The organism is Plantactinospora sp. WMMB782 (assembly GCF_049179135.1).
In the GTDB taxonomy this organism is placed as follows: domain Bacteria; phylum Actinomycetota; class Actinomycetes; order Mycobacteriales; family Micromonosporaceae; genus Plantactinospora.
In genome coordinates this window covers 8,184,704-8,238,631 of record NZ_JBMHMC010000007.1, presented here as the reverse complement: position 1 = coordinate 8,238,631, position 53,928 = coordinate 8,184,704, and the positions used below count along the sequence as shown (strand labels likewise).

At 72.1% G+C, this 53,928-nt stretch carries 44 protein-coding genes and 3 pseudogenes (1 of these 47 running past the window's edge); 28 read left to right on the top strand and 19 right to left on the bottom strand.

Features of this window, described 5'->3' with window-relative positions:
• Together ACN28A_RS38705 and ACN28A_RS38700 are read right to left on the bottom strand one after the other, a co-directional pair.
• A pseudogene (locus ACN28A_RS38705) lies at positions 1-101 on the bottom strand (MBL fold metallo-hydrolase); the annotation flags it as partial.
• 115 nt (positions 102-216) lie between these two features.
• Positions 217-972 (bottom strand): maleylpyruvate isomerase family mycothiol-dependent enzyme, encoded by a 756-nt coding sequence (locus ACN28A_RS38700; protein ID WP_421404073.1) that lies wholly within the window; start codon positions 970-972, stop codon positions 217-219.
• Positions 973-1,216: 244 nt separating this feature from the next.
• Here ACN28A_RS38700 and rsgA point away from each other — a divergent pair, with 244 nt between their 5' ends.
• From rsgA to uvrC, 4 genes and pseudogenes are all read left to right on the top strand, one after another.
• Positions 1,217-2,287: a ribosome small subunit-dependent GTPase A gene (gene rsgA / locus ACN28A_RS38695; protein ID WP_421404071.1), complete on the top strand. Its 1,071-nt coding sequence runs from the start codon at positions 1,217-1,219 to the stop codon at positions 2,285-2,287.
• 163 nt (positions 2,288-2,450) lie between these two features.
• Positions 2,451-5,402, top strand: a pseudogene (gene uvrA, locus ACN28A_RS38690) (excinuclease ABC subunit UvrA); the annotation flags it as partial.
• 250 nt (positions 5,403-5,652) lie between these two features.
• A complete protein-coding gene (locus ACN28A_RS38685) occupies positions 5,653-6,135 on the top strand; it encodes a Rieske (2Fe-2S) protein (protein ID WP_421404069.1) in 483 nt (160 codons plus the stop codon).
• 146 nt (positions 6,136-6,281) lie between these two features.
• Complete coding sequence (gene uvrC / locus ACN28A_RS38680) at positions 6,282-8,219, top strand: excinuclease ABC subunit UvrC (RefSeq protein ID WP_421404067.1); 1,938 nt, start codon at positions 6,282-6,284, stop codon at positions 8,217-8,219.
• Positions 8,220-8,363: 144 nt separating this feature from the next.
• Here the strand turns inward: uvrC and ACN28A_RS38675 are convergent, their stop codons facing one another.
• A complete protein-coding gene (locus ACN28A_RS38675; protein WP_421404065.1) occupies positions 8,364-8,738 on the bottom strand; it encodes a hypothetical protein in 375 nt (124 codons plus the stop codon).
• Positions 8,739-9,202: 464 nt separating this feature from the next.
• Between ACN28A_RS38675 and ACN28A_RS38670 the strand changes: the two genes are divergently transcribed.
• Entirely contained in the window at positions 9,203-9,895 is a 693-nt protein-coding gene (locus ACN28A_RS38670; RefSeq protein ID WP_421404063.1) for a hypothetical protein, read from the top strand.
• On the opposite strand, the gene ACN28A_RS38665 is transcribed toward ACN28A_RS38670, so the two are convergent.
• From ACN28A_RS38665 to ACN28A_RS38655, 3 genes are all read right to left on the bottom strand, one after another.
• Positions 9,892-10,623 (bottom strand): DUF4760 domain-containing protein, encoded by a 732-nt coding sequence (locus ACN28A_RS38665; RefSeq protein ID WP_421404061.1) that lies wholly within the window; start codon positions 10,621-10,623, stop codon positions 9,892-9,894. The genes ACN28A_RS38670 and ACN28A_RS38665 overlap by 4 nt on opposite strands.
• Before the next feature lie 62 nt (positions 10,624-10,685).
• Positions 10,686-11,981: an MFS transporter gene (locus ACN28A_RS38660; RefSeq protein ID WP_421404059.1), complete on the bottom strand. Its 1,296-nt coding sequence runs from the start codon at positions 11,979-11,981 to the stop codon at positions 10,686-10,688.
• Positions 11,978-12,583, bottom strand: a complete 606-nt coding sequence (locus tag ACN28A_RS38655) for a winged helix-turn-helix domain-containing protein (RefSeq protein ID WP_421404057.1) — start codon at positions 12,581-12,583, stop codon at positions 11,978-11,980. Before ACN28A_RS38655 ends, ACN28A_RS38660 begins: the two co-directional genes overlap by 4 nt.
• Positions 12,584-12,892: 309 nt before the next feature.
• Between ACN28A_RS38655 and rapZ the strand changes: the two genes are divergently transcribed.
• From rapZ to ACN28A_RS38615, 8 genes are all read left to right on the top strand, one after another.
• Entirely contained in the window at positions 12,893-13,768 is an 876-nt protein-coding gene (gene rapZ / locus ACN28A_RS38650; RefSeq protein ID WP_278066259.1) for an RNase adapter RapZ, read from the top strand.
• Positions 13,769-13,857: 89 nt separating this feature from the next.
• The gene (locus ACN28A_RS38645) at positions 13,858-14,823 is read left to right on the top strand and encodes a gluconeogenesis factor YvcK family protein (RefSeq protein ID WP_421404888.1); all 966 of its coding nucleotides are present in this window, start codon (positions 13,858-13,860) and stop codon (positions 14,821-14,823) included.
• Between the two features lie 74 nt (positions 14,824-14,897).
• Positions 14,898-15,878, top strand: coding sequence for a DNA-binding protein WhiA (gene whiA / locus ACN28A_RS38640; protein ID WP_421404055.1), 981 nt, complete (start codon positions 14,898-14,900; stop codon positions 15,876-15,878).
• Positions 15,879-16,165: 287 nt separating this feature from the next.
• The gene (gap, locus tag ACN28A_RS38635) at positions 16,166-17,170 is read left to right on the top strand and encodes a type I glyceraldehyde-3-phosphate dehydrogenase (RefSeq protein ID WP_421404053.1); all 1,005 of its coding nucleotides are present in this window, start codon (positions 16,166-16,168) and stop codon (positions 17,168-17,170) included.
• A 93-nt stretch (positions 17,171-17,263) separates the two neighbouring features.
• Positions 17,264-18,463, top strand: coding sequence for a phosphoglycerate kinase (locus ACN28A_RS38630; protein ID WP_421404051.1), 1,200 nt, complete (start codon positions 17,264-17,266; stop codon positions 18,461-18,463).
• 32 nt (positions 18,464-18,495) lie between these two features.
• Positions 18,496-19,260 carry a triose-phosphate isomerase gene (gene tpiA, locus ACN28A_RS38625; protein WP_421404886.1) on the top strand — a complete coding sequence of 255 codons (765 nt, stop codon included), beginning with the start codon at positions 18,496-18,498 and terminating at the stop codon, positions 19,258-19,260.
• Between the two features lie 51 nt (positions 19,261-19,311).
• Positions 19,312-19,566 (top strand): preprotein translocase subunit SecG, encoded by a 255-nt coding sequence (gene secG / locus ACN28A_RS38620; protein WP_421404049.1) that lies wholly within the window; start codon positions 19,312-19,314, stop codon positions 19,564-19,566.
• A 155-nt stretch (positions 19,567-19,721) separates the two neighbouring features.
• A complete protein-coding gene (locus ACN28A_RS38615; RefSeq protein WP_421404047.1) occupies positions 19,722-20,066 on the top strand; it encodes an RNA polymerase-binding protein RbpA in 345 nt (114 codons plus the stop codon).
• A gap of 179 nt (positions 20,067-20,245) precedes the next feature.
• Here ACN28A_RS38615 and pgl read toward each other — a convergent pair whose 3' ends face one another.
• From pgl to tkt, 6 genes are read right to left on the bottom strand one after another with little or no spacing between them, the layout of a single operon-like run.
• Positions 20,246-20,995: a 6-phosphogluconolactonase gene (gene pgl, locus ACN28A_RS38610; protein ID WP_421404045.1), complete on the bottom strand. Its 750-nt coding sequence runs from the start codon at positions 20,993-20,995 to the stop codon at positions 20,246-20,248.
• Positions 20,992-21,975 (bottom strand): glucose-6-phosphate dehydrogenase assembly protein OpcA, encoded by a 984-nt coding sequence (locus ACN28A_RS38605; protein ID WP_278063004.1) that lies wholly within the window; start codon positions 21,973-21,975, stop codon positions 20,992-20,994. The genes pgl and ACN28A_RS38605 overlap by 4 nt, the downstream gene beginning before the upstream one ends.
• 40 nt (positions 21,976-22,015) lie before the next feature.
• Positions 22,016-23,530: a glucose-6-phosphate dehydrogenase gene (gene zwf / locus ACN28A_RS38600; protein WP_421404043.1), complete on the bottom strand. Its 1,515-nt coding sequence runs from the start codon at positions 23,528-23,530 to the stop codon at positions 22,016-22,018.
• A 49-nt stretch (positions 23,531-23,579) separates the two neighbouring features.
• A complete protein-coding gene (locus ACN28A_RS38595; protein ID WP_421404042.1) occupies positions 23,580-25,256 on the bottom strand; it encodes a glucose-6-phosphate isomerase in 1,677 nt (558 codons plus the stop codon).
• Positions 25,253-26,440, bottom strand: a complete 1,188-nt coding sequence (tal, locus tag ACN28A_RS38590; RefSeq protein ID WP_421404040.1) for a transaldolase — start codon at positions 26,438-26,440, stop codon at positions 25,253-25,255. The genes ACN28A_RS38595 and tal overlap by 4 nt, the downstream gene beginning before the upstream one ends.
• Before the next feature lie 15 nt (positions 26,441-26,455).
• Positions 26,456-28,594 (bottom strand): transketolase, encoded by a 2,139-nt coding sequence (gene tkt, locus ACN28A_RS38585; protein ID WP_421404038.1) that lies wholly within the window; start codon positions 28,592-28,594, stop codon positions 26,456-26,458.
• Between the two features lie 263 nt (positions 28,595-28,857).
• Between tkt and ACN28A_RS38580 the strand changes: the two genes are divergently transcribed.
• The 3 genes from ACN28A_RS38580 to ACN28A_RS38570 all read left to right on the top strand — a co-directional run bounded on the left by ACN28A_RS38580 (position 28,858) and on the right by ACN28A_RS38570 (position 31,258).
• On the top strand, positions 28,858-29,805 hold the full coding sequence (locus tag ACN28A_RS38580) for a heme o synthase (protein WP_421404036.1): 948 nt from the start codon (positions 28,858-28,860) through the stop codon (positions 29,803-29,805).
• Between the two features lie 197 nt (positions 29,806-30,002).
• Complete coding sequence (locus ACN28A_RS38575; protein WP_421404034.1) at positions 30,003-30,338, top strand: hypothetical protein; 336 nt, start codon at positions 30,003-30,005, stop codon at positions 30,336-30,338.
• Positions 30,339-30,343: 5 nt separating this feature from the next.
• Positions 30,344-31,258, top strand: coding sequence for an ATP-grasp domain-containing protein (locus ACN28A_RS38570; protein ID WP_421404885.1), 915 nt, complete (start codon positions 30,344-30,346; stop codon positions 31,256-31,258).
• Between the two features lie 13 nt (positions 31,259-31,271).
• Here the strand turns inward: ACN28A_RS38570 and ACN28A_RS38565 are convergent, their stop codons facing one another.
• Entirely contained in the window at positions 31,272-32,225 is a 954-nt protein-coding gene (locus tag ACN28A_RS38565) for a COX15/CtaA family protein (RefSeq protein ID WP_421404032.1), read from the bottom strand.
• Positions 32,226-32,332: 107 nt separating this feature from the next.
• Between ACN28A_RS38565 and ACN28A_RS38560 the strand changes: the two genes are divergently transcribed.
• The 9 genes and pseudogenes from ACN28A_RS38560 (at position 32,333) to ACN28A_RS38520 (ending at position 40,452) form a co-directional block, all read left to right on the top strand.
• Positions 32,333-33,094 carry a helix-turn-helix transcriptional regulator gene (locus tag ACN28A_RS38560; RefSeq protein ID WP_421404031.1) on the top strand — a complete coding sequence of 254 codons (762 nt, stop codon included), beginning with the start codon at positions 32,333-32,335 and terminating at the stop codon, positions 33,092-33,094.
• The gene (sufB, locus tag ACN28A_RS38555) at positions 33,091-34,521 is read left to right on the top strand and encodes a Fe-S cluster assembly protein SufB (protein WP_421404029.1); all 1,431 of its coding nucleotides are present in this window, start codon (positions 33,091-33,093) and stop codon (positions 34,519-34,521) included. The genes ACN28A_RS38560 and sufB overlap by 4 nt, the downstream gene beginning before the upstream one ends.
• 72 nt (positions 34,522-34,593) lie before the next feature.
• Positions 34,594-35,796, top strand: a complete 1,203-nt coding sequence (gene sufD / locus ACN28A_RS38550) for a Fe-S cluster assembly protein SufD (protein ID WP_421404027.1) — start codon at positions 34,594-34,596, stop codon at positions 35,794-35,796.
• Complete coding sequence (locus tag ACN28A_RS38545; protein ID WP_278062994.1) at positions 35,796-36,125, top strand: non-heme iron oxygenase ferredoxin subunit; 330 nt, start codon at positions 35,796-35,798, stop codon at positions 36,123-36,125. The genes sufD and ACN28A_RS38545 overlap by 1 nt, the downstream gene beginning before the upstream one ends.
• Positions 36,122-36,895: a Fe-S cluster assembly ATPase SufC gene (gene sufC / locus ACN28A_RS38540; protein ID WP_278062993.1), complete on the top strand. Its 774-nt coding sequence runs from the start codon at positions 36,122-36,124 to the stop codon at positions 36,893-36,895. Before ACN28A_RS38545 ends, sufC begins: the two co-directional genes overlap by 4 nt.
• Before the next feature lie 44 nt (positions 36,896-36,939).
• On the top strand, positions 36,940-38,247 hold the full coding sequence (locus ACN28A_RS38535; protein ID WP_421404025.1) for a cysteine desulfurase: 1,308 nt from the start codon (positions 36,940-36,942) through the stop codon (positions 38,245-38,247).
• On the top strand, positions 38,247-38,729 hold the full coding sequence (gene sufU / locus ACN28A_RS38530; protein ID WP_421404023.1) for a Fe-S cluster assembly sulfur transfer protein SufU: 483 nt from the start codon (positions 38,247-38,249) through the stop codon (positions 38,727-38,729). Before ACN28A_RS38535 ends, sufU begins: the two co-directional genes overlap by 1 nt.
• Positions 38,730-38,974: 245 nt before the next feature.
• Positions 38,975-39,361 (top strand): annotated as a pseudogene (locus ACN28A_RS38525) (metal-sulfur cluster assembly factor); the annotation flags it as partial.
• A gap of 131 nt (positions 39,362-39,492) precedes the next feature.
• Positions 39,493-40,452, top strand: coding sequence for an endonuclease domain-containing protein (locus tag ACN28A_RS38520; RefSeq protein WP_421404021.1), 960 nt, complete (start codon positions 39,493-39,495; stop codon positions 40,450-40,452).
• A gap of 50 nt (positions 40,453-40,502) precedes the next feature.
• On the opposite strand, the gene ACN28A_RS38515 is transcribed toward ACN28A_RS38520, so the two are convergent.
• The 3 genes from ACN28A_RS38515 to ACN28A_RS38505 all read right to left on the bottom strand — a co-directional run bounded on the left by ACN28A_RS38515 (position 40,503) and on the right by ACN28A_RS38505 (position 46,637).
• The gene (locus ACN28A_RS38515) at positions 40,503-43,781 is read right to left on the bottom strand and encodes a penicillin acylase family protein (RefSeq protein ID WP_421404019.1); all 3,279 of its coding nucleotides are present in this window, start codon (positions 43,779-43,781) and stop codon (positions 40,503-40,505) included.
• 271 nt (positions 43,782-44,052) lie between these two features.
• Positions 44,053-45,375, bottom strand: a complete 1,323-nt coding sequence (locus ACN28A_RS38510; protein WP_421404017.1) for a phenylacetate--CoA ligase family protein — start codon at positions 45,373-45,375, stop codon at positions 44,053-44,055.
• On the bottom strand, positions 45,372-46,637 hold the full coding sequence (locus ACN28A_RS38505; protein WP_421404015.1) for a hypothetical protein: 1,266 nt from the start codon (positions 46,635-46,637) through the stop codon (positions 45,372-45,374). Before ACN28A_RS38505 ends, ACN28A_RS38510 begins: the two co-directional genes overlap by 4 nt.
• Positions 46,638-46,699: 62 nt before the next feature.
• Here ACN28A_RS38505 and ACN28A_RS38500 point away from each other — a divergent pair, with 62 nt between their 5' ends.
• Positions 46,700-47,719, top strand: a complete 1,020-nt coding sequence (locus ACN28A_RS38500) for a hypothetical protein (protein WP_421404013.1) — start codon at positions 46,700-46,702, stop codon at positions 47,717-47,719.
• Positions 47,720-47,802: 83 nt separating this feature from the next.
• Here ACN28A_RS38500 and ACN28A_RS38495 read toward each other — a convergent pair whose 3' ends face one another.
• Genes ACN28A_RS38495 through ACN28A_RS38485 form a run of 3 tightly spaced genes read right to left on the bottom strand, consistent with a single transcriptional unit; the run spans position 47,803 to position 51,367 of the window.
• A complete protein-coding gene (locus tag ACN28A_RS38495; protein ID WP_421404011.1) occupies positions 47,803-49,107 on the bottom strand; it encodes a phenylacetate--CoA ligase family protein in 1,305 nt (434 codons plus the stop codon).
• A complete protein-coding gene (locus ACN28A_RS38490; protein ID WP_421404009.1) occupies positions 49,104-50,375 on the bottom strand; it encodes an ATP-grasp domain-containing protein in 1,272 nt (423 codons plus the stop codon). Before ACN28A_RS38490 ends, ACN28A_RS38495 begins: the two co-directional genes overlap by 4 nt.
• Positions 50,372-51,367 (bottom strand): glycosyltransferase family 2 protein, encoded by a 996-nt coding sequence (locus ACN28A_RS38485; RefSeq protein ID WP_421404007.1) that lies wholly within the window; start codon positions 51,365-51,367, stop codon positions 50,372-50,374. Before ACN28A_RS38485 ends, ACN28A_RS38490 begins: the two co-directional genes overlap by 4 nt.
• Before the next feature lie 201 nt (positions 51,368-51,568).
• On the opposite strand from ACN28A_RS38485, the gene ACN28A_RS38480 reads away from it, so the two are divergent.
• Together ACN28A_RS38480 and ACN28A_RS38475 are read left to right on the top strand one after the other, a co-directional pair.
• On the top strand, positions 51,569-53,338 hold the full coding sequence (locus ACN28A_RS38480; protein ID WP_421404005.1) for a carbamoyltransferase: 1,770 nt from the start codon (positions 51,569-51,571) through the stop codon (positions 53,336-53,338).
• Positions 53,335-53,928: the 5' portion of a hypothetical protein gene (locus tag ACN28A_RS38475; protein ID WP_421404003.1), read on the top strand. 162 nt of this gene lie beyond the right edge of the window; only the first 594 of its 756 coding nucleotides appear in the window; it begins with the start codon at positions 53,335-53,337; its stop codon lies beyond the right edge, outside the window. Before ACN28A_RS38480 ends, ACN28A_RS38475 begins: the two co-directional genes overlap by 4 nt.

Genomic DNA, 53,928 nt, shown 5'->3' with positions numbered 1-53,928 from the left:
TTGTTGTCCATCGGACCGACCGAGAGCTTGCTGACCGTGAGGCCGCGGAGCTCGCGTACGTCGGGTGGGCCGTCGGCGGCGACGTTGCCGGTGTAACTCATCTTCGGTGCCTCCGGGTTGTCGGCGGATCAGGGTCGGGCGGGTCGGATCGTTCCCGTCGAAAGGCGGGGCGAATCAGAAGTCGGGTCGCCCCGCCGAGGGGGCGGGCCGGCGGGTTCAGATCCAGGGTGGAGGTGCCGGCAGCGGCCCGGCGGGCGTGACGACGAGGCCGGCGCCGCCGCTCCGGCCGGTCAGCCAGCCTGCCAGCTCGTGCGCCGGGCCGGTGACGGTGCGCAGTTCCGGGCCGTCGTCCGCGGCCGGCACGCCGACCGGCAGGCCCCGGCCGGTGTGCACGGTCAGCGGTTGCCCGGTCTCCGCCGGCACCAGCACCAGGGCGAGCGGGTCGTCCCGCCGGGCCAGGTCGTGCACGACCTCGTGCAGCAGCCGCTGGCCGAACGCGTCCGGCCAGTCGGCGGTCCGGTAACCGGCGTCGAGGTCCACGTGGTGCACCTCCACCTCGCGCAGCCGGGCCCAGACCAGGGTGGCGGCCGGGCGGAGCCCGCGGGTCGAACGGACCTGGGCGGCCCACGCCGGTGCCGGCAGCTCGCCGGCCGCCTCGGCGAGACGCCGGGCGCTGTCCCGCAGGTCGGCGAGCTGGGTGCCGACCGGCCGGGCCGAGCCGGCCGCGATGTCCGCGTTCCGGGCCGCCGGGCTCGGGTACTGCGGGACGTCCTCACCGGTACGCGCCGACGTCAGCAGGTTGACCAGGCTGTCGGCGTTGCGGGCGAGATGGCTGAGCACGTGGCCCCGGGTCCAGCCGGGGAGCAGGGACGGCTCGCCGGTCGCCGCGTCGTCGAGCCCGTCGACGGTCCGCAACAGCCGCTCGGTCGCCCGGTCCACCTCGGGCAGCAGCGCGAGTGGGTCGAGTGTCACGACTCACGACGATAGCGGTCGGCGGTCGGACGGGCCGGGACGCCTTCGGCCGGGAGTGGCGGAGCGGAATTGGCTTTCGGTCCGACCGGACCAGCACCTACCGTTCGAGGACCGGGAACTGCCGTGCGAGAGGGCACACCCGCGAGCGTGAGGAGGTGGGAGGCATGCCGGACGACGTGCGCGTTGTCACCGTTTCCACTTCTGGATTCGACAGCTGAATCCACCTCTGACGACAAGGGTTGAGATGACCTTCGATCTGGCGTCCCTCGGTTGGGACGCGACACTGGCCGCGGCGTACCCCGAACGCGGCGACGACCTTCGACCCGGCCGGGTGGTCCGGGCCGACCGGGGCATCTGCACCGTGCTCTGCGCGAGCGGGCCGCTGCGGGCCAGTCTCGGCGGCGGCCTGCTGGTCGCGGCGGCCCGGGACGCGGCGAACCTGCCGTGCGCCGGGGACTGGGTGCTGGTCCGGGACTGGCCGGACCGGCGGCTGACCGTGCAGGCGGTGCTGCCCCGGCGTACCGCGATCGTGCGGCGGACCGCCGACAAGGACTCGACCGGTCAGGTGCTGGCGGCCAACGCGGACGCCGTGGCGGTGGTCGAGCCGCTGCACCCGTCGCCGGACGTGGCCCGGATCGAGCGGCTGCTCGCGCTGGCCTGGGAGTCCGGCGCCACCCCGCTGCTGGTGCTCACCAAGTGCGACCTGGTCGCCGACCCGGCGGCGATGGCCGACCAGCTCGGCCGGGCCGCGCCGGGCGTGCCGGTGCTGCCGGTCAGCGCGCAGCGCGGCACCGGGCTGGCCGAGCTGCGCCCGCAGGTGGCGCCCGGCCGCACGCTGGCGCTGCTCGGGCCCTCCGGTGCCGGCAAGTCGACGCTGGTGAACGCCCTGGCCGGGGCGACCGTGATGACGACACAGGGGGTACGCGGGGTGGACGGCAAGGGCCGGCACACCACCACGCACCGGCAGTTGATCCCGATCCCGGGCGGGGGAGCGGTGCTGGACACCCCGGGGGTCCGGGCGGTGGGTCTGCTGGACGCGGCGGCCGGGCTGGACCGGGCCTTCGCCGACGTGGCGGAACTCGTCGCGGCCTGCCGGTTCGCCGACTGCGCGCACCGGGGCGAGCCGGGGTGCGTGGTCCAGGTCGCGCTGGAGACCGGCGAGCTGAGCCCGCGGCGCTGGGAGAGTTGGCAGAAGCTCCAGCGCGAGGTGGCGTACGAGACACGCCGACGGGACGCGCGGCTGGCCGCCGAGGAGCGGTACAAATGGAAGCGGATTCGCAGGGAGCAGCGGAGTCGGGGTCGCCCGGGGCGGTGAGTCAGCGCTCGGTCGCGGTCGGTTGGTGGCGGTGCCGCGGCTGAGCTGCGGGAATTCGGCGGCGCGGGAAACTGTCGTACCCCGGGGCTAGAGTGGCCGAGGCGCTCCTCTGCGCCAGCAAATCGGACAGAACATACTTTTCCTCCCCGGGAGTGCGCGGACAGTGGCCGACCGACTGATCATCCGTGGCGCGCGTGAACACAACCTGCGCGACGTCAACCTCGACCTGCCGCGCGACGCCATGATCGTCTTTACCGGGCTCTCCGGTTCCGGAAAGTCCAGCCTGGCCTTCGACACCATCTTCGCCGAGGGCCAGCGGCGCTACGTCGAGTCGCTGTCGTCGTACGCCCGGCAGTTCCTCGGCCAGATGGACAAGCCGGACGTCGACTTCATCGAGGGGCTCAGCCCGGCGGTCTCGATCGACCAGAAGTCGACCTCGCGCAACCCGCGCTCGACGGTCGGCACCATCACCGAGGTCTACGACTACCTCCGGCTGCTCTTCGCCCGGGTCGGCGAGCCGCACTGCCCGGTCTGCGGCCAGAAGATCTCCAAGCAGAGCCCGCAGCAGATCGTCGACCGGGTGCTGGCGATGGAGGAGGGCACCCGGTTCATGGTGCTCGCCCCGGTGATCCGCGGCCGCAAGGGCGAGTACGTCGACCTCTTCGCCGAACTCCAGGCCAAGGGATACGCCCGGGCCCGGGTCGACGGGGTGGTCCACCCGCTGACCGAGCCGCCGAAGCTGAAGAAGCAGGAGAAGCACACCATCGAGGTGGTGGTGGACCGGCTCACCGTCAAGGCGGGCGCCAAGCAGCGGCTCACCGACTCGGTGGAGTCCGCGCTCGGGCTCTCCGGCGGGCTGGTGCTGCTCGACTTCGTCGACCTGCCGGAGGACGACCCGGCCCGGGAACGGCGCTACTCGGAGCACCTGGCCTGCCCCAACGACCACCCGCTGGCGATCGAGGACCTCGAACCCCGGGTCTTCTCCTTCAACGCCCCGTACGGCGCCTGCCCGGAGTGCACCGGGCTGGGCACCAAGAAGGAGGTCGACGCCGAACTCGTCGTACCCGACCCGGAGCGGACCCTGCGCGAGGGTGCCATCGCGCCGTGGGCCGGCGGGCAGACCCAGGAATACTTCCTCCGCCTGCTGGAGGCGCTGGGCGACGCCGAGCACTTCGACCTGGACACCCCGTGGCGGGCACTGCCGTCCCGGGCGCAGAAGACCGTCCTGCACGGCTCCGGCGACCAGGTGCACGTGCGCTACCGCAACAAGTACGGCCGCGAGCGCTCCTACTACACCGGCTTCGAGGGCGTGGTGCAGTGGATCGAGCGGCGGCACAACGACACCGAGTCGGACTGGTCCCGGGACAAGTACGAGGGGTACATGCGCGACGTGCCCTGCCCGGTCTGCCGGGGCAGCCGGCTCAAGCCGGAGGTGCTGGCGGTCACCCTGGGCGGCCGGAACATCGCCGAGGTCTGCGCGCTCTCGGTCGGCGAGTGCGCCGAACTGCTCGGCGGGATGACCCTGACCGACCGGCAGAAGATGATCGCCGAGCGGGTGCTCAAGGAGATCAACGCCCGGCTGCGCTTCCTGGTCGACGTCGGCCTGGACTACCTCTCCCTGGACCGGCCGGCCGGCACCCTCTCCGGCGGCGAGGCGCAGCGGATCCGGCTCGCCACCCAGATCGGCTCCGGCCTGGTCGGGGTCCTCTACGTGCTCGACGAGCCGTCGATCGGGCTGCACCAGCGGGACAACCACCGGCTGATCGAGACGCTGGTCCGGCTCAAGGGGCTGGGCAACACGCTCATCGTGGTGGAGCACGACGAGGAGACCATCCGGACGGCGGACTGGATCGTCGACATCGGGCCGGGGGCCGGCGAGCACGGCGGCAAGATCGTGCACAGCGGTTCGGTGCCGGAGCTGCTGGCCAACACCGAGTCGGTGACCGGGGCGTACCTCTCCGGCCGCCGGTCGATCCCGACGCCGCAGGGGCGCCGGCCGCAGACGCCGGGCCGGGAGCTGGTGGTGCAGGGCGCCCGCGAGCACAACCTGCGCAACCTCACCGTCCCGTTCCCGCTCGGGCAGTTCATCGCGGTCACCGGGGTCAGTGGCTCCGGCAAGTCGACACTTGTCAACGACATCCTCTACGCCGTGCTGGCCAACCAGATCAACGGGGCCCGGCTGGTGCCGGGACGGCACACCCGGATCACCGGCATCGAGAACGTCGACAAGGTGGTCGGGGTGGACCAGTCGCCGATCGGGCGGACCCCGAGGTCGAACCCGGCGACGTACACCGGGGTCTGGGACCACGTCCGCAAGCTCTTCGCCGAGACCACCGAGGCGAAGGTCCGGGGGTACGGGCCGGGCCGGTTCTCCTTCAACGTCAAGGGCGGCCGGTGCGAGGCGTGCAGCGGTGACGGCACGATCAAGATCGAGATGAACTTCCTGCCGGACGTCTACGTGCCGTGCGAGGTCTGCAAGGGTGCCCGGTACAACCGGGAGACCCTGGAGGTGCACTACAAGGGCCGGACGGTCTCCGACATCCTGGAGATGCCGATCGAGGAGGCGGCCGAGTTCTTCTCGGCGATCCCGGCCATCCACCGGCACCTGAAGACCCTTGTCGACGTCGGCCTCGGCTACGTCCGGCTCGGCCAGCCGGCACCGACCCTCTCCGGCGGCGAGGCGCAGCGGGTCAAGCTCGCCTCCGAGTTGCAGAAGCGCTCCACCGGCCGGACGGTGTACGTGCTCGACGAGCCGACCACCGGGCTGCACTTCGAGGACATCCGCAAGCTGCTCGGGGTGCTGGACAGCCTGGTCGACAAGGGCAACACGGTGATCGTCATCGAGCACAACCTGGACGTGATCAAGACCGCGGACTGGCTCGTCGACATGGGTCCGGAGGGCGGGCACCGCGGCGGCACCGTGCTGGCCGCCGGCACCCCGGAGGAGTTGGCGGAGGTGCCGGAGAGCCACACCGGCCAGTACCTCCGGCCGGTGCTCGGGCTGACCGGGCCGCCCCGGGGTGCGAGCGCGGCGACCGTCCGGGCCGCCAGGGCCAACGGCACCGCCGCGAACACCGGCACCAGCAGGGAGAACGGCCGCCCGGCCGGAGCGGCCGACGGTACCGCGAAGGTCGGCAACGGCCGGTCCGGCGGCGGTACCGTGAAGGGCGCCGCCACCCGCGCGGGCAGGACCGCGAAGGTCCCGGCCGCGAAGAGCACGGCGGCGGCGAAGAGCACGGCGGCGGGTGGGCGGCGTACCGGAAAGTCCTGACCCCGGTCCCGGTTGAACCGGTTGGTGGATATATCCGTGTCTTCGGGCGTGGCCGCGGACGACCAGGGCGCGGCGCCGAAGAGGAAGGCTAGGTATGAGTGACGAACTGACCGGGCCGGGCACGCAGACCCGCCGGGCGCTGTTGGCGGGTGCGGGTGCGGTGGGCGTGTCGGTGGTGCTGGCCGCCTGCGGCACCGGCGACGACGACGCCCTCGACGGCACCGGAAGCAGCCCGTCCGGCGGCGCTCCGGCACCCAGCGGCTCGGCGAGCGCTCCGGCCGAGGGCGGCACCGCCGCGCTGGCCAAGAAGAGCGAGATCCCGGTCGGCGGCGGCAAGATCTTCGCCGACCAGCAGATCGTGGTCACCCAGCCGACCGAGGGCGAGTTCAAGGCCTTCAGCTCGATCTGCACACACCAGCAGTGCCCGGTGACCGGGGTCGACGGGGGCACGATCAACTGTAGTTGCCACTTCAGCAAGTTCTCCGTGGCGGACGGTTCGCCCAAGGGTGGCCCGGCCAACAAGCCGCTGCCGGAGAAGAAGGTCACCGTCGACGGGGACAACATCGTGCTGGCCTGATCCGGGCCGGAGCGCCCGGTGCCGCGGTGCGGCTGTCCGCCGCCGCGCGGTGCCGGGCGTCGTCGTCTCCGTCTGCGCCGCGGGTTGTCCCAGGCGGTGCCGCAGCGCGCCGGGCGTTGTCCCAGCCGGGGTCTAGGCTTGGCGCCGTGCCCGATCCCGCTACCTATCGCCCGGCGCCGGGCACGATTCCCGACCTGCCCGGGGTCTACCGGTTCCGCGACCCGACTGGCCGGGTGATCTACGTCGGCAAGGCGAAGAGCCTGCGCAGCCGGCTCAACTCCTACTTCGGCGACCTGTGGAACCTGCACCAGCGCACCCAGCAGATGGTCACCACCGCCGGCAGCGTGGACTGGGTCACCGTCGGCACCGAGGTCGAGGCGCTGCAACTCGAGTACCTCTGGATCAAGCAGTACGACCCCCGGTTCAACGTGCGGTACCGGGACGACAAGTCGTACCCCTATCTCGCCGTCACCCTCGACGAGGAGTTCCCCCGGCTCCAGGTGATGCGGGGCGCCAAGCGCAAGGGGGTGCGCTACTTCGGGCCGTACTCGCACGCCTGGGCGATCCGCGAGACCCTCGACCTGCTGCTCCGGGTCTTCCCGGCCCGGACCTGCTCGGCCGGGGTCTTCCGGCGGCAGGCCCAGATCGGCCGGCCCTGCCTGCTCGGCGACATCGGCAAGTGCTCGGCGCCGTGCGTCGGCCGGACCTCGGCGCAGGAGCACCGCGGCATCGTCGACGAGTTCTGCGACTTCATGGCCGGCCGCACCGACCAGATGGTCCGCCGGCTGGAACGCGAGATGGGCGAGGCCAGCGAGGCGCTGGAGTTCGAGCGGGCCGCCCGGCTGCGCGACGACATCGCGGCGCTGCGCCGGGCGATGGAGAAGCAGACAGTGGTCTTCGGCGACGGCACCGACGCCGACGTGGTGGCCTTCGCCGAGGATCCGCTGGAGGCGGCCGTCCAGGTCTTCCACGTCCGGGACGGCCGGGTACGCGGCCAGCGCGGCTGGGTGGTGGAGAAGGTCGAGGACCTGACCACCGGGGATCTCGTGCACCACTTCTGCTCCCAGGTCTACGGGGAGGCGGAGGGGGAGGCCGACGTCCCCCGCGAGCTGCTGGTGCCCGCGCTGCCGGCGGACGTCGACGCGCTCGCCGAGTGGCTGTCGGCGCGCCGGGGCAGCAAGGTGGCCCTGCGGGTGCCGCAGCGCGGCGACAAGAAGGCGCTGCTGGAGACGGTGGCCCGGAACGCCGCCGAGGCGCTGACCCGGCACAAGCTGCGCCGGGCCGGTGACCTGACCACCCGCAGCGAGGCGCTGGACGAGATCACCGAGGCGCTCGGGCTGCGCAGCGCGCCGCTGCGCATCGAGTGCTACGACGTGTCGCAGATCCAGGGCACCGACGTGGTGGCCAGCATGGTCGTCTTCGAGGACGGGCTGGCCCGCAAGAGCGAGTACCGGCGGTTCGTGGTGCGCGGCGCCACCGACGACCTGTCGGCACTGACCGAGGTGCTGCGGCGGCGGTTCGCCCGCTACCTCCAGGCCAGGGGCGAGACCGGCGAGATCGGCGACGAGATGGCCTCCGACCCGGACCGGCCGGGCATCGACCCGACCACCGGCCGGCCGCGCAAGTTCGCGTACCCGCCGCAGTTGGTGGTGGTGGACGGCGGGCAGCCGCAGGTCGCGGCGGCGGCCGAGGTCTTCGCCGAGCTGGGCCTCGACGACATCGCGCTCTGCGGGCTGGCCAAGCGGCTGGAGGAGGTGTGGCTGCCCGGCGACGAGTTCCCGGTCATCCTGCCCCGCACCTCGGAAGGGCTCTATCTGCTGCAACGGGTCCGGGACGAGGCGCACCGGTTCGCCATCACGTTCCACCGGCAACGGCGCTCCAAGCGGATGACCGTCTCCGGCCTCGACCAGGTCCCCGGCCTCGGCGAGGTACGCCGCAAGGCGTTGCTGCGGCACTTCGGCTCGGTGAAGCGGCTCTCGGCGGCGACGGTGGACGAGATCGCCGAGGTGCCCGGGGTGGGCCGGCGCACCGCCGAGGCGATCGTGGCGGCGCTGAACCCGGCGGAGGCGCCGGAGGGCCGCTGAACCCGGCGGAGGCGCCGGAGAGCCGCTGAGGTCGGCGGCCGGGCGTCGGCGGTTCGCACCCCGCCGCCCTCACCGGCTGAGCGCTCCGCCGCAACCGCCACCGGCCTGGCCGGTGATCGTTGCCGGTGTCGCCAGCCTCGCCGGTCAGCGATCGCACTCCAGCAACACCCACGCCTCGTAGCCGCCGGGCGAGACGTAGCTGTCGATCACATCGCAGTCGGTGAAACCGGCCTCGCGGGCCCTGCCGAGTGCCTGGCCGTATGCCCAGTCGTAGGCGAGCCCCATGCTGCTGTAGCCCTCACCCCGGAACTGCCGGATCTCGTCGGCGTTCGCTGCCACGCCGGTGCCGAGCAGGGTGACGGAGGCGGCCAGTAGTGCTGAGGTCACGGTACGGGTCAACACGCTCCGATAATAAACAGATATCGATGTGACCGCAGCGCCGGGCGCGGGATGGCAGCCGAGGGCGCCGACGGTGAGCAGGCGATCATCCTCCGTCGGTACCCACCGCAGCCGGGCCATGGGCATACCTCGCGCGGGGACTGTCGAGCTGGGTGCGTGGACGGGGCGCGACATTCCGGGCGTTGGTTTGGTCTGGTGGGCGCGTGGGCGGGGCAGCTCGACAGTCTCCGTCCGGACAACTCGCCCGGCCCGTGGCCGGTCGTGGGGGGTGTGTTCGGATGTCTGGTTCGGGGTGGTGATCGAGGCGGTCCGGCTGGAATGTTGGCGGGGGGTCGGTCGTTACGTTACGCGTACGGCCGAGTAGCACCGCCCGTGAGCTGGGCAGAGTTGGGCTGATGGCTGGCCGGCGGGAATGATCCGGGGCCACCGGTCGTTACATACGGTGTTCGGTTGAGTACGGGCAGCGCCGTGTCCCCCGCGGCGGCTGGTAGTCCGGCCGGACCGATCTTTTTGGGCTTTGTGTTTCCAATGGCGCCTGCCGTCCCCCTGGTGGGTGCTCATCCCCGATTGGAAGGACGACCATCATGAACACGATGCTGTTCAGTCGGTGGCTTCCGGCCATCGAGAAGACGTCGATCGTTCGTAAGGGTGCTCTGGGTGTGGCTGGTCTGGCGTTCGTCGGTGGCGCTGTGGCCGGTCCGGCGGTGGCGGCGCAGGCGGCCCCGGAGCATGTCGGTTCGCCGGTGTCGCAGTCGGTGATGGCCGACAAGGACCACAAGGGCGACAAGGGCGAGAAGAAGAGCGACAAGAAGGATCGTAAGGGTAAGCCGTCGCGGGACCGGTTGGTGCCGCGTGGTGTGCAGGGTGAGCAGTCGCGGATCGACCTGTCGGCCGAGCAGGCCGGGAATGTGCGGGCGATCGTGAAGGCGACGAAGAAGGCGGGGATGGACGAGCGTGCCGCGGTGATCGCGGTGGGTACCTCGCTGCAGGAGTCGAAGTTGGAGAATCTGGGTCATCTGGGTGACCGGAATGATCATGACTCGCAGGGGTTGTTCCAGCAGCGTCCGTCGTCGGGTTGGGGTTCGGTGGAGCAGATCACCGATCCGGAGTACGCGACGACCGCGTTCCTGAAGGGCCTGCGCCAGGTTGATGGTTGGCGGGATCTGCCGTTGACCGTGGCGGCGCAGAAGGTGCAGGTGTCGGCGTTCCCGCAGGCGTACGCGCAGTGGGAGGACCAGGCAGCCGACCTCGTCGCCGAAGCCTGGAACAACAGCTAAGAGCAGACAGAGCCATCCGCTGGCCGGGTCCCCACCACAGGGGACCCGGCCAACGGCGTATCCGGATCGGATTCCGCCCCGAAGGGCGCGGCCGGTGCCGGGCCCGCCGGCTCGGTGGACCGCTGGCCCGGTGCCGACCGGGGTCGTCGCAACCGGTGCCGGTATTCGGTCGCAAGCAACTCCAGCGCCTGGTAGATCTCGTTGCCGGTCAGGACCCGGCGGTCCTGCACGTATCCCCGGCACAGTTCGAAGCACCGGGTCATGGTGCCGCCGCGCAGATTCAGTAGCAGAGGTACGTCCACCAGGCCGCGTACGGCGAGCACCGCCAGGAACTCGTAGTAGTCGAGCAGTGGGAGGACGTGCTGCTCGTCGTCGTCGGTCAGGTCGGCGCCGACCGGCTGGTGTGCGCTGATCCGGCGGGCCATCCAGACGTCCGCCTGGCTGAGCGTCTCCGCGCTCTGGAAGGCGGTGATCAGGCCGACCGTGTACTGCCGGCGCTGCGACTGCCGCTGCTGCAACACGGTCATCGCGCCGAAGACCACGGCGACCAGGATCGAGGCCGCGGTCTCGTTGATCTCGCTGTTGGTACTCAGGAACGTGAAGCCGGCCATCACCAGGGCGGCGAGCGCGACGGCCTGCACCACCAGCCGGATCGGTCGGCGGGCCAGCCGCCAGCGCATCTGTACCCGGCGCAGTGCGGCGGCCAGCCGCTCACCAGCGTCGCTCATCCCCGGCTCCCATCGCGCGTCGGCTCGGACGGTCGCGTCCTGGCGCAGGGTATCGACCGCTGTCACCCGGCGGCGGAGTGGTCCGGCTCGGGCAGTTCGCGCAGCTTCGGGATCGTGGTGGGCAGTATCCAGAACAGCCCGGTGATTGCCCCGACGGTGGCGATCCAGAGCGTCGGGCGTACCCCGAGAGCCGCGCCCAGGGTGCCGCCCAGCAGCGCGCCGATCGGCCGGATGCCGTAGTTGACGGTGCGTTTCGCCCCGGTGACCCGGGCCAGCAGCCGCTCCGGGGTGGCCGCGACCTGTAGCGAGCCGACGGTGATGTCTATCATCATCACGCCGAGCCCGGCGAGGAACTCGGCGGCGAAGAGCGCGCCCAGCACCACCGGGGTCGGGCCGCCGGCCAGCGGCACCAGCACCAGCGGAGCCGGGAAGAGCACGAAGCTGACCAGGACGGTCGGGCCGATGCCGAACCGGCGGACGAGCCGGCCGGTGACCGCCGCGCCGAGCAGTGCGCCGATCGAGCCGACCCCGATGACCAGCCCGAGCAGGCCGGGGGAGAGTCCCAGTTCGGTGCTGACGTAGAGCACGAAGAGCGCGTGGAACATGTAGTTGAAGAGGTTCAGCGTGGTGGTGCCGAGCAGCAGCGAGCGCAGGATCTGCGAGCGGGCCACGAAGCGCAGGCCCTGCCCGATGCCGAGACCGCCGCCGTCGGGCGCCGGCTCCGCCGCTCGGGTCGGCCGGATCCGGGCCAGGAAGAGCGCGGAGACCAGGTACGACAGTGCGTCGGCGAGCAGCGCCACCGGCGCGGTGAGGGTCTGCACCAGGATGCCGCCGGCGCTCGGCCCGGCGACGAACGACATCGCCCGGCTGCCGTTGGTGAGCGCGTTCGCGTCGATGTAGTCCCGGCGCGGCACCAGCGTGACGAAGAGGGCGCTGTGCGCCACCTCGAAGAGCACCGCCAGGGTGCCGGTCAGGAAGGCCACCGCGTAGAGCTGGTGCAGCGAGAGGACGCCGAACAGGTACGCCAGCGGCACGGCGCCGACCAGCACCGCCCGGCCGAGGTCGGCCAGCACCATCACCCGGCGTTTGTGCGGGTAGCGGTCGACCCAGGCGCCGAGGAGCAGCGAGAAGAGCAGGTTCGGAAGAAGTGCGGCGGCGGTGAGGTAGCCCATCTCGGCCGGCCCGGCGTCGGTGCCGAGCACCGCCAGCAGTGGCAGGGCGAGGGCGGAGATCTGGTCGCCGAAGAGCGAGACGGTCTGCGCCGACCAGTACCGCCGGAACTGTGCCTGGCGCAGCAGTGCCGGCACCCAGCGCCGGCGGCGTCCGACCGGCGGCGGCGGGGTCAGGGTGCCGGTCATCGTCCCGGCTCCCGGGCCGCCGGGTCCGCCGGTGGTGGTGGTTCGGTGGGGATCAGCAGTTGGACGAGGCTGACCGCGCGGGATCCGGCGGGCCGGCTGGCCGGGTCGGTCTGGCGTTCGTCGTACTCGCCGAGCAGGGCTTCGATCTGGTGGCTCAGGTCGGCCAGTTCCGCCGCGGTGACGTGCACCAGCGCGTCGCCGAAGCCGAGCACCGCCCGCCAGTCCGCCGGCTCGTAGGCCCGCTGGGCCAGGTGGGCCCGGGCCCGGGTGACGTAGTGGTCCAGGATCGCCGCGTTGAGCTGGTTGGCCGCCGCCCGGGTCTCCGGGTCGTCGGAGAGGTCGTCCCAGGAGGTGGTCAGCGCGGTCGCCTGCCAGGGTCGCTCCCGGGCGTCTGCGGCGTCGGCCCGCTCGGCGAGGCCGTACTTGGCGAGCTGGCGCAGGTGGTAGGAGCAGTTCGGCACGCTCTCGTCGAGTCGGTCGGCGGCCTGGGTCGCGGTGAGTGGCCCCTCCCGGCGGAGCAGCCCGAGCAGGGCCATCCGGAGCGGGTGCGCGTATCCGCGCAGGGCCACCGGGTCGGTGAGTTTGATCTCAGGCTTCGGCACACCCTAAAGATAGTTCTAGAAAGACTCCTTTAGCAACTGTCGGCGACCGGTCTCCCCGGACCGGCGCCCGGCGAGATCCAGACGGCCGGGTAGATTACGTCTCCAACCTCGCCGGCCGGTCGACCCTCGCCGAACCCGCATCCGCGCGGCGTACCGTCGGTCCGGCAGGCGGGTACGGCTGGGGGGTGGAACGTGAGCGAGACTCGGTTGGCGGCCGACGCGTCGCCGACGGGCACGGAAGAACGGAACGGGGGACACCCGACGGGGCCGGCACCGGACGGCACGCAGTCGGCACGGGTCCGGTCGGAGGTGGAGCCGACCCGCTCGGACACCACTCTGGTGGTCGTCACCGGCGTCTCCGGCGGCGGGCGCAGCACCGTCGCCAGGGCCCTGGAGAACGTCGGCTTCTACGTGGTGGACAACCTGCCGCAGGCGCTGATGCTCGACATGGCCGAGCTGGCGTTCCGGGCCGGCGGGGCGGCCCGGCAGACCGCGATGGTGCTGGACGTGCGCAGCCGGGCCTTCTCCACGGACCTGGCCGGGGCGATCCGGGCGCTCAAGGAGCGCGGCTTCCAGCCCCGGGTGGTCTTCGTGGACGCCGACGACGAGGTGCTGATCCGGCGCTTCGAGAGCGTGCGCCGCTCGCACCCGCTACAGGGCGACGGCCGGCTCGCCGACGGGATCGCGATCGAGCGCGGCCTGCTGGAGGAGGCGCGCGACCAGGCCGACGTGATCATCGACACCTCGCACCTGAACGTGAACCAGCTCCGCCGCCGGGTCGAGGAGCTGTTCGGCGGCGAGGACGCCCGCAGGCTGCGGGTGACCGTGCTCTCCTTCGGGTTCAAGTACGGCCTTCCGCCGGACGCCGACTTCGTGCTGGACGCGCGCTTCCTGCCGAACCCGTACTGGGTGCCGGAGCTGCGCGAGCACACCGGGCGGGAGGAGGACGTCAGCCGGTACGTGCTCGGTCAGCGCGGCGCGGTGACCTTCGTCGAGACGTACGCCCGGTTGATCAACGCGACCGCGCCCGGCTTCGAGCGGGAGGGGAAGCGCTACCTGACCGTGGCGGTCGGCTGCACCGGCGGCAAGCACCGCAGCGTGGCGATCGCCGAGGAACTGGCCGGCCGGCTACGGCAGGCCCGGCTGGCCGCCACCGCGCACCACCGGGACCTGGGGCGCGAGTGAACCCTTCGCAACCGGCACCGCCTGGTGTCCGCGCCCCGACTTCGCCCGGCCCGACTTCGTCCGGCCCGGGCGAGTCGGCCGGGGATCGGCTGCCGCAGCGGGTCGTCGCGTTCGGCGGCGGGCACGGCCTGTCCGCGTCGCTGCGGGCGCTGCGCCGCTACGCCCCGGAGCTGGACCTCGACATCACCGCGGTGGTGACCGTCGGTGACGACGGCGGCTCCAGCGGGCGGCTGCGTCTCGAACGCGGCGCGCTGCCCCCCGGTGACCTGCGGCAGGCGCTCGCCGCGCTCGCCGCCGACCGGCCGGACGCGCAACGCAGTGCGGACCTGTTCCAGCACCGGTTCGCCGGCGCCGGCCCGCGCCCCGACCCGCTGGCCGGGCACGCCGTCGGCAACCTGGTGCTCTGCGGCCTGATGGAACTGCTCGGCGACCCGGTGGCGGCACTCGACCACGCCGCCGCGATGCTCGGCGCCGTCGGCCGGGTGCTGCCGATGGCCTGCCAGCCGGTCGGCATCGAGGCCCGGGTCCGCGGCGCCGACCCGCGCCGCCCCAGCGCGGTGCAGACGGTACGCGGCCAGCACGCCGTCGCGGTCACCGACGGCCGGGTCGAGTCGGTCCGGCTGAACCCGGCCGGGCCGAGCGCCTGCCCGCAGGCGGTGGCCGCGGTGGGCGCGGCGGACTGGCTGATCTTCGGCCCGGGAAGCTGGTACACGAGCGTGATCCCGCACCTGCTGGTGCCGGAGCTGGCCGCCGCGATCGTGGCCAGTCCGGCCCGCCGGCTGGTGACGCTCAACCTCGCCAACGAGGCGGAGACGCTCGGCCTCTCCCTCGCCGACCACCTGGCCGCGCTCGGCTGGTACCTGCCCGGCCTCGCCGTCGACGTGGTGCTGGCGGACGGAAAGGCGGTGGGTGACCCCGAACCGGTACACCGTGCGGCAGAATCGCTTGGTGCCCGGCTGGTGCTCGCCCCGGTGGCCGTACCGGACGGGCGGCCCCAGCACGATCCGGCAGCGCTGGGCGCCGCGCTGGTGCCTCTCCTGGGCGCCGATCGTTAAGCACCTACGGATCGACAACAAGCAGCTACGAATCACCGGCATCCGCCGGGACCGGCCAACGAGGTGACGACAAGATGGCGATGACGGCTGCGGTCAAGGACGAACTGAGCCGGGTCGACGTACCCAAGCCCTGCTGCCGGCGGGCGGAGATGGCCGCCCTGCTGCGCTTCGCGGGCGGACTGCACATCGTCTCCGGACGGGTGGTGGTGGAGGCGGAACTCGACACCGGTGCGGTGGCCCGCCGGCTGCGCCGGGAGGTCGCCGAGGTGTACGGATATCCGAGCGAGATCCACGTACTCGCCTCCGGCGGGCTGCGCAAGGGCAGCCACTACATCGTCCGGGTGGTCAAGGACGGCGAGGCACTGGCCCGGCAGACCGGCCTGCTGGACGTGCGCGGCCGGCCGGTACGCGGGCTCCCCCCGCACGTGGTGGCGGCGAACGTCTGCTGCGCGGTCTCGGCCTGGCGGGGTGCCTTCATGGCGCACGGCTCGCTGACCGAGCCCGGCCGCTCCTGCGCGCTGGAGATCACCTGCCCCGGCCCGGAGACCGCGCTCGCCCTGGTCGGCGCGGCCCGGCGGATCGGCATCACCGCCAAGTACCGCGAGGTGCGCGGGGTGGACCGGGTGGTGGTCAAGGACGGTGACGCGATCGCCGCGCTGCTGACCCGGATCGGCGCGCACTCGAGCGTGCTCTCCTGGGAGGAGCGCCGGGTACGCCGCGAGGTGCGGGCCACCGCCAACCGGCTGGCCAACTTCGACGACGCCAACCTGCGCCGCTCGGCCCGGGCCGCCGTCGCCGCCGCCGCCCGGGTCACCCGGGCGCTGGAGATCCTCGCCGAGGACGCCCCGAACCACCTCACCTCGGCCGGCCGGCTGCGCCTGGAGCACCGGCAGGCGTCCCTTGAGGAGTTGGGCGCGCTGGCCGACCCGCCGCTGACCAAGGACGCCATCGCCGGCCGGATCCGCCGGCTGCTGGCGCTGGCCGACAAGCGCGCCCGTGACCTGGGGATTCCCGACACCGAGGCGGCGGTCACCCCGGACATGCTGGCGGTCTGAGCCACCGGCGGCGGTAGCCGGCCCGGCCGGGCCGGGCCGGCGTGTACCCCGCCGGTGAAGTCGATTGGCCGGATTGTGCCCCGACGCAACGCGGAGCGGCGCGCTCGGATAAGGTCGCAGCGTACGGCGACGGGGCCGGTACCGGCCTTCTCCGCCGTGCTGACCGCCCAGAGGTCGCGGTGAGACGGCCGGGGTGACATCCAGCGGCCGGCTCCCACGTCGGCGCGCCCACCTTCGCCGCCGCACGCTGACATCGGCGGCGAACGAAACACGAGGAGATGGACCCAGTGACCATCCGGGTTGGCATCAACGGATTCGGCCGGATCGGCCGCAACTTCTTCCGCGCGGTGCTCGCGTCGGGCGCCGACGTCGAGGTGGTCGGCGCCAACGACCTGACCGACAACGCCACGCTGGCGCACCTGGTCAAGTACGACAGCATCCTCGGCCGGCTGCCGCAGGAGGTCAAGGCCAGCGCCGACGAGATCAGCGTCGGCGGGCACACCATGAAGGTCTTCGCCGAGAAGGACCCGGGCAAGCTGCCCTGGGGCGATCTCGGCGCCGACGTGGTGATCGAGTCGACCGGCTTCTTCACCGACGCCACCAAGGCGAAGGCGCACATCGACGGCGGGGCCAAGAAGGTCATCATCTCGGCGCCGGCCAAGAACGAGGACGTCACGGTCGTGATGGGGGTCAACCACCAGAACTACGACCCGGCCAAGCACAACATCATCTCCAACGCCTCGTGCACCACCAACTGCCTCGCGCCGATGGCGAAGGTGCTGCAGGACACGGTGGGCATCGAGAAGGGGCTGATGACCACCATCCACGCGTACACCCAGGACCAGAACCTCCAGGACGGCCCGCACAAGGACCTCCGCCGGGCCCGGGCCGCCGCGCTGAACATCGTGCCGACCTCGACCGGCGCCGCCAAGGCGATCGGCCTGGTGCTGCCCGACCTGAAGGGCAAGCTGGACGGCTTCGCGCTGCGGGTGCCGATCCCGACCGGCTCGGCCACCGACCTGACCATCGACGCCGGCCGGGACACCTCGGTCGAGGAGGTCAACGCCGCGATGAAGGCCGCCGCCGAGGGGCCGCTGAAGGGCATCCTCACCTACACCGAGGACGAGATCGTCTCCGCCGACATCGTCACCGACCCGGCCTCGTGCATCTTCGACTCCGGGCTGACCAAGGTGATCGGCAACCAGGTCAAGGTCGTCGGCTGGTACGACAACGAGTGGGGCTACTCGAACCGCCTGGTCGACCTGGTCAAGCTGGTCGGCGCCGGGCTGTGAGCCCGAGCCGCACAGTCGTGAACGGAAGGGTAGCTCGGTGAGCGCGAGGAGTGAGCTTGCGAGCCCCGCAGTCGTGAACGGAGAGAAAGCTCTGTGAGCATCCGCAACCTCGACGACCTGCTCGCCGAGGGGGTCTCGGGTCGGCGCGTGCTGGTGCGCGCCGACCTGAACGTCCCGCTCGACAAGCAGACCGGGGACATCACCGACGACGGCCGGATCCGGGCCGTGCTGCCGACGCTCACCGCGTTGCGGGACGCCGGTGCCGCCGTCGTCGTCTGCTCCCACCTGGGGCGGCCGAAGGGTTCCCCGGACCCGAAGTACAGTCTCGCCCCGGTCGCCGGCCGGCTCGGTGAGCTGCTCGACGCCGAGGTGGCCTTTGCCACCGACACGGTCGGCGAGTCGGCCCGCAAGGCGGTCGAGGGCCTCGGCGACGGCCAGGTCGCACTGCTGGAGAACCTGCGCTTCAACCCGGGCGAGACCAGCAAGGACGAGAGCGAGCGGGGCGCCTTCGCCGACCAGCTCGCCGGGTTCGCCGAGGCGTACGTCGACGACGCGTTCGGCGCCGTGCACCGCAAGCACGCGAGCGTGTACGACGTACCGGCCCGGCTGCCGCACTTCGCCGGCCGGCTGGTGCTGCGCGAGGTGGAGGTGCTGGCCCGGCTGCGGCACGAGCCCGACCGTCCGTACGTGGTGGTGCTCGGCGGCTCCAAGGTCTCCGACAAGCTCGCCGTGATCGAGGCGCTGCTGCCCACCGTCGACCGGCTGCTGATCGGCGGCGGCATGTGCTTCACCTTCCTGCGTGCCCAGGGGCACGAGGTGGGCAGGTCGCTGCTCGAAGAGGAGATGCTCGACACCTGCCGGCAACTGCTGGAGCGGGGCGCCGACAAGATCGTGCTTCCGGTCGACGTGGTGGCGGCGACCGAGTTCAGCGCCGACGCCGGGCACGACACCGTGCCGGTACACGAGATCCCGGCCGACCGGCTCGGCCTGGACATCGGTCCCCGGACGGTCGCCGAGTTCGCCGACCTGGTCGGCACCGCTCGGATGGTCTTCTGGAACGGGCCGATGGGCGTCTTCGAGCTTGCCCCGTTCGCCGCCGGCACCCGGGGGGTGGCCGAGGCGATCAGTTCGGTCAAGGGCTTCACGGTGGTCGGTGGCGGCGACTCGGCTGCCGCGGTCCGCGCACTGGGTCTGGACGAGTCGTCGTTCGGGCACATCTCGACCGGCGGGGGAGCCTCGCTGGAATACCTGGAGGGCAAGGCTCTCCCCGGCATCGTCGCTCTGGAGCAGTAGTGGCCACCCCCGCACCCGCCCGCCGTCCGCTGATGGCCGGCAACTGGAAGATGAACCTCAACCACCGGGAAGCCAACCTGCTGGTCCAGAAGCTCGCCGCGAGCCTCGACGAGAAGCGGTTGATTGAGGTGGAGACGGTGGTGCTGCCGCCGTACACCGACCTGCGGACCGTGCAGACGGCTGTCGACGGCGACAAGCTGCTGATCGGGTACGGCGCCCAGGACCTCTCGCCGCACAAGGGCGGGGCGTACACCGGGGACATCTCGGGTGCGCTGCTCACCGCGCTCGGCTGCACCTACGTGGTGGTCGGGCACTCGGAGCGGCGGACGTACCACAACGAGGACGACGCGCTCGTCAACGCCAAGACCAAGGCGGCACTGGCCAACGAGTTGACCCCGATCGTCTGCGTCGGCGAGGGCCTGGACGTCCGCGAGCAGGACGGGCAGGTGGCGTACGTCCGCGACCAGCTCGACGGGTCGCTGGCCGGGTTGACCGCCGAGCAGGTCGTCAAGGTGGTCGTCGCGTACGAGCCGGTCTGGGCGATCGGCACCGGCAAGACCGCGACGCCGGAGAACGCCCAGGAGGTCTGCGGGGCGATCCGGCAGCGGCTCGCCGAGGTGCACGGCCAGGAGGCGGCCGACCAGGTCCGGATCCTCTACGGCGGCTCGGTCAAGGCGGCCAACATCGCCGCGATCATGGCGCAGCCCGACGTGGACGGCGCGCTTGTCGGCGGGGCGAGCCTGGACGCCGAGGAGTTCGCGCAGATCTGCCGGTTCCCGGAGCACATCTCCCGCTGACGGTCGCTATCCTTGACGGGCCCCGCGTAGCTGAGAGGACTGACCCCTACCATGCCGATCTGGTTCGCATACACGTTGATCGTGTTGCTGGTGATCACGAGCGTGATCCTCACCTTGCTGATCCTGCTGCACCGGGGCAAGGGCGGCGGGATGTCGAGCATGTTCGGCGGAGGGGTCAGCTCCAGCCTGGCCGGCTCCTCGGTGGCCGAGAAGAACCTCGACCGTTACACCGTTCTGGTGGGTCTTGTCTGGTTCGCCTGCATCGTCGGGCTGGGCCTCTGGCTGCGGCTCGCCGAGACCACCTGACAAACCGGGGCGTTCGCGGCGACCCGCCGAGCAGGGAGTTCGAGAACGCCTGACCAACCAGGGCGTACAAACCGCGCGCGGTCCGCTAACGTGGGCCGCGCGCAGTTTGTCATACCCCCTGGGGACCCCCTCCTCTGACGAACGGAGCGATAGCCGTGCCGAGTGGCAGCGCTATCCGTGGCAGTCGAGTCGGTGCCGGCCCAGCCCGGCCGACCGAGCGATGTGAACCCGCCCCCCGCCGTCCGGTCACCTACTGGTGCGGCAACGGGCACATGCTGGAGATCCTGCTGGCGGCCGAGGCCGAGATCCCGGAGGTCTGGGACTGTCCGCACTGCGGGCAGCCGGCCGGGCAGGACGTGCACAACCCGCCGGGGCGGCCGAGGCCGGAGCCGTACAAGTCGCACCTGGCGTACGTGAAGGAGCGGCGCAGCGAGGCGGACGCGGAGGCGATCCTCGCCGAGGCGCTGGCCGCGCTGCGGGCCCGGCGGGGCCGGGCCTGAGCTGACCCGGGCGGCCCCTCCGGAGCCGCCCGGGTAGCACTTTCCCGTCAGGGTCCGGCCACCACCCGCCGGAGCTGACGCCTGGTGACCCGCACCGCCGCTCCGGGAGCCGGGCCGTTCCTGCTGCCCCGGAAGCCGGGCGGTTCAGCTCGGGCGGACCAGCCCGGAAGCCGGGCGGTTCAGCGGAGGCCGGGCATCACCTCGGCCGCCGCAGCCCCGTCCAGCAGCCAACGGGTCCGTCGTATCCCGGCGACCTCCGCTGCCGGCACCCGCACCGGGCCGCCGCCGAGCGCCATGCCGACCGCCTCGGCCTTGCCACTGCCGCTGGCGATCAGCCACACCTCCTCGGCGGTGCTGATGGCGTCCCGGGTCAGGGTGATCCGCACCGGTGGCGGCTTCGGGCTGTCCCGGACCGCACTCACCGGCCCGTTCCCGTCGGCGACCGGATGTCCCGGGAAGAGCGAGGCGACGTGGCCGTCCTCGCCGACCCCGAGCATCAGCACGTCGAAGTGCGGCAGGGCGGCCCCGGCCGGGCCGGCGGCGACGAGTTCGGCCGCGTACCGGGCCGCCGCCGCCACCGGATCGGCACCGTCCGGGCCGTCCGAGGCGGGCATCGCGTGCACCCGCAGCTGCGGCAGCGCGTCGAGCAGCGCCTCCCGGGCCTGGGTCTCGTTGCGTTCCGGGTCCCCGGCCGGCAGGAAGCGTTCGTCACCCCACCAGACGTCGACCCGGGACCAGTCGACCGCGTCCCGGGCCGGCAGCTCGCGTACCGCCCGGTGTACCGCCGCCGCGATCCGGCCGCCGGTCAGCACCACGCTCGCCTCGCCGCGTTCGGTCTGGGCGTCGATGATCCGGACCAGCAGCCGGGTCGCGACCGCCTGGGCCAGCAGTTCGGGACCGGCGTGCACCTCCACCGTCGTCCCGGTCACGCCACGCCCTGCGGCTGCTTGGTCGGGTCCTTCCAGACGTGCACCCGCTGGGCCGGCCGGCTCTCCAGCCCGGCCACCCCGGCGGCGGCACCCAGCGCCTCGGCGTAGATCTGGTCCGGGTCGAGCCGGCGCAGCTCCTCGGCGAGTTCGTCGCCGAGCGGGCGGCGTACCAGCGGCAGCCGCCGGACGGCCTGTCCGGTACGGGTGAACGTCGCCTGGTTGTCGTCCCGGGTCAGCACCAGCTCGTCGCCGTTGGCGCAGTGCAGCTCCACCGACCGCATCCGGGGGAACTCGCTTGTGTGCTCCCAGTGCGGATGCAGCCCCAGCCGGGCCTTCAGCCAGCCGATCATCAGCGCGGCCGTCGGGTCGGTGTGCGGGGCGACCACGGTGGCCGAGGTGACCCGGTTGCCCTCGGTGGTGTCGAAGGCCCCGGCGACCAGGGTGCGCCACGGGGTGATCCGGGTCCACGCCAGGTCGGTGTCACCGGGTGCGTAGTCCCGGGCCCGCTGCCGCAGCGCCTCCACCGGGTCGGCGGCCTGGGCCGAGTCGGTGATCCGGCGGTCCGCCACCACCCCGAGGAAGTCGTTGGCGATCTCGGCCGGCGGCTCGCCGTGCCACCAGGTCACCACCGGTACGTCCGGGACCAGCAGCGGCATCACCACCGACTCGGCGTGCAGGGCGAGCCGGCCGTACATCCGGGTCACCACCGCCTCGCCGGGGCCGAGCCGGCCGCCGACGACGATCTCGGCGTCGAGCCGGTTGCGGTCCCGCTCGATGTCGGAGCGGACCACCACCACCATCCGGCACGGGTGCGCGGCCGAGGCGATGGTGACCGCCGCCTCGGCCTCCCGGACCCGGGGCTCGTCGACGACGACGATCAGGGTCAGCGCCATGCCGCTGGCCACTCCGCCGGCGCTGCGCCGCTCGGCGGCCAGCGCCTTCACCACCTCGTTTCCGGTGGTGTCCCACAGGCCGATCAACGCTGCCTCCTGGTTGCTGTCGTTGTTGCCGTCCGGAGGGTCACGCCCGCCGCCAGGCCCGGCCCTCCCGGGCCAGCATCTCGTCGGCGGCCCGCGGACCCCACTCGCCGGCCCGGTACGGCTCCGGTCGGGTGCCCTCCCAGGCCTCCTCCAGCGGGTCGATCACCTGCCAGCTCTGCTCGACCTCGGCGGCGTCCGGAAAGAGGGTCCGGTCACCGATCAGCACGTCCAGCACCAGCCGCTCGTACGCCTCGGGGCTGGACTCGGTGAACGCCTCGCCGTACTGGAAGTCCATCGCGATGTCCCGGACCTCCATCGTGGTGCCGGGGACCTTGGAGCCGAACTTCAGCACCACGCCCTCGTCCGGCTGTACCCGGATGACGAGCTGGTTGTTGCCGAGCATCTCCATGTCGGCGGGATTGAACGGCAGGTGCGGCGCCTTCTTGAACATGATGGCGACCTCGGTCACCCGGCGCGGCAACCGCTTGCCGGCGCGGATGTAGAACGGCACCCCGGCCCAGCGCCGGTTCTGGATGCCGAGCCGCACCGCGACGTACGTCTCGGTGGTCGACTCCGGCGGCACGCCCTCCTCGTCGAGGTAGCCGACCGCCCGCTTGCCGGCCACCCAGCCGGGCAGGTACTGCCCGCGTACCGTGCCGGTGTGCACCTGCTCCGGCAGGGTGATCGCGCGCAGCACCTTCAGCTTCTCGGCCCGGATCTCGCTGGCGTCGAAGCTTGTCGGTTCCTCCATCGCCACCAGGGCGAGCAGTTGCAGGAGGTGGTTCTGCAACACGTCCCGGGCGGTGCCGGTGGCGTCGTAGAAGCCGGCCCGGCTGCCGATCCCGACGTCCTCGGCCATGGTGATCTGCACCGAGTCGACGTACCTGGCGTTCCACAGCGGCTCGAAGAGGCTGTTGGCGAACCGCAGCGCGAGGATGTTCTGGACGGTCTCCTTGCCCAGGTAGTGGTCGATCCGGAACACGTCGTCCCGGGTGAAGACGTCGTCGACCAGGTCGTTGAGCGCCTTCGCCGAGCCGAGGTCGTGCCCGAACGGCTTCTCCACCACCACCCGGCGCCAGCCGCCGCACTTGTCGTTGTCGGCCATGCCGGTCCGGGCCAGCTGCTTGAGCACGGTCGGGAACGCGGCCGGTGGGATGGAGAAGTAGAAGGCGGCGTTGCCGCCGATGCCGTGGCTGTCCCGCAGCTCGTCCAGGCAGTTCGCCAGCTTGTCGAAGGCGGCGTCGTCGTCGAACGCGCCGCCGACGAACTTGATGTTGCCGGCCAGCCGGCCCCAGACCTCTTCCCGCCAGGGTGTCCGGGCGTGTGCCTGTGCCGCGTCCCGGGCCATCGACTCGAAGTCGCCGTCGCCCCAGTCGCGCCGGGCGAACCCGAGCACCACGAAGCCGGGCGGCAGCAGGCCCCGGTTGGCCAGGTCGTAGACGGCCGGCAGCAGCTTCTTGCGGGCCAGGTCCCCGGTGACGCCGAAGATCACCAGTGCGCACGGCTCCGGGATCCGCGGCAACCGCCGGTCCTGCGGGTCGCGCAGCGGATTCACGGCACCCCCTCCTCGCTCAGTAGGTCACTGTCAGCATGCCCGGTCACCCTCAACTCCGCAGGCCCCGTACCGCGTCGAGCAGGTGCGGAATTCCGGCGCCCCGGTCGGTCAGGTGCAGCCGGAGCACCGGCCGGCCCCGCTGGGCGAGAGCTTCCCGGTCGCCGGCGGCCTGCGCGGCCTGCAACTGCCCGAACGAGTACGCCTTGCCGGGCACCGGCAGGTCCTCGGCCACGTCACCGGTGATCTGCAGGTACGACCCGAGCTGCGGACCGCCCTTGTGGTACTGCCCGGTGGAGTGCAGGAACCGGGGCCCCCAGCCGAAGGTGACCGGCCGGCCGGAGGCGGAAGCCAGTCCGGGGCGCACCTGTGCGGTCTTGGCGTCGGCGAACCGGTCCAGGTAGGCCATCACGGCAAGGTAGCCGTCGCCGCCGAGCCCGGCCAGCAGCAGGCGCAGCGCCCCGGCCAGGTCGCCGGGGAGCGGGTCGGACCGCTGCGGCTCGCCCGGGAACCAGTACCCCTCGACCCCGCTGTCGACGAAGGTCGGCGTCTCGACCGGCAGCCCGGTGCCGAGCAGCCGGTTGGTGTTCTCCTTGGACTCGGTCACGTTCGGCTGGTTGAACGGGTCGATCCCGAGCACCACCCCGGCGACGGCCGTGGCGTATTCCCAGGCCAGGAACTGCGCGCCGAGCGGGCCGTTCACGGCCAGGTCGGGCCGGATGCCGCCGCCCGGCACCGCACCGGCGGCGAGCCCGCCGCCGTAGGTGACGGTCAACACGTCCGGTCCGGTCGCACCGGGGCTGCCCGGATCCTCGACCACCACCGGCAGGATGCCGACGGCGTTCTTGCCTGTCGACTCGGCGATCAGCTGCTCGGCCCAGTCGCCGAAGCCGTCGATGCCGGTGCCGTCGGAGACCAGCGCGACCTTGTCCCGGCCGGTGGTGGCGGCGGCGCCGAGCGCGGCGCCGAGCGCCAGCCCGGGGTTGTCCTGCGGGCCGCCGAGCGCGCCGGCCAGCTCCTCTGCCTGGTCCAGCAGTTCGGCCACCTCGACCCCGGCCAGGGCCGACGGGACCAGCCCGAACGCGGTGAGCGCCGAGTAGCGGCCGCCGACGTCCGGGTCGGCGAGCACCACGAAGGCGCCCATCTCGGCGGCGGTGTCGGCGAGCGGCGAGCCCGGGTCGGTGACGATCACGAAACGCCGCCCGGCCTCCGCCTCGGTCAGGCCGGAGTCCAGGAACGCCTGCCAGTACGCCCGCCGGTGGCTGTCGGTCTCCACGGTCGAGCCGGACTTGCTGGCCACCACGACGACGGTCCGGTCCAGCCGGTCGGCGATCGCCGCCCGCACCTGCCCCGGGTCGGTGGTGTCCAGCACCGTCAGCGACTTGCCGAGGGTACGGGTGATCACCTCGGGAGCCAGCGACGAGCCGCCCATCCCGGCGAGTACCACGTGGTCCAGGTCGGCCAGTTCCGCCTTCAGCTCGGCGAGCTGGGGGAGGAGTTCCCGGCTGCGCCGGAAGGTGTCCACCCAGCCGAGCCGGACCGCCGCCTCGGCCTGCGCCTCCGGCCCCCACAGCGTGGCGTCCTTACCGGCCAGCCGGGCCGGTACGTCCTCGGCCAGCAGCGCGGCGCGGGCCGAGGCCGGCGCGGCGGCGTCGACCGCCTCCGCGCCGTAGACGGCCAGCCCGGCCGCCCCCTCGCAGCCGCCGTCCAGCAGATCGCTTGCGGTCACGCGTTGCCTCCCGCCCGGGCGGCCGCCTCGGCGTTCTCGCTGGCGGCCTGGTTCGGCTCACCGGCACCCTCGGCGGCGGCCTCCAGCGACTTGCGGACGCCGTCCAGCAGCTCCTGCCAGCTCGCCTCGAACTTCTCCACGCCCTCCCGTTCCAGGGTGGCGATCACGTCGTCGAAGTCGACACCGGCGTCGGCCAGCCCGGCGAAGACCTCCCGGGCCTGGTCGTAGGAGCCGGTGACGGTGTCCGGGCGGGTCTCGCCGTGCTCGGCGTAGGCGTCGATCACCGGCTCCGGCATGGTGTTGACGGTGCCGGGCGCGATCAGCTCCTCGACGTAGATCACGTCCCGGTACTCCGGGTTCTTGGTGGAGGTGGAGGCCCAGAGCGGGCGCTGCGGGTGGGCACCGGCGTCGGCCAGCGCCTGCCAGCGGTCCGAGGAGAAGACCTCGGCGTACCGCTCGTACGCGAGCTGCGCGTTGGCGACCGCCGCCCTGCCCTTCAGCGCCGCGATCTCCGGCCGGCCGGCGCCGCCGAGCTTGTCCAGCCGCTTGTCGACCTCGCTGTCGACCCGGGAGACGAAGAACGACGCCACCGAGGCGATCCTGGAGAGGTCGTGCCCGTTCGCCTTCGCCTGCTCCAGCCCGGCCAGGAACGCCTCCATCACCTGCGAGTAGCGCTCCAACCCGAAGATCAGCGTCACGTTCACGCTGATCCCCTCGGCCAGGGTCGCGGTGATGGCCGGCAGCCCGGCCTCGGTCGCCGGGATCTTGATGAACAGGTTGGGCCGGTCGATCAGCCACCACAGCGCCTTGGCCTCGGCCACCGTCGGCTCGGTCCGGTACGCCAGCCGCGGGTCCACCTCGATCGAGACCCGACCGTCCACCCCGGAACTGCCGTCGTACGCCGGGCGCATCACGTCGCAGGCCCACCGCACGTCGTACGTGGTGAGCGCGCGTACCGCCTCCTCGACGCTGACCCCGCGCACCGCCAGGTCCCGCAGTTGCCAGTTGTACTCGTCGGCGTCGCTGAGCGCCTTGGCGAAGATGGTCGGGTTGGTGGTCACCCCGACCAGGTGCTTCTGCCGCCGCAGCTCGTCCAGGTTGCCGGAACTCAGCCGTACTCTCGAAAGATCGTCGAGCCAGACCGCCACTCCCGCGGCGGTGAGCTCACCCAACCGGTCAGTCATGTCTGCCACGCTCCCTCAGTTGCCGGTGGTGTCACCGGTGATCTGGCCCACCCGGGTCAGCGACGCGTGCGCGGCCGCGACGATCCGGTCGGGGGTGAATCCGAACTGCTCGAAGAGCACGCTGTGTGGTGCGCTGGCGCCGTAGTGCTCCAGGCTGACCGCCTCGCCGCTGTCGCCGATCAGGTCCCGCCAGGACATCGCGATGCCGGCCTCGACGCTGACCCGGGCCTTGACGGCGCGGGGGATCACCGAGTCCTGGTAGGCCGGGTCCTGCTCCCGGAACCACTCCTGGCAGGGCATCGAGACGACCCGGGTCGGGGTCCCCTCGGCCTCCAGCCGGTCCCGGGCGGTGAGGCAGAGCTGCACCTCGGAGCCGGTGCCGATCAGGATCACCTTCGGCTGCGCGTTCGACGCCTCGGCGAGGACGTAGCCGCCCTTGACGGTCTGGTCGGCGCCGGCCAGCTCGCTCCGGTCCAGCGTCGGCAGCGCCTGCCGGCTCAGTGCCAGCGCGGCGGGCCGGTCGGTGTTCTCCAGTGCCCGCCGCCAGGCCCAGGCGGTCTCGTTGGCGTCGGCCGGGCGGATCACGTCCAGCCCGGGGATGGCGCGCAGCGCGGTGAGGTGCTCGACCGGCTGGTGCGTCGGGCCGTCCTCGCCGAGCCCGATCGAGTCGTGCGTCCAGACGTAGACCACCGGCAGCTTCATCAGCGCGGCGAGCCGGACCGCCGGGCGCATGTAGTCGCTGAAGACCAGGAAGGTGCCGCCGTAGGGGCGGGTGCCGCCGTGCAGCGCGATGCCGTTCAGGATGGCACCCATCGCGTGCTCGCGGATGCCGAAGTGCAGGGTGCGGCCGTACTCGTTGCCCGGGAACGCCTTGGTGGCGTAGTCGCTGGGGACGAAGGAGGGCTCGCCCTCCATGGTGGTGTTGTTGCTCTCGGCCAGGTCGGCCGAGCCGCCCCAGAGTTCCGGCAGCACCGGGGCGAGGGCGTTGAGCACCTTGCCGGAGGCGGCCCGGGTGGCGATCCCCTTGGCGTCGGCGGGGAACTCGGGCAGCGCGTCGGTCCAGCCGGCCGGCAGGGTACGGGTGGCCAGCCGGTCGTGCAGCGCCTTGCCCTCCGGGTTGGCGTCGGCCCACGCCTGGTAGGCGGTCTCCCACTCGGCGCGGGCGGCCCGACCCCGCTCCAGCACCTGACGGGCGTGCGCCAGCACCTCCTCGTCGACCGCGAAGTGCTGGGCCGGATCGAAGCCGAGCAGCTTCTTGGTCTCGGCGACCTCGTCGGCACCGAGCGCCGAACCGTGGATCTTGCCGGTGTTCTGCTTGGTCGGCGCCGGCCAGCCGATGATGGTGCGCAGCGCGATGAACGACGGCCGGTCCGTCTCGGCCCTGGCCGCCAGCAGCGCGGCGTGCAGCGCCTCGACGTCCTCGTGGTAGTGGCCGTCGTCGGTCTCCCCGCTGCGCCAGTCCACGGTCTGCACGTGCCAGCCGTACGCCTCGTAGCGGGCGGCGACGTCCTCGCTCTTGGCGATCCGGGTGTCGTCCTCGATCGAGATCTCGTTGTCGTCGTAGATCAGGACCAGGTTGCCGAGCCGCTGGTGCCCGGCGAGGGAGCTGGCCTCGTGGCTGATCCCCTCCTCGATGTCGCCGTCCGAGGCGATGCACCAGATGTGGTGGTCGAACGGGGAGGTGCCGGGCGCGGCGTCCGGGTCGAGCAGGCCCCGCTCCCGGCGGGCGGCCATCGCCATCCCGACCGCGTTGCCGAGCCCCTGGCCGAGCGGACCGGTAGTGGTCTCGACGCCCCGGGTGTGTCCGTGCTCGGGGTGGCCGGGGGTGAGCGAGCCCCACTGGCGCAGCGACTTGAGGTCGGTCAGGCCGAGACCGTAGCCGCTGAGGTAGAGCTGGATGTAGAGGGTGAGGCTGCTGTGCCCGGCCGACAGCACGAACCGGTCCCGGCCGGTCCAGTCGGGGTGCGACGGGTCGTGCCGGATGACCCGGTTGAACAGCAGGTAGGCGGCCGGTGCCAGGCTCATCGCCGTGCCCGGGTGGCCGTTGCCGGATTTCTCGACGGCGTCGATGGCCAGCACCCGGACGGTGTCCACGGCACGCTGGTCGAGATCGGACCAGTTCAGCGAGGTTTGCTCGGGTCGATTGTCAGCCACGATCGTGTGTGCTCCTCGGCGTGATGGGCGGAACCCTCACTCATGACCCTAGCGACCGGTTCCGAAACCCATCCCCCGGATCTCGCCACCGGTGGTGCGGTTCGCCGGAAGTGTGATCGTTCGCACCGAAGAAGGGTCGCCCGGGCAGCGAAAACGACGACGCGTAGGCTGTCGGTCGGCGTACCGGCCCTCGGCCGTCCGTCACCCCCGCTGTCTCCGCGCAGCGAATCAACCGTGTGCCCGACGCCGGAAGGTGGCAATCCGTGAGCATGATCACCGAGCGCCCCGTGACCGGCGGTGCCCCGGGCGCGGGCACGCCGGCCGAGGTGACCCGGCGACGCGACGTCGCCGCCCTGGTCCGGGCGTACGTCGCGTTGACCAAGCCACGGATCGTCGAGCTGCTGCTGATCTCCACGGTGCCGACGATGATGCTCGCCGACGGCGGGATCCCGTCGCTCTGGCTGGTCGCGGTGGTGCTGGTCGGCGGTTCGCTGGCGGCGGGCGCGGCGAACGCGCTGAACTGCTACATCGACCGTGACATCGACCAGGTAATGAAGCGGACCAAGCGCCGGCCGCTGCCGACGCACACCGTGGCGCCGCGCAACGCGCTGGTCTTCGGGCTGGTGCTGGCGGCGGTCTCGGTGACCGTGATGGCGGTCTTCACCAACTGGCTGGCCACCGCGCTGACCCTGGCCGCCATCGCCTACTACGACCTCGTCTACACGCTGTGGCTGAAGCGGACCACCTGGCAGAACACCTTCTGGGGCGGGATCTGCGGCTCGGCGCCGGTGCTGATCGGCTGGGCGGCGGTGACGGGTTCGCTGGCGCCGCAGGCGTGGGGGCTGTTCGCGGTCGTCTTCTTCTGGCAGTTGCCGCACTTCTACGCCCTGGCCATCAAGTTCAGGGACGACTACGCCCGGGCCGGCATCCCGATGCTGCCGGTGGTCGCCTCGATCCGCCGGGTCACCGCCGAGATCGTGGTCTACACCTGGTTGACCGTGCTGGCGTCGGTGCTGGTCTGGCCGCTGGGTATGGGCCCGGTCTACGGGGTGACGGTGCTGGCCGCCGGCGGGATGTTCATCGCCGAGGCGCACCGGCTCCGTCAGCGGGGCGCGCGGGGCGAGTCGGTCAAGCCGATGCGGCTGTTCCACTGGTCGATCACGTACCTGACCATCGTCTTCGCCGCGGTCGCGGTCGACGCGCTGCTCTGAGGCTTTTGGGGACTTCCGTCCCTGATCGTCCTGTTCGGCAGTAATAAAACGTGAATGATGCCGGTAAATTAGTCGCGTATAAGCCGATAAATCGGCCGAATCCGGCGGGTCACTCCGGTAAACCCCAGGGTAATCGGCATCACAAAAAATCGGTAGCTGCCCCTCGTGGCGGCCGAAGCCTGCTTAGGCTTCGCGTTATGGCAGATGGTTCCGATACGACGCCGACGGCCGAGCAGACCGTCGCGGGGCAGACCCCCAACGGTCTGGTCGCCGGCATCCAGTCGTTTGCCGCCGGCCACGGTGGCGCGAAGGCGGTCATCGAGTACGTCGGCAAGCGGGGCGCACGCATTGTCCTGGTGGGGGAGGACGGCGTGTGGGCTGACCAGTTCGCGGAGAGCACCGATGTCGCGCGACTGGCCTGCGCCAAGGCGGGGGTCGCCGTGGAGAACGAATGGGAGCGGGAACTGATGGACCAGATGCGTCCGAGCAACGACCTGTGGCGGTCGATGTCCCGGCGTGTCCTGGCCCGTTGACAATATTGTCCGACAACATCCGCGCGACCCGGGGCGAACAGCCCCGGGTCGCTCTCGTCACCTGTGCCGAACTGCCCGAACTCGACCCCGACGACCGGCTGTTGCTCGCCCCGCTCGCCGAACGCGGCCTCCGGGTCGAGGCGGCGGTCTGGGACGACCCGGCGGTGGACTGGGCCGGCTACGCCCTGGCGGTGCTCCGCTCGGCCTGGGACTACCCGACCCGGCGGGCCGAGTTCGTCGCCTGGGCCGAGAGCGTGCCCCGGCTGGCCAATCCCGCCGGCCTGGTGTGCTGGAACACCGACAAGCGCTACCTGCGGGAACTCGCCGGGGCCGGGGTGCCGACCGTTCCGACGGACTGGCTCGCCCCGGACACCGACTGGGTCCTGCCGGCCGAACCCGGCGAGTACGTGCTCAAGCCCGTCGTCGGCGCCGGCAGCCTGGACACCGGCCGGTACGACCTGACCGGCGCCGAGCACCGGGAACTGGCCGTCGCACACGTCAGGCGGCTCCAGGCGGCCGGGCGGTGGGTGATGGTCCAGCCGTACCTGACCGCCGTGGACACCGCCGGGGAGACCGGGCTGCTCTTCGTCGGCGGCCCGGACGGACTGCGGTTCAGTCACGCGGTCCGGAAGGGCCCGATGCTGCTCGGCCCGGACCACGGCGTCGACGGGCTGTTCCGGCCGGAGCAGATCAGCCCGCGCACCCCGGCCGGGGCCGAACTGGCCCTCGCCGAGCGGGTACTCGCGGCGCTGCCGACCGGACTGGGCACACCGCTCTACGCCCGGGTGGACCTGATCCCCGGCCCGGACGGCGCGCCGGTGCTGGTCGAGGTCGAACTCACCGAGCCGTCGCTCTTCCTGGCCCACTCCCCGGGCGCACCCGACAGGCTGGCCGACGCCATCGCCGCCCGCCTGGGCTGACCGGGGGCTCCGCTCACACCCTTTCCAGCCGTCGGGGTTCGGTGGTGGTGACCGGCGGGTCGGCGACCGGCGCGGTCCGTTCCCGGGTCGACCAGAGCACCGCCAGGGCGGCCAGCCAGACCAGGCAGGAGCCGACCATGTGCGCACCGACCAGCACCACCGGCAGCCCGGTGAGGTACTGCACGAAGCCGATCAGCCCCTGGCCGAGTTCGGCGAGCAGGAGCAGGCCGGCGGCCCTGGTCGCGGCGGGCGGCGCGCCGACCGCGCGGAACGCGAACCAGGCCGCGACGGAGAGGCCGAGCAGCAGGAAGACCGTGTCGGCGTGCACCTGGGAGATGGTCTCCGGATCGAGTCCGTTGCGGGCCGCCCCCGAGTCGCCGGAGTGTGGGCCGCTGCCGGTCACCCAGGTGCCGACGACGAGTACGCCGGCGGCGACCACCGCGATCACCCAGCCGAGGGTGCGCAGCGGGCCGGGTACGGTCGGCCGGGCCGGTCCGGCCGGTTCGAGGGTGTGCCGCCAGAACGCGTACGCGGCGGCGATCACCGCCATCGAGGCGAGGAAGTGCAGCCCGACCACCCACGGGTTCAGGTCGGTCAGCACGGTGATCCCGCCGATCACCGCCTGTGCCGGGATGCCGAACGCGGCGCCGACGCTGAGCCAGCGGAGCCGACGGCGGGCCGGGCGCTGCTGCCAGGCGGCCAGCACCCCGGCGATCACCACGGCGGCGAGCACGAAGGTGAGCAGCCGGTTGCCGAACTCGATCACCCCGTGCACGCCCATCTCGGCGGTCGCCACGTACGAGTCGTCGGTGCAGCGGGGCCAGGTGGGGCAGCCGAGCCCGGACTTGGTCAGCCGGACCGCGCCGCCGGTCCCGACGATAAGCACGTTCCCCACCACGGAGGCGAGGGCCAGTCGCGATAGGGTGGATTTGCTCGAGAATTCGCCGAATCGGCTCACGACGGCCATCGTACGTGCGAATGTGATCATGCTGGACGGCGCGTCCGCCCTCCGGTGGCCCGGATCACCGGATACCGGGTTTGCGGACCTTGGACGAAATACGTAACGTTGGCGTAGTGAAAAACCTGGCGGCGTGCTCGGAGCAGGAACGGGTGACCGATCCGGTCGCCGGTTCCGTCCTGCCCGCCGCCGCGGTCGCCGGTCCGGACGGCCGTCCCACCCGCAACCGGGTGACCCAGCTGCTGCTGGAGCACGGCGCGGCCACCGCCGCCCAGCTCGGCGCGGAGCTGGGGCTCAGCCCGGCGGCGATCCGCCGGCACCTGGACGCGATGCTCGCCGACGGCGACGTGGTCGCCCGCGACCAGGTCGTGCGCGGCCAGCGCGGTCGCGGCCGGCCGGCCAGGATCTTCCGGCTCACCGACTCCGGCCGGCGGCGCTGCGGCACCCACACCTACGACGGGATGGCCACCGCCGCGCTGCGGTGGATCTTCCGGCACGGTGGGCCGCACGCCGTCGACGCCTTCGCCGCCGAACAGGTGGCGGCCCTGGAGGCCCGCTGCCGGGCCGCCATGGAGGGCGCCGGGGACGACCCGCTGGCCAGGGCCGAGGCACTTGCCGGGGCGCTGACCGCGGAGGGCTACGCTGCCAACGCGTCCACGATCGCCTCCGGCGGGCAGCTCTGCCAGCACCACTGCCCGGTGGCCCACGTGGCCGTGGAGTTTCCCCAGCTGTGCGAGGCCGAGACGGCGGTCATCTCCCGCCTGGTCGGCACCCACGTGCAGCGCCTGGCCACAATCGCCCACGGCGACGGGGTGTGCACCACGCACATCCCGGCCCAGCCCAAACCTTCCGTCAGCAGTGTGAGGACAGATAGATGACCGAGCAGATCGTCCAGCCCATGACGCAGGAGGAGCAGCTCGCCGCCCTGGGGCGCTACGAGTACGGCTGGGCCGACTCCGACACCGCCGGTGCCGCCGCCCAGCGTGGTCTGAACGAGGCCGTGGTCCGGGACATCTCCGCCAAGAAGAACGAGCCCGCCTGGATGCTCGACCTCCGGCTCAAGGGGCTGCGGCTGTTCGGCCGCAAGCCGATGCCGAACTGGGGTGCCGACCTCGGCGGGATCAACTTCGACAACATCAAGTACTTCGTCCGCTCCACAGAGAAGCAGGCCGCGAGCTGGGAGGACCTGCCGGAGGACATCAGGAACACCTACGACAAGCTGGGCATCCCGGAGGCCGAGAAGCAGCGGCTGGTCGCCGGTGTCGCCGCGCAGTACGAGTCCGAGGTGGTCTACCACAAGATCCGTGAGGACCTGGAGGAGCAGGGCGTCCTCTTCCTGGACACCGACACCGCGCTCAAGGAGCACGAGGACATCTTCAAGGAGTACTTCGGCACGGTGATCCCGGTCGGCGACAACAAGTTCGCCGCGCTGAACACCTCGGTCTGGTCCGGCGGCTCGTTCATCTACGTGCCGAAGGGCGTGCACGTGGAGATCCCGCTCCAGGCGTACTTCCGGATCAACACCGAGAACATGGGCCAGTTCGAGCGGACCCTGATCATCGTCGACGAGGGCGCGTACGTGCACTACGTCGAGGGCTGCACCGCGCCGATCTACTCCTCCGACTCGCTGCACAGCGCGGTCGTCGAGATCGTCGTCAAGAAGAACGCGCGCTGCCGCTACACCACCATCCAGAACTGGTCGAACAACGTCTACAACCTGGTCACCAAGCGGGCGGTCTGCCACGAGGGCGCGACCATGGAGTGGATCGACGGCAACATCGGCTCCAAGGTGACGATGAAGTACCCGGCGGTCTTCATGACCGGCGAGCACGCCAAGGGCGAGGTGCTCTCGGTGGCGATGGCCGGCGAGGGCCAGCACCAGGACGCCGGCGCCAAGATGGTGCACGCCGCGCCGCACACCTCCAGCACGATCGTCTCCAAGTCGATCGCCCGGGGCGGCGGCCGGACCTCCTACCGCGGCCTGGTGCAGGTGCTGGAGGGTTCGCACCACAGCAGGAGCACCGTCAAGTGCGACGCGCTGCTCGTCGACACCATCTCCCGCTCGGACACCTACCCGTACGTCGACATCCGCGAGGACGACGTGGCGATGGGGCACGAGGCGACCGTCTCCAAGGTCAGCGAGGACCAGCTCTTCTACCTGATGAGCCGGGGGCTGAGCGAGGACGAGGCGATGGCGATGATCGTGCGCGGCTTCATCGAGCCGATCGCCAAGGAACTTCCGATGGAGTACGCGCTGGAACTCAACCGGCTGATCGAGCTGCAGATGGAGGGCGCGGTCGGCTGACGCCGGTCGCGACGCATTCCGCATCCCACCGCAGCCGGCATCGGACCTCGTCGAGACAAGACCAAGGAAGAGATGACTACCGAAGCATTCGCGCCCGAAGCGCCCGACGCGCGGCAGGCGACCGACGCGCAGCATGCGTCCGGCGCGTCGGTCGCGCAGACCAAGGCGCAGACGCTCCGCTCGTACGACGTCCGCGACTTCCCGGCCCTGACCGGCCTGGAGGAGGAGTGGCGGTTCACCCCGCTGAAGCGGCTCGCCGGCCTTGCCGACGACACGTTCAGCCCGGTCGACGGCCGGCTGCGCTACGAGGTCGCCGCGCTGCCGGACGGGGTGACCTTCGGCGGCGTGCACGAGGGCGACGCCCGGATCGGCAGCGTGCTGACCCCGTTCGACCGGATCAGCGCGCTGGCGCACGGCCGGGCCGGCGAGGCGGTGCTGCTCGCGGTCGCCCCGGAGACCCGGCCGGCCGAGCCGGTCACCGTCAGGCTGGTCGGCCAGGGTGCCGACGGCGCCTCGTTCGGGCACACCTTCGTCGACGTCGGCCGGTTCGCCGAGGTGACGGTGGTGCTGGAACAGACCGGTTCGGTGACCCTGGCCGACAACGTCGAGGTCGCGGTCGCCGAGGGTGCGAAGCTGACCCTGGTCACCGTCGCCGACTGGGCGCCGGACGCCGTGCAGGCCCAGCACCTGCGGGTCCGGCTCGGTCGGGACGCCAAGGTGACGCACGTGCAGGTGAGCCTCGGCGGCGACCTGGTCCGGCAGTACACGAGCGTGGAGTACACCGGCCGGGGCGGCGAGGCCGAGCTGTACGGCCTCTACTTCGCCGACGCCGGGCAGCACCTGGAGCACCGGCAGCTGGTCGACCACAGCGTGCCGGACTGCCGCAGCTACGTCGGCTACCGGGGTGCGTTGCAGGGCGAGAGCGCACACACCGTCTGGGTCGGCGACGTGCTGATCCGGGCCGCCGCCACCGGCACCGACACCTACGAGATCAACCGGAACCTGGTGCTCACCGACGGCGCCCGGGCGGACTCGGTGCCCAACCTGGAGATCGAGACCGGTGAGGTGGCCGGCGCCGGGCACGCCAGCGCGACCGGGCGCTTCGACGACGAGCAGCTCTTCTACCTGATGGCCCGGGGCATTCCCGAGGGGGAGGCCCGCAAGCTGGTGGTCCGGGGCTTCTTCGCCGAACTGCTGCAGAAGATCCCGGCCGAGGAACTGCGGGACCGGCTCGGCGCGCAGATCGAGGCGCGGCTGACGAAGGTCGGGGTCTGATGATCCGGATCTGCTCTGCCGAGGACGTGCCGAAGGGCGGCGTCGTCTCCGCGGACGTCGACGGCACCGAGGTCGCCGTCGTGCACGCCGAGGACGGCAACTTCTACGCCGTACGCGACGAGTGCTCGCACGCCGCCGTGGCGCTGTCGGAGGGCGAGGTGGACGGCTGCACCCTGGAGTGCTGGCTGCACGGCTCCCGCTTCGACCTGCGTACCGGTGAGCCGACCGGGCTGCCGGCCACCGAACCCGTACCCGTCTACCCCGTCGAGATCCGCGACGGCGACATCTACCTGAGTCTCACACCGAGCAATGGAGTTACCGCACCATGAGCGTTCTGGAGATCCGTGACCTGCAGGTGTCGGTCCGGCTGCCCGAGGGCGAGCTGAAGCCGATCCTGGCCGGGGTCGACCTCACCGTGCGGGCGGGCGAGACCCACGCCATCATGGGCCCGAACGGGTCCGGCAAGTCCACCCTGGCGTACTCGATCGCCGGCCACCCGAAGTACGAGATCACCGGCGGCGAGGTGCTGCTGGACGGTCAGGACGTGCTGTCGATGGCCGTGGACGAGCGGGCCCGCGCCGGCCTCTTCCTGGCCATGCAGTACCCGGTCGAGGTGCCCGGGGTGTCGGTGGCGAACTTCCTGCGTACCGCGAAGACGGCGATCGACGGCGAGGCGCCGAAGCTGCGCACCTGGGCCGGCGAGCTGCGCGGCGCGATGGAGCGGCTCCAGATGGACCCGGCGTTCGCGCAGCGCAACGTGAACGAGGGCTTCTCCGGCGGCGAGAAGAAGCGGCACGAGATCGTCCAGCTGGAGCTGCTCAAGCCGAAGGTGGCGATCCTGGACGAGACCGACTCCGGGCTCGACATCGACGCGCTGCGGGTGGTCAGCGAGGGCGTCAACCGGGTCCGCGAAACCGGCGAGACCGGGCTGTTGCTGATCACCCACTACACCCGGATCCTCCGCTACATCAGGCCGGACTTCGTGCACGTCTTCGTGGCCGGCCGGATCGTCGAGGAGGGCGGCCCGGAGCTGGCCGAGAAGCTCGAGGCCGAGGGCTACGAGCGGTACGTCGCCGGCGCCGGCGCGGCCCGCGCCTGAGAGCCGGAAAGCGCGCGCCCGAGAGCCGGAAAGGCAGTGTCGAGATGACCACGATCGCGATCCCACCGGGGATGCCACAGTACGACGACGTGCCGCGCTACGACGTCGAGGCGGTACGCGCCGACTTCCCCATCCTGGGGCGCGAGGTCAACGGCCACCCGATGGTCTACCTCGACAGCGCCAACACCGCGCAGAAGCCCCGGCAGGTGCTGGACGTGCTGCGCGGGCACTACGAGCGGCACAACGGCAACGTCTCCCGCTCGGTGCACACGCTCGGCACGGAGGCGACCGAGGCGTACGAGGGTGCCCGGGCCAAGGTTGCGGCGTTCGTTCACGCGCCGAGCACCGACGAGGTGGTCTTCACCAAGAACTCCACCGAGGCGATAAACCTGGTCGCGTACGCCTTCTCGAACTCCTCGCTCGGCGGCCCGGCCGGTGACCCCCGGTTCCGGCTCGGCCCCGGCGACGAGATCGTGATCTCCGAGATGGAGCACCACTCGAACATCGTGCCGTGGCAGCTGCTCTGCGAGCGGACCGGCGCCACGCTGCGCTGGTTCCCGGTGACCGACGGCGGCCGGCTCGACGAGTCCGGGCTGGAGGAGTTGGTCAACGAGCGGACCAGACTGGTCTCGATCGTGCACATGTCCAACATCCTCGGCACGGTCAACGCCACCGCCCGGATCACCGAGCGGGTCCGCCAGGTCGGGGCGCTGCTGCTGCTCGACTGCTCCCAGTCGGTGCCGCACCTGCCGGTCGACGTGGTCGACCTGGACGCCGACTTCATCGCCTTCACCGGGCACAAGATGTGCGGGCCGAGCGGGATCGGGGTGCTCTGGGGCCGGGCCGAGCTGCTGGCCGCGATGCCGCCGGTCTTCGGCGGCGGTTCGATGATCGAGACGGTGAGCCTGGCCGGCTCGACGTACGCGCCGCCGCCGGCCCGGTTCGAGGCGGGCACCCCGCCGATCGCCGAGGCGGTGGCGCTGGGCGCGGCGGTGGACTACCTGACCGGGATCGGCATGCAGGCGATCCAGTGGCACGAGAAGGAACTGACCGCGTACGCGCTGGACGCGCTCGGCACCGTTCCCGGGCTGCGGATCTTCGGGCCGGAACTGCCCGTCGGACGGGGCGGGACGATCTCGTTCGCGCTGGACGGCGTACATCCGCACGACGTGGGGCAGATCCTGGACGCCCAGGGCGTCGAGGTGCGGGTCGGCCATCACTGTGCGCGACCGGTCTGCGTGCGGTTCGGCGTACCGGCGACCACCCGCGCGTCGTTCTACCTGTACACCACGACCAGCGAGGTCGACGCCCTGGTGCGCGGGCTGGAACAGGTACGGAAGGTGTTCGGTTGATGCAGGTCGACCAGCTCTACCAGGAGATCATCCTGGACCACTACAAGCATCCGCACGGGCGCGGGCTGCGCGAGCCCTACGCCGCCGAGGCGCACCACGTCAACCCGACCTGCGGGGACGAGGTGACCGTCCGGGTGGCGCTCGACGACGACACGCTCAGTGACGTCTCCTACGACGGGCTGGGTTGTTCGATCAGCCAGGCGTCGGCGAGCGTGCTGCACGAGCTGCTCACCGGCAGCAGCACCGGGAAGGCGTTCGCGGTGCACGCCGCGTTCGTCGAGCTGATGTCCGGGCGCGGGCAGGTGACCCCGGACGAGGAACTGCTCGGCGACGCGGTGGCGTTCGCCGGGGTGGCCCGCTATCCGGCCCGGGTGAAGTGCGCGCTGCTGCCCTGGATGGCGTTCAAGGACGCCGCGGCCCGGGCCGGCGTGCCCGCGGCGGGCGAGGACAACGACGAGCGTAGCGAGGTGACGACGGCATGACCGATCAGGACACGACGACCGCGCCGGCCGCCGGGTCGGCGGAGACGACCGGGCCGACCGGCGGGACCGGCTCGGCGGGCGCGGCCGGGTCGGCGGCGTCGGCCGGTGCGAACGGCTCGGCGGATGCGAACGGCTCGGCGGCGGCCGGGAACGGTTCGGCCGGTGCCGGTGCCGGTGCCGGTGCCGGTGCGAACGGTGCGGCCGGTGCGAACGGTTCAGCCGGGGTTGCGGGCTCGGGCTCCGGGTCGGGTGAGGGTGCCGGCTCGGGTGAGGGCGCCGGCTCGGGTGAGGGCGCCGGCTCGGGTGGCCGGGCCGCGGTCGCCGACATCGAAGAGGCGATGAAGGACGTCGTCGACCCCGAGCTGGGTATCAACGTGGTCGACCTCGGCCTGGTCTACGGGGTGCACGTCGACGACGAGAACGTGGCGACCCTGGACATGACGCTCACCTCGGCGGCCTGCCCGCTCACCGACGTCATCGAGGACCAGGCCCGGCAGGCGCTCACCGCCGGCCCCGGTGGCGGCCTGGTGGACGACATCCGGATCAACTGGGTCTGGCTCCCGCCGTGGGGCCCGGACAAGATCACCGACGAGGGCCGCGACCAACTCCGCGCCCTCGGCTTCAACGTCTGACCCCCACCCACCCACCCACCCACCACCCACCCGCGCGCCGCTTCGCGCCGCTATGTCGCGAATCTTGATTAGTTGTTGTCACTCGAGCGACAACAACTAATCAAGATTCGCGGTGAGCTTTCCCAGTGCGGATGCCAGGGGAGCGGGACGGCGAGTGGGAGTGGCTGCTGTTCGAGCAGTCGCAGGTGGTGACGTGGGGGCAGGCCAGCCGGGCGCTGTCGCCGGGGAAGGTGCGGCACCTGCTGGCGGTCGGGCGCTGGCGGCGGTGGTGTCGGGGCGTACTGGTGGCGCATCCGGGTGAGCTGACCCGCTCCCAACAGCTCTGGGTGGCGGTGCTGTCCGTCGGTGCCGACGCGGTGCTTGCCGGACTGACCGCCGCCGCCGAGGCCGGACTGCGCGGGTTCCGGCGGGAGCCGATCGACGTGCTCGTGCCGGCGGGACACAGCAGCTCGACCGCTCGCCGCCGACTCGCGCCCGGGATGCCCGGCGTGCGGGTGCACCGGACCCGTTCGTTGCCGCCCGAGCAGGTCCAGGTGGCCCGTCCGAGGCGGACCACCACCGCCCGGTCGCTCGTGGACGCGGCGGGTTGGGCGCGTACCGACGACGAGGCCCGGTCGGTGATCGCAGCCGGTTGCCAGCAACGCCTGGTACTGCCCGGCGAACTGGTCGAGGTGGTCGAGGGGATGCCCCGGGCCCGCCGCAGGGCGCTGGTGCTGGAGACCGCCCGGGACGCCGAGGGCGGGGCCGAGGCACTCTCCGAGATCGATTTCGTCCGGCTCTGCCGGCGCTACGGTCTGCCCCGCCCCGACCTCCAGGAGCGGCGCCGGGACGCCGGTGGCCGGATGCGCTACCTGGACGCGTACTGGCGGCGCTGGCGGCTGCATGTCGAGGTCGACGGCGCGCACCACATGCAGGTACGCCACTGGGAGGCGGACATGCGCCGGCAGAACGAGGTGTGGCTGGACGGCGACCGGCTGCTCCGCTTCACCGCCCACCAGATCCGCCACCGCCCCGCCGAGGTCGCCGAGCAGCTCCGTCGTGCCCTTACCACCGCCGGCTGGCGCCCTCACCCGATGCGCCGCAGATCTTGACGATTTGTCGTCGTTCCCGCTACCACAAATCGTCAAGATCCGGCGAACTCTCAGTGCGGGTAGGCGGCGAACTCCCAGAGGGAGACGCCATAGTCGGTGGCGCGGGTGAGGGCGTGCATCCGGAGGTAGCGGGCGGACGTGGCGGGGAAGGCGTTGTTGTCGGTGCCGCCGTCGCCGGTGGTGGTCGCCCAGACCGGGCGCCAGCCGGTGCCGTCGGTGGAAACCTCGATCCGGTACGACCTCGCGTACGCCGCCTCCCAGTGCAACACCACCCGGCCCACCGTGCGGACCGAGCCGAGGTCGACGGTGATCGACTGGTTGTCCGACCATGAGCTTGCCCAGCGGGTACCCGGATCTCCGTCCACCGCGCGGGCGGGGCGGTGCCAGAGTTCGGTGCTGGACGCCGAGGCCGGCCGCCCGGCGGCGAGGTTCGTCAGGTCGTCGCCGCGCCCGGCCGGGAAGGAGACCACCTGCTGGTACGTCGGCCGGTTCTGCCAGGCGATCACGTCGTGCCGGAGGCCGCCGAGCGGGGACTGCACGATCGCGTCGGCGCACCACTGGTCCCCGGCGGCACAGTGCTCGTCGCCGGGATAGACCTCGGTACCCGGCTGGGCGGCGGCGGTACGCAGGGTGTCCAGCAGGATCTGTCGGCACGCGGTCAGGCTGCCGTCGCCGCAGTACGTCCGGCCGAGTCCGCCCGCGACCGGTTCACCGAGTACCGCCCGCAGGTCGGCATCCACATAGCCCCACCAGCCGTACTGGAAGGACGAGCCCTTGTGCGTCTGCGCGTCGGCGGCCGATCCGGGCAGGCTCGAGGGGTCGCCCTGTTGGTGCCCGGAGGGTGACTCGTTCACCTGCATGGCGTTCACGAGCGCCTGGTAGAGGTCGCCGCCGAGCGGCCCGGCGAACTGACCCCGGACCAGCAGTGGCCACCAGGCGTCGAAGACCCGGATCGCCTCGGCGTGCTGGTAGGTCCTCGAACCGGCCGAGGTCTCCACCCGCAGCGCCCCGGCCTGCCGCCACGCCTTGAGCCGGCCGATCGTCCCGGCCAACCCGGCGTCGCTGACCGGCTGGCTCTCCAACACCCGGATCAGCTCGTCGAGCACCTCGATTCCGCGCAGGTCGGTCAGGCCGGCCCGCTGCACCAGCGCGGTGAGCGAGGCGCGGTCGAACTTCTGGCCGGCGTCCAGGGCGGCCCGGATCGGCTTGTCCAGCAGGTCGCCGCGGTGCACCGGACCGAAACTGAAGTTGCCGTCGGCGGCGCCGTAGTCGGCGGCCTGCTTGTTGTTCCAGCTCACGTAGTAGTCCTGGTCGACGGAGTTCGGGTGCGCCGAGGCGGGATGGTAGCTGGCGGTGTTGGTCGCCGGGTCGAAGCCCTGCCACTCGTACGCCGGCTCGGCCCGGATCGGCAGGTTCGGGTTGGTCCCGGCGGTGCGCACCGGATTGAGCCCCGAGTTGGCGTACGCCGCCTGGCGGGAGTTGACGTAGAACCAGTTGAAGGCGTACCCGATCTCGGCGGCGGCGCTTGTGAACTGGGCGGCGGAGCCCATCGCGGCGGGGTCGTTGAACATCTGGAAGCCGATCGCCGAGTCGGCCTCGTGCCGGTACGTCGACCGGAGCTGGGTGAAGGCGTGCGGCACCCCGCCGACGCTGCCCCGCCAGGCCACCAACCCCAGCTTCGTCCGCCGGGCGACGAGCGTGTACGACCCGGCTGCCGTGCCGTCCGCGAGGGTCGGCTTCCAGGAGTTGACGTGCGAGATCTCCTCCATCGCCAGGCACTGCCCGCGGTAGCGGTAGGAGTTGCTGGCAAGCGTCGGCGCGCTGCCGTCGGTGTCGCACAGCGGCACCGCGTAGGTGTCGGTGATGTCCTGGGTGGCCGAGGTGGCGCTCCACGCGTAGTCCTGGCCCCGGCCGAGCAGCACGTAGAGGTTGACCCCGGCGAACGCGGCGCCCCGGGCGCTGATTCCCGGCCCCTGCAACTCCTGCACCATCAGCAGTTGCGGCGCGAAGTAGCCGGTCTGCGGGCCGAAGACGGCGATCGGGTGCCCGCTGGCGGAGTGCGCGCCGGAGATGACGGCCGCGTTCGACATCCCCCGTGGTGTGACGGTCAGCCCGGAGAGCGCGGCGGCCAGTTCGGACGGTCCGCCGCCGGTTTGCCGGGCCGAGCCGCTCGGATTGGCGGTGACCGCCTCCGGCCGGGCCGAGCCCGGGTCCGGCAGCACCACGCTCGGCGCGTCCGGGTCGGCGGCGCCGTACGGGAAGCGCTGCCCGTCGTGCAGGGTGAGTACCGTCTCCGGGTTGTTCTCCATCCGGAACGCGGTCCACACCCGGTCCCCCTCGACCGGCCCGTACTTCGCCCGGGCGGCGATCCGGACCAGCGCGGACTGCATCTCGTGCCCGCCTCCGCCGCCGAAGAGTCCGCCGACCACCCCGGAGATCGCGATCAGGTCGGTCATCTGGAACGGCTCCGGGCCGCCCGCGTTGGTGACCGCGTCCAGGTGGCCGGTCAGCACGTACTCGCCGGGGCAGTTCCGGTTCGCCATGCAGTGCCGGATGTACGCGTTGATCCCGGCGATGTACTCCCGCACGTCGGCGTAGAGCTGCTCGCCCCGGGGGCCCCGCTCGCGCAGTGCGGCGACCTGGGCGTCGAGGTCGGCCTCGGTGTACGGCGAGTTCCGCCACACGCTCTGCTCGAGGGCCCGGTTGCCGGGCGCCCCACCGGCGAACGGGGTGAGGGTGCCCCGCCCGACGTGCCGGAGCAGGTCCATGGTGAAGAGCCGGTCCTCCGCGCCGACGTATCCGGCGCCGAACATGGTGCCACCCCGGGTGGTACCGGTGACGTGCGGGACGCCGGTCGCCCGGTCCCGCAGCACGGTGACGTCGGCGCGCGGGGAGTAGCTCCGCTCGACCTCGCCCGGTGGCACCCCGAACGACGCGTCGTTGAAGAACGCCCCGACCTGGTCCTCGCGCAGCCCGGCGTACCCGTAGACCAGGCTGGCGTACCGGTCGAGCTGGTCACCGGCGTGCCGGGGAAGTATCCCGAGGGTCTGGTTGGCGAGCACCTCGACAAGGGTGGCGTTGCCGTTCTGGCCGGGTGGCAGGATGTCGGCGCACTCGCCCAGGCAGTGGTCGCCGGCCGCGAACGCGCTGCGTGCCGGCGCTGCGGCGGGTCCGGCAGCGGGCGCGTCGGCCGGCTGGGCGGCGCGGCGGTCGGCGGGGACCGGGACGGTGGCCGTCGCGGCCGGGGCGGGAGCGGCGGTGAACGCGAGCACGGCGGCGCTGAGCACCGCGATCCCGGCGGTGGCGCGACGGCGGGGACGGTGGGCCATCGGGGGTCCTTCCGACGGTGCGAGCGAATGTGAGCAACATCCGGCTACCGGATGGTAACGAGTTCGCCGGCCCGATAGATAGCCCTGGATCACCTCTGGGCGGTGGCGGTAACCCGTCGCGGGACGGGCGGAGGACCGACCAGAATCGTCAGGTGATCGTGCCTGCCTCGTGGACCTCCGCTCCCGCTGCCGCGCCGTGGGGTCCCGGGCAAGATCACCGACGCGGGCCGCGACCAGCTCCGCGCCCTCGGCTTCAACGTCTGAGGTCCGGTCACGCCGGCCCGGCGGGCGGCGGGCGGTCGGTAACGGAGCGGATCGCCCTGACCAGCCTGATCTTGCCGTTGGCCTCCGGCGTTATCCGATCCACCAGCCGTACCGAGACCTCGAAGTCGGCGCCGGCGTCCGCGAGCGCCGAGCGGGCGCGGCGGGCCAGTTCCGGTCCGGGCTCGCCCAGCGCCGGAACGATAAGCACCTGCACCGCTCCCGGGTCACGCTGGACGAACTGGAACTGGCGGATTCCGGTCACCTCACGGAGCAGGCTGGCGAAGAAGTCGCCGGAGCGGAACCGGCCGTCCCGGGTGCGGATCCGGTCCTCCACCCGACCCTGGACCGCCCGCACCACCGGGGTCTGCCGAACCCCGCACGGACAGTCGTTGGGGGCGATCACCACCCGGTCGCCCAGCCGGTAGCGCACCAGCGGCATCGCGTCCGAGCGGAGCCGGGTCACCAGGATCTCGCCGGCACCGTCGGCCACCGAGACGGTGCCGTCGTCGTGCTCCACCTCCACCAGGACGTCGGTCGAGCGCAGGTGCAGCGAGCCGTGCGGGCAACTGCGGGCGATCGTGTGCGCCTCGACCGAGGCGTAGACCTCGTGGCCGGTGGCGCCGAAGTACTCCAGTACCTCGGCCCGGGCGGCGTCGGCGAGTGACTCGCCACCGAACACCACCGCGCGTACGCCGTGATGGGTGATCCCACATCGTTTCAACTCGCCGACCAGCGAGGCGATGGCGTTCGGAAAGCCGCGCAGGAAGGTGGGGCGACCGGCGAGGAACATCTCCACCTGCTCGTCGAGGGTGCGGCTGGTGTCCACGTGGACGTTGCGGGCCAGGCCGAGGCGCTCCAGGCGGTGGCGTCGGAACCCGCTCACCCGGAAGTAGCCGATCCGGTCGTACGGGCGCAGTCCGCACGCGAGCAGGTCCCAGAGGTAGCTGGCCCGCAGATAACCCAGCTCGCGCTCGGAGTAGTGCAGCGTGACAGGCATCCCGGAGGAGCCGCTGGTCCGGGCGGCCCGGGTGGTGGCGACCGTGTGGCCGTCCGCGAGCAGTCCCGCCGGCCCGACGGCGTTCACCGTCGCCCGGTCGAGCGCGGGCAGGCCGGCGAGGTCGGCCGGGCCGGTGATCGCCGCGACGGCGGCGGGGTCCCAGCTGTCGCGGTAGTACGGCACCCGGGCGTACGCGTGCCGGACCAGCCGGCGCAGCAACCGGGACTGCACCTGTGCCACCCGCTGCGCGGACAGTCGGTCCGCCGCCCGCGCCCTGGGCAGGTTGCCCAGCACCGAGAGCACCGGGATCTGGGTGGGCAGGGCTCGGCTCATCGCCTTCCTCCGGGCTCGTACGGTGTGCCGCGGCCGACTGCCGGGGACCGTCCGGCTCCGGCGGCGCGGGCCCGGCGCGCGACGATCCCGCGCAGTGCGGCGGCCTTGGTCAGTTCACCGGCGATGAGCGCGGCGAACCCGCCGACGGCACCGGCGGCCGGAACGAGAAACCAGCCGGTAGCCGCGACAACCAGGAACTGGATGACGGCCCCGGCGGCGGACCAGCGCCGGCCACCCGTGTCGATGTTCTCCAGGACCAGCAGTGCGGTGAGACCCGTACCGAAGACGGCGAGTTCGAGTGCGACCGCCGCCGGTCCGAGCACGACTGCGGGGACGTCCAGGACGATCGCCACCGCCAGCGCTGCCGCCAGCGGGACCCCGAGGGTCAGTGCGGCGCCGAGCAGCCGGCCCGCCAGTCGCCAGCCGGCTGCCGGACCCGACCGCAGCAGCCAGGCGACCACCGAGGGCTGCCGGATGCGCAGCAGGTAGCCCCAACCGGCCGACAGCACGGCGGAGACCACGAGCAGCAGGTAGAACAAGCTGGTCGCGGCAGCGTCACCGGTCGTCGCGAACAGGGCGTACAGCAGGGACACCGAGGCGGCACTGAGCAGTTCACCGACGCCGAGCAGGGCGGCGGCGCGGATCGCGCCGAGCCGGGCCGACCGACCCGGCCGGATCGGCGGCAGCCGGTGGACGAGCCCGCCGAGCAGCGCGACGGCGATCACGCCCACCACCGCGACCAGCACGGTGAGCGCCTGCTCGGCGGTGATCCCCGGCCGGACCGCCAGCCCGAGGGTCGCACCGTATCCGGCGGCGAGGCCGGCGAAGGCGGCGGCGTCGACGAGCGGCCGGCCCCGGAGGCGGTGCAGTCCGACCAGGACGGTGCAGCAGCCGATGCCACTGGTCAGGGCCGCCGCGGCGGCGTACCGGGCGGCCGGGGTGGTGCCGGTTGCGGCGAGTGGCAGCCAGAGCGCGAGGCAGCCGCCGAACGGCAGCACGGCCAGGGTGACGAAGAGCCGTTCGAGACGGGCCCCGCCGGGGCGGGGGAGGAGCGCCAGAGCCGCCTTCTCCGGACCGCTGGCGACCAGCAGCGTCAGCCAGGTCACCGATCCGACGGCGGCGGCGTACCCGGCGAATTCGTCGGCGTCCCACAGCGCCAGCAGCACGAGGCCAGAGCCGTAGCTGGCGGCGCGGTAGGCGCCCCGGCCAGCCATGAGCGCCAGCACCGTACGCGGCCCCGGGGGCTGGACCGCGGCGGTCATGACGGACCCGACGGAGCGACCGGGACCGGTACGGTAGGTGCCATGCCTCGGGGGGACATCGCATGACGTCCGGTCTGGACGTCGCGTTGCACGACACCTCGGCCGCCGATCCGCCGCCCGGCTGGGCCGGCTTCGTCGCCGCCGGGCAGTTGCCGGCGCTCTGGGACTGGAGCGTGGTCCGGGCGGTGGCGGCCGCCCGGCGCTCCGCGGTGCTCGCGGCGACGGTCCACGACGGAGCGACGGCACGCGGCCTCGTGACAGCCCGCTTCGTCGGCGCACGGGCCCGCCGGGACGCCATCCCGGTCGCCGGAGTGGTCGACGTCGACTGTCTCGTCTCGGGCTCGCTGCCCGGCATCACCCTGGACGATCCCGCCGACCCCGAGCTGCTCGGCGCGACGGTGGTCGCGCTGCGCGACACGCTGCGCCGGACGTACGGCCAGCGGGTCCGGGCACTGCTGTTCCGGCAGACGTCGGCCGAGATGCTGCCCGCGGTGCTCGGCCGGCCTGCGGTCGTCCGGGAGGGCGGACCGGTGGCGGTCTTCCACAACCGGTTCGACTCCTTCGACGGCTACCTGGCCTCGCTCAGTCGGGACCGCCGGGGGTCCCTGCGCCGGGTCGTCCGTCGTCTCGACGCGGATCCTGACCTGGTGGTCTCGTTCACCGGGTGGGGCGATCCGGCGGAACCGCTGGACCTGCCCACCCTGCGCAGCCTGCAGGCCCGGACCGTCGACCGGCACCACCGGCGGTGGTACCTGCGCCGCCGGGTGAGCCATCCCGCCGTTCTCCGGGCCGTGTTGGACCTGCCCGAGGTGCACCGGCTCACCTATCGCGACACGGCCGGCAGGCTGCTGGCCTACGGCACCGCCTGGGACCACCCGCAGCGACCGGTCCTCGGCGCCTGGGGGGCGCTCGATCCGGCCCAGGGCGGGCGGAAGCACCAGTGGTTCCACCACATGGCGGTCTATCTGCGGTGGTGTATCGAAACCGGCCGGCAGGGCCTGCTCAGCGGCCAGGCCAGCCTCCCGGAGAAGATCCAGCTCGGCCATGAGGTACGCCGCCAGTGGGCCGTCCTGATCCCGTAGCGCGCCGGTCCGGCCCGCCGCCGGGGGCAGCTCCGGCGGGCCGGACCCCAACCGCGCGGCGGGGTCCGGAGCGGGGGGTGCCATCACAGCTGTCCGGTGTCGGGGCGGTAGGCGGACTCCACGAACCGGCCCTTCCCGCCGGCCGTCAGCGCGACCCGCTCGGCGCGTACGAAGCGCAGTGGCACCGGTACCCCCACCTGGGCGTCGAACCTGCGCCGGAACGCCTCGACCACCTGGTCGTAGCCGAGCCTGTCGCGCGGGTCCGGCAGCAGGTGCACGGTGATGTGCCCCGCCGCGTCCTGCCGCACCATGCACTCGGCCAGCCCCGGCACGTGTTTGGCGAGGTCCAGGAAGACCGCGCTGTAGAGGCGGCGGCCTCCCGGCAGCGTCACGTAGTCGTTGGTCCGCCCGTCGACGAGCCGCATCCGCCGGAACCCGCTGCCGCAGGGGCAGCCCTCCGACAGCAGGCGGGCCCGGTCACCGAGGGCGTAGCGGACCAGCGGCATCGCCCGTTCCCGGAAGTGGGTGACCACGGCGGAGCCGGTCACACCGGGCGGGACCGGCCGGCCGTCGTCACCGAGGATCTCCAGCCAGACCCGGTCCTCGTCGACGTGCATGCCGCCGTGCCGGCAGTGGCTGGCGACGGTGAGCACCTCGTGCGCGGAGTACTCGTCGAACACCGGCACCCCGAACCCGTCGGACAGCATCGCGGCGACCTCGTCGGTGAGCAGCTCCGAATCGGTCATCACCAGCCGCAGGGTGCGGCGCAGCCGCGCCAGCTCCGCCGCGGATAGCGTGTGCAGCAGTCCTCGGAGCATCACCGGATAGCCCATGATCAGCCCGGGGCGGATGGCCAGGACCTGCCGGGCGATCACCGCTTCCGGCTGACCGGCGTGCACCACCACCCTGGGGAAGAGGCCGAGCCGCTGGAACCACCGGACCGGCCGGGGGAACGGCTTGATGTGGGCGATGCGCCACCACGGCCGGTAGCCGGAGCGCAGGAACCGGCGTAGCACCGTGGCGCCGTGGTAACCGTAGGCGTCGACGTCGTGCCAGACCTCCAGCCGGGTGCCGGTGCTGCCACTGGTCACGTCCCGGCGGTAGCGGTTCGCGGGCAGGTCGGGAACGCGGAACCGGTCGACGCCGGCGTCCAGCACCGCGCGCTTGGTCAGCCACGGCAACTCGGCCAGCTCCGTCAGGGAGGACAGTGGCTCGTCGGGATAGTCGCCGTTCCGGTAGTACGGCACCCGTGCCCGGCAGTGCGCCAACATGTGGTTGACCGCCGACAGCGCCCGCTGCCGGACCAGCTCGGGCGCGACCGTGTCGGCCCGCCACACGGCCGGCAGGTGACGCAGTTCGCGTACGGCGACGGCGAGTCCGCTGCTCATCGTGGCGCCTCGGCGCCGGAACCCGGCGGGACGGTCCGGGGCATCTCCGCGGGCTCGTCGGCGTTCGTGTCGACTTCCAGCCGGATCAGCGCGTCGACCCGGTCCAGGGCGGTCCGCAGCCGGGCCCGGTCCGACGCCGCGGCGAGCACGTAGCCCGCCTTGGCGCCGGCCCGGTGGTACGGCTCGACGTGGTCGCCTTCGGACACCGCGAGCACCACGTCCACGACGTCGGGGAGTGCGCGCGCCTCGTCGACGCCCCGGATGGACGTCAACTTGCCGGCCCGGTCGGCACGCAGCACCGAGAAGGCGGCGTGGGCGCTGCGCCGCGGGGTGAGCCGCGGCTGTTCACCCACTGCCATCCGGACCGACGCCTCGGTGACGTCCAATCCGTTCACCAGCCCGAGCAGCTCCGCCGATCCGTTGCCGCCCGGCCGGGCTCCCCACTCGATCAGCACCACCTGGCCGTCGGCGGTGACCAGCACGTCGACGTTGAGCGCCCCCCACCGGTAGTCGAGCGCCCGGCAGACCTGGTCGAGCGTGTCGCGTACCCGCTCGGTGAGGGCCGGCGGGTCACCGGGCATCTGGTGGGTGAGCGTCACGAAGTGCGGCGGTGGGGTCAGCGTCCGGCTGCCCAGCTCGATCAGGACGATCCGCCCGTCCCGCACCACCGCCTCGACACTGTGGTGGGTGCCGCTCAGGTAGTGCTCGGCGATCACGATGCCCGAGGCGGAGACGGCCGCCGCCCGACGTACCGCTTCGGCGAGGTCGCGGACCTCGGTGCAGAGGGTGATGCCCCGCCCGCCGCTGGAGTCGGTCGGCTTGACGATGACCGGGAAGGAGAGCCGGGCGGCGCCGGACTGGACCCGGGCGGGCGTGCCCTGTACGTAGCGGGGTCCGGGTAGGCCGAGCCCGTCGCAGAGCGCCCGGAAGTATCCCTTGTCCACCGAGGCGCGCAGCGCCGCCGGTGAGAGCCCGGACGGCAGTCCGAGCCGCTCGGCCAGCAGGAACTGGGTGGGCAGGTTGACGTCGCTGGCGGGCGACAGCACACCGGCCAGGTCCGCGCGCGGGGCGAGCAGCCGGGTCAGCCGGTCCGGGTCGCGGGTGCTGACGTTGAGGAACTCGTCGGCGTACCCGACCGCCGGCGCGTCGGTGCGCTGGTCCACGCAGATCGTGTGCAGGCCGATCCGGCGTGCCGTCTGCAACGTCGTGATCGCACCGTCGGCTCCGCCGAGCACCACCAGACTCCTGCTCCGGCCGGCCCCGGTCACCTGGCCGGCTCCGAGAGGACCTGGTCTTCCCGGTACTGCACCGGCCCGAGCCAGTCCTCGGCCCGCACCGGAACGTTCGCCTCCCGGACCAGGAACAGCGGCAGGCCCGGCTGTCCGCGTCCGATGTGGAGCAGATAGCGCGCGATCGCCGCCAGGGCGACCAGCCCGCCCGCCAGCGCGAGTCGCTGGAGCGTTGCGCCGGCGGTGCCGCCGGTTGCCGCCCCGACGACCGCGACCGCCGCGGCGAGCAGGCAGAGGAAACCGGCGATCCGGATCGGCCGCTCGCTGAACGAGACGTACAGCTCGACCGCGTGTCTGGCCAGCCGCCGTACGCTCACCTTGGCGGTGCCCCGGGCCCGGGGACGGTGTGCCGTCGGCACCGTGGTCCAGGCGTTCGTCAGCCGGGGCACGGTGGCGAGGAAATACGGAGTGCCGAGCCGCAGGTCGACGATCCGGCGGGCGAGGTCGGTCCGGACCAGCCGGAACGTGGTGGCGCCGGTCGGGATCTCGATGGCCAGCAACCGCCGCGCCAGGAACTCGTTGAGCGCCGATCCCGCCCGACGGATCCACCGGTCCCGGCGGTCCACCCGCAGCCCGAAGACCGCGTCGAAGCCCTGGGCGGCCCGGCTCAGCAGGCGGTGTGACTCCGCCGGCGGGAACTGAAGGTCGGCATCGAGGTGCAGCACCCAGGGATGGCGGGCGTAGCGGTAGCCGGCCGAGAACGCCCCCTCCAGGCCGAAATTGCGGCTCAGCGACAGGTAGGAGACCCTGGGATCGCGGACCGTCAGCGCTTTGATCAGTTCGAGGGTCCCGTCGGTGCTGCCGTCGTCGACGAACAGCACCTGTAGCTCGTAACAGTCCAGTTCGGTGACGATTTCCCGATAAGCCGGCTCGATGTTCTCCGCCTCGTTGAGACACGGCACGACAACGGTCAGGGAGATCGGTGGGACGTTGGATTCGGGCGGAATCGCGGCAGGTTCGTACTGACTCACGTGACCACTCCCCCGTGGCTGAGTCGGTCAGGCTCCATCCAGGTCGACGTTCCTGGGTGATCCAATACACTAACCGCACCTATCGATGTCGGCCACCCCAGCGTCACAACGGGTCCATCAAACTCCACATAGGACGACGGGCGGTGGGGGCGGTCGGCGGAACCTGGGCACAGAAACGGGGGCAATGTGTACGTACTCGGGTTGAACCAGCACCACGATTCGGCAGCGGCGCTGCTGAGGGACGGTGAGATCGTCGCCTTCGTCGACGAGGAGCGACTCACGCGAATCAAGCATGACGGCTCATTTCCCGCCCGTGCCGCGCGGGCCTGTCTGGAAATGGCCGGAATCACTCTCGGCGAGGTCGACCATGTCGCCTATTTCTGGCAGGCCCCCCGGGAGGTGCGGCACGCGGCCTGGCACTTCGTCAGGTACCTTCCGGACACGCTCGCGGTGCTGCGAAACGACGGCGGCACCTTCACGGACAAGGCGAGTGGACTGACCGCGACGCTGCGCAGCGACGGGGCGCAGCGCCACCCGGACGACTACAACGTGGGCGGCGCACTGCTGCTGCACCTGCGTCGCTCGGTCACGCTCGGCAGGATGCTCAAGGACGCACTGGGGCACACCGGACCGACCAGGTTCCGCACCCACCTCGTCGACCATCACCACGCGCACGCGGCCAGCGCCTACCTGCTCTCTCCGTTCGACCGGGCCGCGATCATCACCTGGGACGGGATCGGCAGCGACGGCACCTCGACCTACCTCGGCGTCGGAGTCGGTGACGAGATCCGCGACGTCCGGCGGATCAGGTTCCCGCACTCGCTCGGTGCCCTCTACGCCTGCGTCACCGGCTACCTCGGCTTCAACCCGACCCGGGACGAGGGCAAGGTGATGGGACTGGCCGCCTACGGACGGCCGACGTACGTCGACGACATGCGCCGGCTGGTGCGGCTGCTGCCGGACGGCCGGTACGAGCTGGACCTGCGCTGGTTCCGCCACCACGCGACCGGCAAGCACCAGATGTCGGCCGCGTTCCTGGAGCGGTTCGGCCCACCCCGGGCCCGGACCCGGGGGCCGGTGGACCAGCACTACGCCGACGTCGCATACGCCCTGCAGACCACCCTGGAGGAGACCGGCCTGCATGTCGCGCGCTGGTTGCAGGCGGAGACCGGCGAGACCCGGCTGGCGACCGCGGGCGGGGTCGCACTGAACAGCGTGATGAACGGTCGGCTGCTGCTGGAGACGCCGTTCGAGGAGTTCTTCGCCCAGCCGGCCGCGGCGGACGACGGCTCGGCGCTCGGTGCCGCCCTGATGGTCGCGGTCGGCCAGGGCGCCACCCGGCCGCACGGCGAGTACGTCTTCCTCGGCCCGGAGTTCTCCGAGCAGGAGATGGAGAAGGCACTTGCCGATGCCGGGCTCTCCTACCAGCGCCCGGAGCGGATCACCGACACCACCGCCGAGGCGCTCGCGGCCGGCCGGATAGTCGGTTGGTTCCAGGGCCGGATGGAGTGCGGTCCCCGCGCCCTGGGTAACCGCTCCATCCTGGCCGATCCGCGCGGACCGGACACCAAGGACCGGCTCAACGCGAAGGTGAAGCACCGTGAGCCGTTCCGCCCGTTCGCCCCCTCCTGCCTTGTCGAACGCTCCGGCGAGTACTTCGCCAGCGACCATCCGTCCCCGGTGATGCTGCTCGTCTTCGACGTGCTGGAACACCAGCGGGACAGGGTGCCGGCGATCACCCACGCCGACGGCACGGCGCGGGTGCAGACCGTCTCGGCCGCCGACAACCCCGTCTACCACCAGCTCATCTCGCGGTTCGACGAGCTGACCGGGGTACCGATGGTGTTGAACACCTCCTTCAACGACAACGAGGAGCCGATCGTGTGCAGCCCGGCCGAGGCGGTCGCCTGCTTCCTGCGTACCGATCTGGACGCGCTCGCGCTCGGCCCGTTCTGGACGGAGAAGGCATGAGCGGCGACGGACCGGTCGAAGCCGGGGAGGCGCGTCGGCCGGCGGGGCGCCGGAACGGCAGCGACGGTGCGCCGGGCGGGACCGGGCGACGACCGGCCCTGCTCCGGCATCTGTGGTGGCTGCCGGCGCTCGCCGGAGGGGCGCTGACCGTCCTCATCATGGTCGTACTGCCGCCGGACCGCACCATCGACAGTGCCGCCGAGGTGCTGTTCAAGGTCAGCCCGCTGCTGTTCGCGGTGCTGGCGATCGCCGGTTTTCCCCGACGTCCCGGCCTGGGGATGGCCCTGCTGGGCGTGCTCGTGGTCGGCTACATGGGCGTGCTGGACACCTTCAACGTGAAGCACATCTTCGACTACGCCGAGGCGGCCGACCAGGACGCCGCGTTTCCGGAGCTGTACCAGTTCACGATCTTCATGAACGCGTTCACGGTGCTGGCGGTCCTGTTCGCGTACCGCCTCGGCGGAGCCGCCACGGACCGGGTGCTCAAGGTCGGTCTGGCCGCCGTACTGGTGGTTGTCTCCGGTCTGAACGACCTCGCCTTCTACTACACGAACAGCTGGGCGGACGGCCGGCCGGACCGGCTGCACTGG

Excerpts from the sequence above, each read along its gene's own strand:
- ACN28A_RS38515 (WP_421404019.1), bottom strand. The coding sequence starts at position 43,781 with ATGGCCCACCGTCCCCGCCGTCGCGCCACCGCCGGGATCGCGGTGCTC.
- tal (WP_421404040.1), bottom strand. The coding sequence starts at position 26,440 with ATGACTGACCGGTTGGGTGAGCTCACCGCCGCGGGAGTGGCGGTCTGG.
- ACN28A_RS38500 (WP_421404013.1), top strand. The coding sequence starts at position 46,700 with ATGACGTCCGGTCTGGACGTCGCGTTGCACGACACCTCGGCCGCCGAT.
- ACN28A_RS38675 (WP_421404065.1), bottom strand. The coding sequence starts at position 8,738 with ATGGCCCGGCTGCGGTGGGTACCGACGGAGGATGATCGCCTGCTCACC.
- ACN28A_RS38660 (WP_421404059.1), bottom strand. The coding sequence starts at position 11,981 with ATGACCGGCACCCTGACCCCGCCGCCGCCGGTCGGACGCCGCCGGCGC.
- whiA (WP_421404055.1), top strand. The coding sequence starts at position 14,898 with ATGGCGATGACGGCTGCGGTCAAGGACGAACTGAGCCGGGTCGACGTA.
- ACN28A_RS38685 (WP_421404069.1), top strand. The coding sequence starts at position 5,653 with ATGAGTGACGAACTGACCGGGCCGGGCACGCAGACCCGCCGGGCGCTG.
- ACN28A_RS38520 (WP_421404021.1), top strand. The coding sequence starts at position 39,493 with ATGCCAGGGGAGCGGGACGGCGAGTGGGAGTGGCTGCTGTTCGAGCAG.
- rsgA (WP_421404071.1), top strand. The coding sequence starts at position 1,217 with ATGACCTTCGATCTGGCGTCCCTCGGTTGGGACGCGACACTGGCCGCG.
- ACN28A_RS38545 (WP_278062994.1), top strand. The coding sequence starts at position 35,796 with ATGATCCGGATCTGCTCTGCCGAGGACGTGCCGAAGGGCGGCGTCGTC.
- sufD (WP_421404027.1), top strand. The coding sequence starts at position 34,594 with ATGACTACCGAAGCATTCGCGCCCGAAGCGCCCGACGCGCGGCAGGCG.
- ACN28A_RS38665 (WP_421404061.1), bottom strand. The coding sequence starts at position 10,623 with ATGAGCGACGCTGGTGAGCGGCTGGCCGCCGCACTGCGCCGGGTACAG.
- ACN28A_RS38495 (WP_421404011.1), bottom strand. The coding sequence starts at position 49,107 with ATGAGCAGCGGACTCGCCGTCGCCGTACGCGAACTGCGTCACCTGCCG.
- sufU (WP_421404023.1), top strand. The coding sequence starts at position 38,247 with ATGCAGGTCGACCAGCTCTACCAGGAGATCATCCTGGACCACTACAAG.
- secG (WP_421404049.1), top strand. The coding sequence starts at position 19,312 with ATGCCGATCTGGTTCGCATACACGTTGATCGTGTTGCTGGTGATCACG.
- ACN28A_RS38535 (WP_421404025.1), top strand. The coding sequence starts at position 36,940 with ATGACCACGATCGCGATCCCACCGGGGATGCCACAGTACGACGACGTG.
- ACN28A_RS38565 (WP_421404032.1), bottom strand. The coding sequence starts at position 32,225 with ATGGCCGTCGTGAGCCGATTCGGCGAATTCTCGAGCAAATCCACCCTA.
- ACN28A_RS38510 (WP_421404017.1), bottom strand. The coding sequence starts at position 45,375 with ATGAGCCGAGCCCTGCCCACCCAGATCCCGGTGCTCTCGGTGCTGGGC.
- ACN28A_RS38505 (WP_421404015.1), bottom strand. The coding sequence starts at position 46,637 with ATGACCGCCGCGGTCCAGCCCCCGGGGCCGCGTACGGTGCTGGCGCTC.
- ACN28A_RS38575 (WP_421404034.1), top strand. The coding sequence starts at position 30,003 with ATGGCAGATGGTTCCGATACGACGCCGACGGCCGAGCAGACCGTCGCG.
- ACN28A_RS38670 (WP_421404063.1), top strand. The coding sequence starts at position 9,203 with ATGAACACGATGCTGTTCAGTCGGTGGCTTCCGGCCATCGAGAAGACG.
- sufB (WP_421404029.1), top strand. The coding sequence starts at position 33,091 with ATGACCGAGCAGATCGTCCAGCCCATGACGCAGGAGGAGCAGCTCGCC.
- tpiA (WP_421404886.1), top strand. The coding sequence starts at position 18,496 with ATGGCCGGCAACTGGAAGATGAACCTCAACCACCGGGAAGCCAACCTG.
- sufC (WP_278062993.1), top strand. The coding sequence starts at position 36,122 with ATGAGCGTTCTGGAGATCCGTGACCTGCAGGTGTCGGTCCGGCTGCCC.